This window comes from Streptomyces sp. NPDC059853 (assembly GCF_042731495.1).
Classification (GTDB): domain Bacteria; phylum Actinomycetota; class Actinomycetes; order Streptomycetales; family Streptomycetaceae; genus Streptomyces.
In genome coordinates, this window is sequence record NZ_JBHWJL010000008.1 from 1 (window position 1) to 42,650 (window position 42,650).

Annotated in this window: 43 protein-coding genes, 1 tRNA gene and 1 pseudogene; 23 read left to right on the forward strand and 22 right to left on the reverse strand. The window is 73.0% G+C overall.

The genetic code is table 11. From position 1 onward, the window contains the following. Nucleotides 1-4: 4 nt before the first annotated feature. Both ACFV5N_RS01640 and ACFV5N_RS01645 read right to left on the reverse strand, forming a co-directional pair. Nucleotides 5-586, reverse strand: a complete 582-nt coding sequence (locus ACFV5N_RS01640) for a TMEM165/GDT1 family protein (protein WP_385592563.1) — start codon at nucleotides 584-586, stop codon at nucleotides 5-7. 226 nt (nucleotides 587-812) lie between these two features. Further along, nucleotides 813-1,427, reverse strand: coding sequence for a superoxide dismutase family protein (locus ACFV5N_RS01645; protein WP_385592564.1), 615 nt, complete (start codon nucleotides 1,425-1,427; stop codon nucleotides 813-815). Between the two features lie 244 nt (nucleotides 1,428-1,671). Here ACFV5N_RS01645 and ACFV5N_RS01650 point away from each other — a divergent pair, with 244 nt between their 5' ends. Further along, a complete protein-coding gene (locus tag ACFV5N_RS01650) occupies nucleotides 1,672-2,307 on the forward strand; it encodes a DedA family protein (RefSeq protein WP_385592566.1) in 636 nt (211 codons plus the stop codon). A 3-nt stretch (nucleotides 2,308-2,310) separates the two neighbouring features. Here the strand turns inward: ACFV5N_RS01650 and ACFV5N_RS01655 are convergent, their stop codons facing one another. Continuing rightward, on the reverse strand, nucleotides 2,311-3,129 hold the full coding sequence (locus ACFV5N_RS01655) for an SAM-dependent methyltransferase (protein WP_385592567.1): 819 nt from the start codon (nucleotides 3,127-3,129) through the stop codon (nucleotides 2,311-2,313). A 99-nt stretch (nucleotides 3,130-3,228) separates the two neighbouring features. Continuing rightward, nucleotides 3,229-3,318, reverse strand: a pseudogene (locus ACFV5N_RS01660) (CGNR zinc finger domain-containing protein); the annotation flags it as partial. Between the two features lie 197 nt (nucleotides 3,319-3,515). Here ACFV5N_RS01660 and ACFV5N_RS01665 point away from each other — a divergent pair. Further along, nucleotides 3,516-3,689, forward strand: coding sequence for a hypothetical protein (locus ACFV5N_RS01665; protein WP_385592569.1), 174 nt, complete (start codon nucleotides 3,516-3,518; stop codon nucleotides 3,687-3,689). 67 nt (nucleotides 3,690-3,756) lie between these two features. Here the strand turns inward: ACFV5N_RS01665 and ACFV5N_RS01670 are convergent, their stop codons facing one another. Beyond that, nucleotides 3,757-4,635 (reverse strand): SDR family oxidoreductase, encoded by an 879-nt coding sequence (locus tag ACFV5N_RS01670; RefSeq protein WP_385592571.1) that lies wholly within the window; start codon nucleotides 4,633-4,635, stop codon nucleotides 3,757-3,759. 71 nt (nucleotides 4,636-4,706) lie between these two features. Here ACFV5N_RS01670 and ACFV5N_RS01675 point away from each other — a divergent pair, with 71 nt between their 5' ends. Next, the gene (locus ACFV5N_RS01675) at nucleotides 4,707-5,285 is read left to right on the forward strand and encodes a TetR/AcrR family transcriptional regulator (protein WP_385592573.1); all 579 of its coding nucleotides are present in this window, start codon (nucleotides 4,707-4,709) and stop codon (nucleotides 5,283-5,285) included. Nucleotides 5,286-5,562: 277 nt separating this feature from the next. On the opposite strand, the gene ACFV5N_RS01680 is transcribed toward ACFV5N_RS01675, so the two are convergent. After that, a complete protein-coding gene (locus ACFV5N_RS01680) occupies nucleotides 5,563-6,189 on the reverse strand; it encodes a hypothetical protein (protein WP_385592575.1) in 627 nt (208 codons plus the stop codon). Nucleotides 6,190-6,246: 57 nt separating this feature from the next. Next, nucleotides 6,247-6,318: transfer RNA gene (locus ACFV5N_RS01685), tRNA-Val, on the reverse strand. 143 nt (nucleotides 6,319-6,461) lie between these two features. Here ACFV5N_RS01685 and ACFV5N_RS01690 point away from each other — a divergent pair. From ACFV5N_RS01690 to ACFV5N_RS01705, 4 genes are all read left to right on the forward strand, one after another. Further along, nucleotides 6,462-7,229: a DUF4097 domain-containing protein gene (locus ACFV5N_RS01690; protein ID WP_385592577.1), complete on the forward strand. Its 768-nt coding sequence runs from the start codon at nucleotides 6,462-6,464 to the stop codon at nucleotides 7,227-7,229. Between the two features lie 69 nt (nucleotides 7,230-7,298). Then, entirely contained in the window at nucleotides 7,299-8,642 is a 1,344-nt protein-coding gene (locus ACFV5N_RS01695) for a hypothetical protein (protein ID WP_385592579.1), read from the forward strand. Between the two features lie 26 nt (nucleotides 8,643-8,668). After that, nucleotides 8,669-8,902: a zinc ribbon domain-containing protein gene (locus tag ACFV5N_RS01700; protein ID WP_385592581.1), complete on the forward strand. Its 234-nt coding sequence runs from the start codon at nucleotides 8,669-8,671 to the stop codon at nucleotides 8,900-8,902. Between the two features lie 31 nt (nucleotides 8,903-8,933). Continuing rightward, on the forward strand, nucleotides 8,934-9,566 hold the full coding sequence (locus ACFV5N_RS01705) for a DUF4383 domain-containing protein (protein ID WP_385592583.1): 633 nt from the start codon (nucleotides 8,934-8,936) through the stop codon (nucleotides 9,564-9,566). Here the strand turns inward: ACFV5N_RS01705 and ACFV5N_RS01710 are convergent. From ACFV5N_RS01710 to ACFV5N_RS01720, 3 genes are read right to left on the reverse strand one after another with little or no spacing between them, the layout of a single operon-like run. Further along, nucleotides 9,511-10,338 carry an HAD family hydrolase gene (locus tag ACFV5N_RS01710; RefSeq protein WP_385592584.1) on the reverse strand — a complete coding sequence of 276 codons (828 nt, stop codon included), beginning with the start codon at nucleotides 10,336-10,338 and terminating at the stop codon, nucleotides 9,511-9,513. The genes ACFV5N_RS01705 and ACFV5N_RS01710 overlap by 56 nt on opposite strands. Next, complete coding sequence (locus ACFV5N_RS01715; protein ID WP_385592586.1) at nucleotides 10,335-12,755, reverse strand: phosphoribosyltransferase; 2,421 nt, start codon at nucleotides 12,753-12,755, stop codon at nucleotides 10,335-10,337. The genes ACFV5N_RS01710 and ACFV5N_RS01715 overlap by 4 nt, the downstream gene beginning before the upstream one ends. Next, nucleotides 12,752-13,930 carry an HpcH/HpaI aldolase/citrate lyase family protein gene (locus ACFV5N_RS01720; protein WP_385592588.1) on the reverse strand — a complete coding sequence of 393 codons (1,179 nt, stop codon included), beginning with the start codon at nucleotides 13,928-13,930 and terminating at the stop codon, nucleotides 12,752-12,754. Before ACFV5N_RS01720 ends, ACFV5N_RS01715 begins: the two co-directional genes overlap by 4 nt. A 110-nt stretch (nucleotides 13,931-14,040) precedes the next feature. Here ACFV5N_RS01720 and ACFV5N_RS01725 point away from each other — a divergent pair, with 110 nt between their 5' ends. Beyond that, nucleotides 14,041-14,733, forward strand: a complete 693-nt coding sequence (locus ACFV5N_RS01725) for a TerD family protein (RefSeq protein ID WP_385592590.1) — start codon at nucleotides 14,041-14,043, stop codon at nucleotides 14,731-14,733. Between the two features lie 51 nt (nucleotides 14,734-14,784). Here the strand turns inward: ACFV5N_RS01725 and ACFV5N_RS01730 are convergent, their stop codons facing one another. The 8 genes from ACFV5N_RS01730 to ACFV5N_RS01765 all read right to left on the reverse strand — a co-directional run bounded on the left by ACFV5N_RS01730 (nucleotide 14,785) and on the right by ACFV5N_RS01765 (nucleotide 21,609). Next, nucleotides 14,785-15,441, reverse strand: a complete 657-nt coding sequence (locus ACFV5N_RS01730; protein WP_385592592.1) for a hypothetical protein — start codon at nucleotides 15,439-15,441, stop codon at nucleotides 14,785-14,787. Then, on the reverse strand, nucleotides 15,438-17,249 hold the full coding sequence (locus ACFV5N_RS01735; protein ID WP_385592594.1) for an alpha/beta hydrolase: 1,812 nt from the start codon (nucleotides 17,247-17,249) through the stop codon (nucleotides 15,438-15,440). Before ACFV5N_RS01735 ends, ACFV5N_RS01730 begins: the two co-directional genes overlap by 4 nt. Continuing rightward, nucleotides 17,246-17,578 carry a hypothetical protein gene (locus ACFV5N_RS01740; RefSeq protein ID WP_385592596.1) on the reverse strand — a complete coding sequence of 111 codons (333 nt, stop codon included), beginning with the start codon at nucleotides 17,576-17,578 and terminating at the stop codon, nucleotides 17,246-17,248. The genes ACFV5N_RS01735 and ACFV5N_RS01740 overlap by 4 nt, the downstream gene beginning before the upstream one ends. 105 nt (nucleotides 17,579-17,683) lie before the next feature. Further along, nucleotides 17,684-18,436: a Tellurium resistance gene (locus tag ACFV5N_RS01745; RefSeq protein WP_385592598.1), complete on the reverse strand. Its 753-nt coding sequence runs from the start codon at nucleotides 18,434-18,436 to the stop codon at nucleotides 17,684-17,686. A 100-nt stretch (nucleotides 18,437-18,536) separates the two neighbouring features. Beyond that, entirely contained in the window at nucleotides 18,537-19,685 is a 1,149-nt protein-coding gene (locus tag ACFV5N_RS01750) for a DUF475 domain-containing protein (protein WP_385592600.1), read from the reverse strand. A 47-nt stretch (nucleotides 19,686-19,732) separates the two neighbouring features. After that, nucleotides 19,733-20,317, reverse strand: a complete 585-nt coding sequence (locus ACFV5N_RS01755; RefSeq protein ID WP_385592602.1) for a TerD family protein — start codon at nucleotides 20,315-20,317, stop codon at nucleotides 19,733-19,735. A gap of 97 nt (nucleotides 20,318-20,414) precedes the next feature. Next, nucleotides 20,415-20,873 carry a peroxiredoxin gene (locus tag ACFV5N_RS01760; protein WP_385592604.1) on the reverse strand — a complete coding sequence of 153 codons (459 nt, stop codon included), beginning with the start codon at nucleotides 20,871-20,873 and terminating at the stop codon, nucleotides 20,415-20,417. Between the two features lie 307 nt (nucleotides 20,874-21,180). Next, entirely contained in the window at nucleotides 21,181-21,609 is a 429-nt protein-coding gene (locus ACFV5N_RS01765; protein ID WP_019433096.1) for a DUF3052 domain-containing protein, read from the reverse strand. A gap of 396 nt (nucleotides 21,610-22,005) precedes the next feature. Between ACFV5N_RS01765 and aceE the strand changes: the two genes are divergently transcribed. The 9 genes from aceE to ACFV5N_RS01810 all read left to right on the forward strand — a co-directional run bounded on the left by aceE (nucleotide 22,006) and on the right by ACFV5N_RS01810 (nucleotide 32,815). Further along, nucleotides 22,006-24,738 carry a pyruvate dehydrogenase (acetyl-transferring), homodimeric type gene (gene aceE / locus ACFV5N_RS01770; protein WP_385592606.1) on the forward strand — a complete coding sequence of 911 codons (2,733 nt, stop codon included), beginning with the start codon at nucleotides 22,006-22,008 and terminating at the stop codon, nucleotides 24,736-24,738. A 99-nt stretch (nucleotides 24,739-24,837) separates the two neighbouring features. Next, entirely contained in the window at nucleotides 24,838-26,064 is a 1,227-nt protein-coding gene (locus ACFV5N_RS01775) for an alpha/beta hydrolase (RefSeq protein WP_385592608.1), read from the forward strand. An 87-nt stretch (nucleotides 26,065-26,151) separates the two neighbouring features. Beyond that, entirely contained in the window at nucleotides 26,152-27,024 is an 873-nt protein-coding gene (locus tag ACFV5N_RS01780) for a DUF4429 domain-containing protein (RefSeq protein WP_385592610.1), read from the forward strand. A 449-nt stretch (nucleotides 27,025-27,473) separates the two neighbouring features. Continuing rightward, a complete protein-coding gene (locus ACFV5N_RS01785; protein ID WP_385592612.1) occupies nucleotides 27,474-28,811 on the forward strand; it encodes a sensor histidine kinase in 1,338 nt (445 codons plus the stop codon). Further along, the gene (locus ACFV5N_RS01790; RefSeq protein WP_385592614.1) at nucleotides 28,808-29,503 is read left to right on the forward strand and encodes a response regulator; all 696 of its coding nucleotides are present in this window, start codon (nucleotides 28,808-28,810) and stop codon (nucleotides 29,501-29,503) included. Before ACFV5N_RS01785 ends, ACFV5N_RS01790 begins: the two co-directional genes overlap by 4 nt. A 154-nt stretch (nucleotides 29,504-29,657) precedes the next feature. Beyond that, nucleotides 29,658-30,758, forward strand: coding sequence for an alpha/beta hydrolase (locus ACFV5N_RS01795; protein WP_385592617.1), 1,101 nt, complete (start codon nucleotides 29,658-29,660; stop codon nucleotides 30,756-30,758). Next, complete coding sequence (locus ACFV5N_RS01800; RefSeq protein WP_385592620.1) at nucleotides 30,742-31,974, forward strand: acyltransferase family protein; 1,233 nt, start codon at nucleotides 30,742-30,744, stop codon at nucleotides 31,972-31,974. Before ACFV5N_RS01795 ends, ACFV5N_RS01800 begins: the two co-directional genes overlap by 17 nt. A 92-nt stretch (nucleotides 31,975-32,066) precedes the next feature. Continuing rightward, nucleotides 32,067-32,645 carry a hypothetical protein gene (locus tag ACFV5N_RS01805; protein ID WP_385592623.1) on the forward strand — a complete coding sequence of 193 codons (579 nt, stop codon included), beginning with the start codon at nucleotides 32,067-32,069 and terminating at the stop codon, nucleotides 32,643-32,645. Continuing rightward, nucleotides 32,642-32,815 carry a hypothetical protein gene (locus ACFV5N_RS01810; RefSeq protein WP_385592625.1) on the forward strand — a complete coding sequence of 58 codons (174 nt, stop codon included), beginning with the start codon at nucleotides 32,642-32,644 and terminating at the stop codon, nucleotides 32,813-32,815. The genes ACFV5N_RS01805 and ACFV5N_RS01810 overlap by 4 nt, the downstream gene beginning before the upstream one ends. Nucleotides 32,816-32,871: 56 nt before the next feature. Here ACFV5N_RS01810 and ACFV5N_RS01815 read toward each other — a convergent pair whose 3' ends face one another. Together ACFV5N_RS01815 and ACFV5N_RS01820 are read right to left on the reverse strand one after the other, a co-directional pair. Beyond that, nucleotides 32,872-33,885 (reverse strand): aldo/keto reductase, encoded by a 1,014-nt coding sequence (locus ACFV5N_RS01815; protein WP_385592627.1) that lies wholly within the window; start codon nucleotides 33,883-33,885, stop codon nucleotides 32,872-32,874. After that, a complete protein-coding gene (locus ACFV5N_RS01820) occupies nucleotides 33,882-34,376 on the reverse strand; it encodes a MerR family transcriptional regulator (protein WP_385592630.1) in 495 nt (164 codons plus the stop codon). Before ACFV5N_RS01820 ends, ACFV5N_RS01815 begins: the two co-directional genes overlap by 4 nt. Nucleotides 34,377-34,486: 110 nt before the next feature. Between ACFV5N_RS01820 and ACFV5N_RS01825 the strand changes: the two genes are divergently transcribed. Further along, a complete protein-coding gene (locus tag ACFV5N_RS01825) occupies nucleotides 34,487-35,305 on the forward strand; it encodes a serine hydrolase domain-containing protein (protein ID WP_385592633.1) in 819 nt (272 codons plus the stop codon). On the opposite strand, the gene ACFV5N_RS01830 is transcribed toward ACFV5N_RS01825, so the two are convergent. Together ACFV5N_RS01830 and ACFV5N_RS01835 are read right to left on the reverse strand one after the other, a co-directional pair. After that, a complete protein-coding gene (locus tag ACFV5N_RS01830) occupies nucleotides 35,302-36,741 on the reverse strand; it encodes a nucleobase:cation symporter-2 family protein (RefSeq protein ID WP_385592636.1) in 1,440 nt (479 codons plus the stop codon). The genes ACFV5N_RS01825 and ACFV5N_RS01830 overlap by 4 nt on opposite strands. 110 nt (nucleotides 36,742-36,851) lie before the next feature. Next, complete coding sequence (locus ACFV5N_RS01835; RefSeq protein WP_385592639.1) at nucleotides 36,852-37,532, reverse strand: pirin family protein; 681 nt, start codon at nucleotides 37,530-37,532, stop codon at nucleotides 36,852-36,854. A 55-nt stretch (nucleotides 37,533-37,587) separates the two neighbouring features. On the opposite strand from ACFV5N_RS01835, the gene ACFV5N_RS01840 reads away from it, so the two are divergent. The 5 genes from ACFV5N_RS01840 (at nucleotide 37,588) to ACFV5N_RS01860 (ending at nucleotide 42,604) form a co-directional block, all read left to right on the forward strand. After that, entirely contained in the window at nucleotides 37,588-38,784 is a 1,197-nt protein-coding gene (locus ACFV5N_RS01840) for a PucR family transcriptional regulator (protein WP_385592642.1), read from the forward strand. Nucleotides 38,785-38,896: 112 nt separating this feature from the next. Continuing rightward, complete coding sequence (locus tag ACFV5N_RS01845; protein ID WP_385592645.1) at nucleotides 38,897-39,850, forward strand: ACP S-malonyltransferase; 954 nt, start codon at nucleotides 38,897-38,899, stop codon at nucleotides 39,848-39,850. 22 nt (nucleotides 39,851-39,872) lie between these two features. Next, a complete protein-coding gene (locus tag ACFV5N_RS01850; protein WP_385592647.1) occupies nucleotides 39,873-40,907 on the forward strand; it encodes a ketoacyl-ACP synthase III in 1,035 nt (344 codons plus the stop codon). Between the two features lie 85 nt (nucleotides 40,908-40,992). After that, on the forward strand, nucleotides 40,993-41,241 hold the full coding sequence (locus tag ACFV5N_RS01855; RefSeq protein ID WP_375062225.1) for an acyl carrier protein: 249 nt from the start codon (nucleotides 40,993-40,995) through the stop codon (nucleotides 41,239-41,241). Between the two features lie 94 nt (nucleotides 41,242-41,335). Continuing rightward, the gene (locus ACFV5N_RS01860) at nucleotides 41,336-42,604 is read left to right on the forward strand and encodes a beta-ketoacyl-[acyl-carrier-protein] synthase family protein (RefSeq protein ID WP_385592650.1); all 1,269 of its coding nucleotides are present in this window, start codon (nucleotides 41,336-41,338) and stop codon (nucleotides 42,602-42,604) included. Nucleotides 42,605-42,650: the final 46 nt, after the last annotated feature.

Consider the following 42,650-nt stretch of genomic DNA (forward strand, 5'->3'; position numbering starts at 1 on the left):
GCACTCAGCCGACGATGGCCTCGTAGAAGCTCCACACCGCCAGCGCCAGCATCACGCAGGCGGCGATCCGCGTGATCAGCCGCATCGGCACCCGCTTCAGCAGCGCCCGGCCGCCCAGGATGCCGATGCCGGCCACCGCGCACAGCGCCGCGAACGCGCCGACACCGACCGACAGCCAGTCGTCGTACCGGGCCGCCAGGTTGGCGGTCATGATCTGGGTCAGATCGCCGAACTCGGCGACCAGGATGAGGGTGAAGCCCGAGCCGGCGACCTTCCAGAAGGACGCGCTCGACGGCTCCTTGATCTCCTCGTCCTCCTCCCCCTTGCTGCGCAGCAGATAGATGGCGCCGCCCAGGAACAGGGCGCCCACCACCGCCTGGAGCGGACGCTGCGGCAGCAGGGTGAGGACGGAGCCGGCCGCCACCGCGAGCACCACGTGCAGGGCGAAGGCGGCGGCGACCCCGGCGAAGACGTACGAGGCTCGGAAGCGGGTGCCGAGCAGCAGACCGGCGAGCGCGGTCTTGTCCGGCAGTTCGGCCAGGAAGATGACGCCGAAGACCACGGCGGCGGTGGAGAGACTGAACACGGTATTCCTCGTGATGAAAAGGGACGGACCGGACCGGCCGTGCCGAGGAATCCGCGAGAGGAGCGCACACTTCGGCCCGGCAGCGTCCAGGACACTGCTGGCCGAAGGTCTCGCTGGCGGACGCCAAAACGTCCGCTCCGGGCGCCGGGCCCCGCGAGAGGCCAGTATGTCGACGGTCCGGCGAAGAGCTACTCCCCTTCAGACCCCACCACTGTACGCGACACCATCAGTCCGTGAACCCGACCGTGAGGCACGCCACCCTGCCGCCCGCGTCACCGCCGTGCCCGGTGGCGTGCTCGTGGATCACCACGGAGTTGGCCTCGCCCGGCCGGAACACCCACTGCTGACGGGAGAGCGCCGTGCCGCGCCCGGCCGAGTCGGCGGTGAAGTCGAGCCACACCTCGTTGCGCGGGTTCGCCGGCTCCGGCCCGTCCGCCGGGTCGTTCCGGTAGTGCGGCCCGGAGTCGGCCGGGTCGTCCCCGCAGGGCAGTTCGTGCACGTGCGCGCCGAACGCGTGGCCCGGCTGCACGCCGCGCACCTCCAGTTCCACCGTCATCGTCCCGCCGCTCACCCGCTGGATCACCTGGATCCGGGCCCCGGCGGGCACCAGTTCCTCGTCGTAGGTCACCGCGTCGCCGGGCGCAGGGTCGCCGGGCGGGACGGCATAGCCCCACGCGCGCAGCCAGTGCGCGCCCTCGGCGCGGCCCAGCCCGTGCGCGACGCCCGTACCCGCCAGCACCGCCGCCATCGCCGGGGCCAGCAGCCGTACCGCCGCCCGCGCCGCCGGCCCTCGTCCCGGCCGCCCGCGCCCGGCTCCGCTCCCGGTGTTCCGCACCCTCATCCCGCTCTCCTCACGCCACTGCACAGAGCCCCTCACCTGGGGCGTTTCCTCACGATGCCCGCACCCCGGACCGCGGTCGCGCCCCACGCACCCGCGTGCACCGGCCGGATGACGCGGGCGTACGCTGTACGGCGGTACGTGTACGCACGCCATGGGGAACGACCGTGCACAGGAATGCGTCACTATCGAGAACATCGGCGGACGGCTGACGCGGCCCAGCGGCTGCTCGGGGAGCGGGGAACACGTGTCGGAGACCTTGGGGGTGCTGCTCTACGCCCCGTGGATCTACCTGGTCGTGGTGCTCTTCATCCTGCTCGACGTGTTCCTCCCGGTCCTGCCCAGCGGCGCCGTCGTCGTCACGGCCGCCACCATCGCCGGCGGTGCCGCGATCGACGTGGCGGGGCTGCCCGCCCCCAACCCGGGTTCCCATCTGCCGCAGCTGGCGCTGCTGATGCTCTGCGCGGCCACCGCCTCGTTCCTCGGCGATCTGTGCGCCTACCGGCTGGCCATGCACGGCGGGCGGCGCTTCGACACCGCCATCGCGCGTTCGCGCCGGCTGTCCACCGCCCAGCAGCGGCTCGGTTCCGCGCTGGCCAGGGGCGGCGGGCCGCTGGTGGTGCTGGCCCGCTTCGCCCCGGCCGGACGGGCCGTGGTCTCGATCGGCGCGGGAGCCACCCGGCGCCGCCCCAAGGACTTCCTGCCGTGGTCGGCGCTGGCCGCCGTGGTGTGGACCTGCTACAGCGTCGGCGTCGGCTACATCGGCGGCCAGATCCTGGGCGCCAGCTGGTTCAGCACCGGCCTGTCCCTGCTGGCCCTGGTGGTGGCCGGCGCGGTCGCCGTCCGCCTGCTGCGCCCGGCGCCCGCCCCGGCGGCGGTCTGAGGCTCAGGCGAGCCGTCCCACTCCCCCGTACCAGGACACGTCCGCGTGGTCGGGGCGCTCCGCCTCGGGGACGTCCGAGCGCCAGTCGGAGACGACCTGCACGCCGGGCTCGATGAGGTCGAGACCGTCGAAGAACTCGGTGAACCGGGCCTTGTCGCGCAGGGTCAGCGGTACGCCCTGGGCGCGATAGGCGCGCTGGACGCCCATGGCCGCCTCGGGGGCGATGTCGGCGGTGGCGTGCGACAGGATGAAGTGGCTGCCGGGCGGGACGGCGTCGCGCAGGGTGCGGACGATGGCCTCCGGCTTCTCTTCGTCGCCGACGAAGTGCAGTACGGCCACGGCGAGGACGCCCACCGGCTCGTCGAAGTCGATCAGTTCGCGGGTGCGCGGGTGGTCGAGGACGGCGCCCGGATCGCGGACGTCGCCCTGGATGACGGCGGTTCGCCGGTCCTGGGCGAGCATGGCGCTGCCGTACACGAGGACGATCGGATCGTTGTCGACGTAGACGACGTGCGTGGTCGGGTCGTGCCGCTGGGCGACCTGGTGCACGTTCTCGGCGGTGGGCAGCCCGGAACCGAGGTCGATGAACTGCCGTATCCCCGTCTCACGCACCAGGTACTGGACGGCGCGGCCGAGGAACTTGCGGTTCTCGCGGGCGGCGGTGCGCAGCAGCGGGAAGGCGGTCAGGGCCTTCTCTGCGGCTTCGCCGTCCACGGTGTAGTGGTCCTTGCCACCCAGCAGATAGTCGTACATCCGGGCCGCGTGCGGCTGGTCGGTACGGAGATCGATCGGACCGCCGCTCTCGTCGTTGAGGTGGGACACTCCGGTTCCTCACTCCCCTTGCTTGTCGGTCAACTCCGAGCAGACTAACGGCGCTTGTGTCCCAGGAGTTTGCGGGCCATTCGAAGGAAACGCGAAGGTTCACCGGACGCGCCGCCGGTGCGCGGCGACGCGCTCGCGCGAGGCGCAGGCCGGGGAGCGGTAACGGCGGGGGCTGCCGGGGCCGGTGCCGCCCTGTACCTCCGGCTCCGGCGCGGGTCCGCTGTGACGTGAGAGCCCTCCACAGCGCCCTGACGCCCCCGGACCTATCCGTGCCCCCGACCTCGAAGCCCGGTTCCGGGGGGTCCAGCCGGAGCTGAGCCGCCTCACGGCGCGGCCTCGCCCACCTCTGCCTGGGCCATCGCCGTTCCGCCTGGCACCATCGACCTGTGATTGCCGACATCGTCGCCGACACGCAGGGGACCCCGGTCCTGGTGTTCGTCGCCGCGCCGCTGCTCGTCCTCGCCCTGCTCCTCGCCGCTCCGTTCGTCATCGGAGGGATCGCCGGTCTCCTGCGACAGCACCGTTCCGGGCGGGCACCATCTCCCGGTGACCGCGGCTGATGTCGTCGTCGGGGTCCGGGGGCTCCCCTGCCGCTTCTTGATATCCCCTCACCGCTGGGGCGATTGATCACGCGCTGTGCGGTTTGGGGTAATGGGGGCGGAGGTTGGCGGCAAGCATGCGGTCGAGTGCCTTGTCGGAGAGGATCCGTGACAGGCGGGTGAGTACGGCCGCGTCGCGCCCGATGGTGTACCGGGTGCGCGGGCGCCGCGCGGTCGCGGCCTTGGCGATGACCAGGGCGGCGGCCTCGGCGGACAGTCCGGAGTCGGTGAACGATGTCGCCTGGTTGATGATCGCCTGGAGCAGTCCGCCGTAGCGGCTGCGCTGGGTCGGCGACAACGTGGCCATGGTGTCGTTCGCCCGCTCGATGCCGTGGCCGGTCATCTCGGTCTTCACCCCGCCGGGCTCGACGACCACGACCTGCACGCCGTGAGGCGCCAGCTCCCGCCGCAGGGAGTCGCTCATCGCTTCCATGGCGAACTTCGCGGCGGCGTAGGCGCCGTAGGTCGGCATCGCGACCCGGCCCCCGATGGAGCTGATGTTCACCACGCGGCCGCCGCTGGCGTGCAGCGCGGGCAGGACGGCCTTGGTCACCGCGACGTGCCCGAAGAAGTTCACGTCGAACTGCCGTTGCCACTGCTCCATCGACAGCACCTCGACCGGCGCGTTGATGGCGATGCCGGCGTTGTTGATCACTGCGCGAAGCGGGCGTCCTGCCGGGTCGTCGGCGATGCGCTGGGAGACCGAGGCGATCTGTTCGGGGTCGGTGATGTCCAGCAGCACCGGCTCCAGTCCCGCGCTCCGCAGTGTGTCGGCGTCGGACTGGCGCCGGACGCTTGCCAGGACGTGAAAGCCGCGGCGGGCAAGCTCACGGGCGGTCGCGGCACCCATGCCGGTCGACGCGCCAGTGATCAGGATCATCTCGGAGTGCTCATGTGACGTTGTCATACGAGTGACGATACCGACTCGTGTGACATTGTCAAACGAGTCGTGTGACGGTGTCACGTAACATGGGAGGCATGGTCAGCCGATCGGAAAGTGCCGCAGCCACCCGGCGAGCGCTGGTCGAAGCTGCCGCCGATCTGCTGGACGAGGGCGGGCCCGGCGCGGTGACCCTGCGCGCCGTGGGGACCAGGGCGGACGTGTCTCGCGGGGCGCCGTACGGACATTTTCCGGACAAGGAGCACCTGCTCGCCGCGGTCGCGGCCAGGAGCTGGGGTCAGGTCGGCGAAGGTCTCGACGCACTCATCGCGGCGGACCATCTGACGCCGCCCGAGCGCCTGGCCCGCGCACTGGCCGACCTGATGGACCTCGGTCGGCGGCGCCCACACACCTACGCGTTGATGTTCGGCGCGCCATCGACTGCCTCCAGCGAAGCGATCGCTGCGGTGTCACGCACGCACGACCAGTTCCTTTCGATCGTCTCGGGCACCCTCGCGGATCCGGAGCGCGCCCGGCCGGTCGGTGCGATGTTGCTGACCAGCGTGCACGGCATCATCAGCTTCGAGAACGGCGGCCTCCTGGAAACCAAGAAGTGGCACGTTACCGGCGACCAGCTTGTCGAGATGATCATACGAACCGCAACCGCACCTCAATGAGCGGTGCGCAACCTGACGTCACCGGTCACCGGTCACCGGTCACCGGTCACGGGTCACGGGTCCGATCCGAAGGGCGTGGCCATGGCGTGGATCATCGCCCAACAGCCAAGAGGGTCCAGGCAGATCCGCGAAGGGCGGCCTCTCCACCGGACCCGTCGACGGACTGCTCGGAACCGAGAGCCGTAAAGACCTCCAGACCGTCCCGATGCGCTACGGGGAGCACCCCGGCCCCCTCGACGGCGTCGCTGGCCAGGAGACCCATGGCGCGGGCGGCGCGTCACCGACGCCCTTCCGCCCCTCTGACGCCGACACCGGACACCTGCTGTGACCCCGGCCGGGCCGGGGGACCGCCGTCGTCGATCGGTTCGTACGGCTCCGGGAGTATCACCGCCATCGCCACCGCGGCGACGAGCAGTCCCGCCGGTGCCGCCGCCGTCCAGCCGAGGGCCATCGTGCCGAGCATCAGGGGAGCCGTGGCGCTCAGGGCGACCAGTGCCGTCCGGCGTACGGATCCGCCCGCGGCCCATTCGTCCCGCAGCGGACCGTCCGGCCGCCACAGCAGCCACTCGCCCACGATGCCGGCCACCGCCGCGAACAGCAGGAACGGCAGCGGCGGTTGCACGGTGAACGACGTCTGGGCGCCGTCGGACCGCGCCAGTTCGACCAGGCCCACCACCGATACGACCGGACCGGCCAGCGCGAACACGCCACCGAGCAGCCGTACTCCGCGCGTCCCCATGACCGGCCGGCGGTTCCGGGAGCCGACCATCATCGTCCGCTCCGAGATCATCACGAACCGCTCCGCCGAGCCCCGGAAGTCGGTCGCCAGGACCGCCCCCAGCAGGCCCGCGCCCAGCCCCCACAGCACGCTGAAGAGTCCACCCTGGCCCACGACGCCCCCCACGCACAGAAACACCCTGTCCCCCGGGCGGGGGACAGGGCACGGTCCGGTGTACGGAAGTGGGTGCAGACGGGTTCGAACCGCCGACATCCGCCTTGTAAGGGCGGCGCTCTACCGCTGAGCTATGCACCCGCGGGACCTGCAACAGCGTACATGCCCCGCCGGGTGGGGCCAGCCATACCCCGCGTCCACCGGCCAGCAGGATTACCTGGTGGGGACCGCGTTCCTAGCGTGGTGGGTGTCGGGAATCCGCACCATCCACCGGGGGCCGAGCCGTGCGCCGTACCTTTGTCCACTCCGCCGTTCTCACCGCCGCGGCCGTCGTCCTGGCGGCCGGGCTGAGCGGGTGTTCCACGCAGACGCACGACGGGGCGGCCGAGCACGCCACCTTCGGGGTCACCGGCGACACCCTCACCGTCGAGTCCGGCGACGCCGACGTCACGCTGGTGCCCGATCCGGAGCTGGCGGGGGAGATCGCCGTGACCCGCTGGTTCACCGCCGGGAAGGTGTTCGGCACCACCGACATCGGCTGGGAGATGGCCGGTGACACCCTCACCCTGCGGGTGGAGTGTTCGGGGTTCGTCACCTCCTGCGACGCCCCGCACGAGATCGCGGTCCCGGCCGACCTCGCCGTCACCGTGCGCGGCGTCAACGGGCACATCGAGGCCGCCGGGTTCACCGCCCCGCTGGACCTCTCCTCGCACAACGGGAACATCACCGTCGAGGACAGCGGCACCGGCGACCTGCGGCTCTCCTCGCACAACGGGACGATCACCGCCACCGGTCTGGACACCCCCCGGCTCCGCGCCGACACCCACAACGGCGGCATCGCGCTCGGCCTGGCCGGCGTCCCCGAAGAGGTCGAGGTCACCTCCCACAACGGCGCGGTCCGGCTGACCGTCCCCGCCGGGACCGCCTACCGCGTCGACACGGACACCGACAACGGCTCCGTCGACGTCGACGTCCCGCGGGACGAGGCCGCCGGGGCCCGGATCTCCGTCAGCACCCGCAACGGCGGCATATCCGTGCACGGCTCCGACTGACCTGGCCATGTTCCCGCCCGGCTCCTGGTGAAAGAATGACCACCAGTCGTGGAGTGGGGAGAGTGCACAGTGAGGGCGACGCGCACCGCCAGGGAACTTGCCGGGATCGCGCTGCTGCCCCTGGCGCTGCTGCCCGCCGTCGCGCTCGCCCTCCCCGGGGCGTTCACCGGCGGCGGGGTACGGCGCTGGGGCCGGGGCCGGGTGGAGGATCTGCGGGCCGAGGCCCAGGCCGCCCAGGACGAGACGGCCGCCGCGTTCTACGAACTCGACACGGCCCAGCGCGAACTGCGCATCACGGTCGAGACCATCACCGCCGCCGCCGACGACTCCCGGCAGGCGCCCCGGGTGGCGCACGACTTCGCCGCGTTCGGCGAGCGCATCGACCAGGTCAGCCACGAGTACATCCGCACCGTCGACGTCCACGACCTCGACAGCGAGAGCCTGGACGCCGGCGCCGCCTCCCGCGCCCGGCACGACTTCGTGCGGGTCAGGGACGAGCTGCGCCGCACCAAGGCCGATCTGGACACCTTCGGCCAGAGCCTGGCCCCGCTGCTGGAGCGCGCCGAGAACCAGCTGCGGCAGGTCGCCCCCGCCGTCGAGAGCGCCAAGCGGGCGCTGCGGGACGCCACCACCGCCCTGGACGCGGTACGCGAGGCCCGGCTCGCCGCCGATGAGCTGGCCGCCGCGCTGGCCGCGCTCGGCCCCGAGCTGCGGCTGCTGAACGAGGGCCCGGCCCAGCACGGCATCCAGCCGACCGTCCGGCGGGCCGAGGACGTACGGCGGCGGGCCGAGGCGATCACCGCCGAGGCCGGGCAGCTGCCGCGCCGGGCGGCCGGGATCGACAAGCGGCTGGCGTCGCTGCGCACCCGGGCGCAGGCGATCACCACCCGGGCCGGGCAGGTGGAGCCGGTGCTCAGCGAGCTGCGCCGCCGGTTCAGCGCGGCCTGCTGGCAGGACCTCCAGCGGGTGCCCGAGCAGGCGGCGGCCTCGGTGCGGGAGGCGGAGAGCGCGCTGGGCGAAGCGCAGCGGGCGCGCGACGCGCAGCGCTGGGACGACGCGACGGCCCGTCTCGCGGAAGTGCAGACGCTGCTGGGCCGCACCGACGAGGCGGTGTCGGCGGCCGGTGAGCGGCTGCGCCGGCTGAACGAGGTGTCGTTCGACCCGTCGAAGGAGGCCGACCGGGCCCGGTTCGCCATCCGGGACGGGCAGCGGCTGGCGATGAGCGGCCGGCAGATCCCCGATCCGCGGCACGCCGGGCCGCTGGACGCGGCGGTGGAGCGGCTGGACCGGGCGGTGGCCGCGCTGGAGGCGGGGGGCCGCAACCCCGACTACTGGCTGTTCCTGACCGAGACCGAGGCGGTACGGGGCATGGTGGCGGCCGTCGTGGAGGACATCCGGCAGGGGAGGTCCTGACCGGCGGACCCGGCTACCCTGGGCCCATGCCGCGTTACGAGTACCGCTGCCGCAGCTGCGGCGACCAGTTCGAGCTGAGCCGGCCGATGGCGCGGTCGGCCGATCCGGCCCGCTGCCCGGCCGGGCACGAGGATTCCGTGAAGCTGCTGTCCACGGTGGCGGTGGGCGGCGGCGCCGCCTCCCGGGGGCCCGCGCCGGCCCCGCGGGCCGCCGGCGGAGGGGGCGGCGGGGGCTGCTGCGGAGGCGGCTGCTGCGGTTGATCCGTCCGCTTTCGGGGGCCATGCTGGTGATATGGCCATCCATACGCATTCACGTGATCGGATACCCGAAGTCGGTCTGCGGGGCCTTTTCCAGCGGGCCCGGCTCGACGAACATCTGCCGGCCGACCACCGGCTGAGCGTCGTCTACCGGATCGGCGCCGGACTGGTCGGCGTCGCGCTGATCGTCTTCGGCGTCTTCGGGGTGATCCAGCGCCTCGGTTTCTTCTCCACCGGCGACAACACGGTCGCCGGTCTCAACAGCAACGGCGCGCTCAGCTGGCTGTCCATCGTGGTGGGCCTGCTGCTGTTCGCCGGCATGATCAAGGGCGGCAACTTCGCGTCCTCCCTCAATCTGACGGTGGGCGTGCTGTTCGTGCTGAGCGGCTTCTACAACCTGGCCGTCCTGGAAACCGGCGCCAACTTCCTGGCGTTCCGGATCCAGAACGTCCTCTTCAGCTTCGTGGTGGGGCTGATCCTGATGTGCTTCGGCATGTACGGGCGGGTCAGCGGCCGGCTGCCGCACGACAACCCGTACTGGCGGGCCCGCCACCCCGAGCAGGCCGCCGAGGAGGACCGGCGGCGCGACGCCGCCGTCCGCCGTCAGCGGCTCAGCCGCGGCGAGCGTGCGCCACGAACGCCCGGAGGATCTCCTCCCCGCAGCTGACGCCCCGGTCCGCGAGCGCCGTGATGTGCGGGGCGCTCCACCCGGTGTCGGCGAGTTCGCCGTGCCCCGGGCGCCAGCCCCGGTCCGCCGCGAGCAGCAGATCGGCGTCCAGCAGGGAGTCGCCGGCGGCCAGGACCGTACCGGCCCCGGTGCGGCGCGCGATCTCGGCGACGGCCGCCGACTTGGTCAGCGGCCGCGGCACCGCGTACAGCTTGCGGCCCTGGAGGGAGACCGTCCAGCCGCGCGGCTCGGCCCAGTCGGCGAGTTCCTTGGTCCAGGTGTCGGGCAGCAGGGCGCGTTCGACGACGAGGTAGGTGAACAGTTCCTCGGCGTCCCGTACCTTCAGCAGCCAGCGCGGGGCGGCGGTGCGCCGCATGTGGTCCTGGATCTCGGCCATGGGGGCGCACTCGGCGGCCAGGGTGCGCCGTACCGAGGCGTGCCAGTCGCGGTCGGTCTCGCCGTCGACGAGGAGATGGCCGCCGTTGGCGCAGATCGCGTACCGGGCGGGCGGCCCCGGCAGGTTGATGCGCCGGTACTGCTTGCGGGTGCGGGTGGTGGTGGGGACGAAGACGGTGTGCGGGGAGCCGGCCAGCCCGGCGAGGAGCCCGGCGGCGGTCTCGGTCAGGAACGACTGCGGCTTGCCCTCGTGCACCTCGACGCACAGCAGCCGCGGGGCTTTGGCGTCGGGCAGGCCGAGGGCGAGGGCGGCGGCCGAGTAGATGAGGGTCCGGTCGAGGTCGCTGGCGACGAGGACGGGTGCCGAGGCGGTCAACGTGCTGCCCTTCCGTCGGCACCGGTGGCGCCCTTGGTGTACCGGGGGTGGATCAGTCCGACGCAACTGTAGGGGAGGTCGTCCCGCTCCTCGACGGGGACGCCGCGCTGCTCGGCGAGCAGCCGGATGTGGTCGAGGTCGGCGCCGACGCCGCGCCGGGTGAGCACCCGCCAGGGGACACGGCGCAGCAGGACGCGGGTGGTCTCGCCGACGCCCGGTTTGACGAGGTTGACGTCGCCGATGCCGTACGCGTCGCTGAGGCGTTCCACGGCCCGCCTGCCCTCCCAGGTAGGGGTGCGGTCGGCGGCGAGCAGGGCGGGGACGGCGGCGGCCACCTCGTCTCCCACGGCGGGGAAGTGGGCGGTGACGGCGTCGAGGAAGCGGGCGGACTGGTCTGCGTGGGCGAGTTCGGCGTAGTGCTTGGCGCCGTGGAAGTCGTGCGGGCCGATCAGGTCGGCGCGCAGCACGGTGCGCGATATGAGGCCGGAGACGGTGGAGTTGAGGCAGGCGGAGGGGATGAGGAAGTCCTCGCGGGTGCCGTAGACGGACACGCAGCCGCCGGGGTCGGCGAGGACGGCGAGGGAGGGGTCGAAGCCGGGGAACGGGGCGAGGGCCGCTTCGAGTTCGCGGGTGATGGCGCCCTTGCCGGTCCAGGCGTCGACGAACACCACGTCGGCCGGGTCGTGGTGGGCGGCGAGCCAGCGCAGGGCGGTGGTGTCGATGCCCCGGCCGCGCACGATGGACACGGCGTAGTGCGGGAGCCGGAGGCCGTGGGCGTGCTGGGCCCAGCGGCGTATGAGGATGCCGACGGGGGTGCCGGCGCGGGCGAGGGAGGCCAGGACGGGGCGGGGCCGGCCGGCCAGCACCAGTTCGGTGACGGTGCCGACGGCGGCGGCGATGCGGCGGGCGGAGGCGTCCAGCGCGGTGTGGAAGAGCCGCTGGTAGGCGTCGCTGGGCTGGTATTCGACGGGGAGCGATTCGGCGTAGTGGGCGCCGCCGCTCTGGATGGCTTCCTCGCGTTCCTCGGTGGGTGCCTCCAGCGGGACGTCGGTGAGGTCCTTGAGCAGCCAGGCGACCTCGTCGGGGGCGTAGGAGGAGAAGGCGGGTCCGCGCAGCGGCGGGGCGGCGGCGGGGACGGTGGCCAGCACGACGTGCGGGGTGCGTGCGGCGAGCCGGGCGAGGAGGCCGCCGGGCGCGTGCAGGGCGGGGCGGTCGGCGGGGGTGTCGGTGATCACCACGACGGCGTCCCACGCACCGGGGCCGCCGATGTTGTAGGCGTAGCGCGGTCCGGGGCCGTCGGCGGGGTCGTCGTGGGCGGGGAAGACGAGGCGGGAGCGGATGGCGTACCCGGGGTCGTCGACGGGGAGGACGGGCGAGCGGGTGGTGGAGGAGAACCGCACCTCGGGCCCGTCCCCGGCGGCGGACATCTCCGTCTCCAGGGCGGCGGCCAGCCGCAGCGGGACGTACAGGAACTCCTCGGTGCCGAGTACCAGGACGCGGCGGGCGCCGGGCGGGAGGGCGGCGGCCAGTTGCCGGGCGAGGCCGGGCAGGGCGGTGTCGAGGCGGGCGCGGTGGGCCGGGGTGAAGCCGTGCCGGCCGCCTTCGGGGAGGGCGGCCGGCCAGTCCAGCGGGGCGCGGTGGACGGTGCCCGGTGCGGTGCCGGGTGCGGCAGCGGCGTCCGGCTGCGGTGCGTCCGGGCCGTCCGGGCCGTCCAGTGCGGCGACCAGGGCCCGGCCGCGTTCCAGCACGTCCGCCGGGAGGACCACCTCCCCGGCCGCGAGGGAGACGACCTCCACCGTGGCGCCGAGCGAGGCCGCGAACTTCTCCAGCGCGGCCCGGTCCTCCTCGGTCCGCAGATCGGCCAGCGCGGCCACCACGTACCGGGTGCGCGGGTGCAGCCGGTGCAGCGCGGTGAGGGTGTTGCGCACGGTGCGGCCGGTGGAGAGTTCGTCGTCCACCAGCACCAGCGCGCCGTCGGCCGACAGCAGCGCCGGATCGGCGGGCAGCACGAGATGCCCGGTGTGGTGGCTGTGCTCCTCCTCGAACGCCACCTCGGCGACGCCCGGGACGGCGCGCCGCGTGGAGTGCAGGCAGGTGACGCCGCCCGCGCCGCCGCCGATGCCGTCGGCGACGCAGTGCCCGAGCCCGGTGGCGGTCTCCGCGTAGCCGAGCACGACGGCCACCGGCTCCCCGGCCCCGAGCACCTGCCGTACCCGACGGCCCAGTTCGTAGCCGGCCCCGTACACCACGCCGGGGCGCTGCGGCACATGCTTGCCGAGGATCCGGGACACCAGCAGGTGGGCCCGTTTGGGGTTGCGCCGCACGGCGAGCCCCAGGTGTTCGCGGGCGGTGTCGCCGCGCAGGGTGACGCCGAGCCGCCGGGTCACCCAGTCACCGTTCCAGACCGTGTCGTTCATTCCGTGTGCTCCCCCTCCATGCCGGCGGCCAGCAGATCGACGAAGTCGACGCCGTCCCGGGCCACGCCGAACACCTCGGCGCGGCGGATCGTCCGCTCCGCCCAGGCGCGGTGCGGCTTCACCTCGTTCATCTTGTTGGTGTAGGCGGAGCGCAGGACGCCGCCGCCGTGCGGCCCGGTGCGCAGGATGTCGGCCGCGTCGCTGAACTCCTCGTGCGTGACGACGGACAGCGCGTGCACCGGGGCGACGTGGGAGGGGTGGATGCAGGTCTTGCCCAGCAGGCCGTTGGCCTGGTCGAGTTCGATCTCCTGGAGCAGGCCGTCCATGTTGTGCTCGATGAGCGAGGCGCGCAGCCCTTCGGCGCGCCCGCTGAACGGGCTGCGGCGCAGCTGCGGTTTGAACATGCGCTCCTGGGCGCGGAAGTACTCCCACACCGGGCCGGAGACGGTGAAGCCGGTGCCGTCGGCGCGGCCGAAGACGTTGACGACGTCCGCGATGACGGAGGCGACCAGGTGCACGTCGTAGGCGGTCATGTCCGGGGTGCGGCGCAGGCCGTAGGCGGAGCAGAAGTCGGTGACGCCGAGCCGGACGGCGGGTATGCGCTCGCGGTATTTGTCGAGGACGCGGGCGGCGGCGGCCAGGCGCTCGGCGCGGGATTCGAGGTGGAGCAGTTCGGGGGATTCGAGGATGGGCATGGCCAGCAGCCGCCGGCCGCTCATCACCTCGGCGCCGGTGAGGGCTTCCAGGAAGGCGGGCCCGGCGTCGGCGGTGAACTTGGGCAGCACGTACCCGGCCAGCAGCCGTACCGCCGTACCGAGCCGGCTGGTGAGGCCGGTGATCTGCTCGGGTGTGCGGACCCGTATGAACAGCATCGGCAGTTGGTCGTCGGCGCCTTCGCGCTCCAGCCTGGCGAACTGGCGCACCAGGTTCTCCTCGGCGCCGGGAACTTCGGCGTCGCTGATGGAGTCCTCAAGGCACAGGACCATCGAGATGACCCCGGCGGCCTGCTGTTTGCGGATGTCGGTGGCGAGCCGGGGCCGGGTGGCCGGGCTGTAGAGCGTGGCTCCCAGGGCCATGCCGAGGGTGCGCACGGAGGAGTTCAGGCTGAATTCGGCCGGCTCCTGATGGAACAGGACGCGACGTTGCGCAGCCGATAGGTGCCCATAATGCCGCATATTTCACCCCGGACGGTCGATGTTCCCGGGCACCCCGTCGGCAGCACCGGATCTCGGCCATCGTAAGCGCGCCGTTGTTTCGCCAGTGTGGCGGCAGGCAGGATTTCCGTATGACGCATGCGCTGGACAAGGGGGCCACCGTTCGGCTGCCGGTCACCTCGGTGCGGGCGGTGCTGCGCTGGTCGCCGCGCGGGACGGGCGGCGTGGACCTGGATCTGTCGGCGCTGCTGCTGGGCGGTACGGGGCGGGTGCGCGCGCCGGGGGATTTCGTCTTCTACAACCAGCCGCGTCATCCCACCGGTCTGGTGCGGCGGCTGCCCAAACAGCGCGACGGGCACGGGCTGCTGGACACGGTGGAGGCGGAACTCGCCCGGCTGGATCCGGCGGTGGGCCGGGTGGTGCTGGCGGCCTCGGCGGAGCGGGGGTTCGACGCGGCCCGTACGCATCCGCATCTGCTGCTGTACGGGGCCTTCGCCGCCGAGCCGCTGGCCCGGTTCGCGCCGGAGCCGGGCCCCGGGGAGACGGCGGTGATCTGCGGGGAGCTGTACCGGGCCGGCGACGGCTGGCACTTCCGGGCCTCCGGGCTCGGGTTCCGGGGCGGTCTGGTCGCGCTGGCCGCCGAGTTCGGGGTGACGGCCGCCGCGCCGCCCCCGCCCGCCGTACGGTCTCCGGTACGGCCGCCCGATCCGCGCGGCGGCGCGGGGTACGGCTACCCGCCGGCCGGGGCCGCGCCGGTGGCGCCGGCCGCGCCCGATGTCGTGCTGCCGCCGCAGGGGCCGCAGTTCCTGCCCCCGGCGCCCTGACCGTCCCGGCCCGTCGCCGCCCGGCCGCGCGCTGAGCGGAGCGCGTACCCCTCAGTACTCCCCCGCAGGGCTCTCGCCCTCCGGGGTGCTGAAGCAGGCCGTCTGGAGGGTGACGCGCAGCTGGGAGTCGTCGCCCTTCCCGGCCAGGGTGATGTCGGCGGCGGTGTGCAGGCCGGGGTGCTCCAGCAGCAGGCGCGGGGAGCGGTTGGCGTTGTTGAGGACGCCGTCCTCGGTGAGGAGCCAGCCCTCGGCCGGGAGCCGCTGCCGCAGCCGGTCCATCGCCTGTTCCAGGTCGGCGCGCGGCAGCCGGTGGACGCCCCAGGCGTGGTACATCGTGAACAGCCGCTCGCGGTCCGGGTCCTCGGCACAGGCGTCGACGCCGGGTCCCGGGTCGGTGACCGTGGCGCCGTCGGCGGGCGCGGCCAGCTCCAGCAGCTGGTCGGAGAGCGCCCTGATCTCCTGGCGCGCGGTGCCGACCGGCTTCTCCGCCACCGGGCCGGTGCCGTCCTCGCCCTCGCCGTACCCGGTGCTGTCGCCGTGGTCCCCGGGCGCGCCGTGCGCCTCGTTCGCGTCCTTCGTCATGCTCGCGCCGCATCCCGTTGTCAGTGCCGTCAAAGCCGTCAGGGCCGTCCAGGCCGCCAGCGCGGCGAGCGCCGTCCGGACGGCCGCCGTCCCGGTCACCGGACGCCGCCGGGCCGCCGGGCTCATCCCCGTTCCACGTCGTCGTACCGGCCGGCGATCACCCGCGACTGGTTGCGCAGGCTCTGGGAGTTCTCGTCCCAGTAGGCGCTGTGGCCCGTGGAGTCGTTCGCCATGATATGCGCGCCGAACTGCTCGTCGGAGGGCACGTTGGGCACCAGGTCGGTCTTCAGGTACGGGATGCCGTACCGGCCGATCCCGATCCCGGCGTCGTTCTCGCCGAGGAACATCCGGCCCGCGTTGGGCACGATGTCGTCCAGGGTGCCGGCCGCCATCGACCACACGTGGTCACCGCCCACGCCCAGGTCCTCGGCGTAGGGCACGAGCATGCCGGGGCTGCCCACCGCCACGATGTCGTCGGTGGCGAGCCCGCCGCCGTCCTTGGCCGCCGCGCCGACCACGGTGCTGCCGTAGCTGTGGCCGATGACCGTGGTGTGCCCGGCGTCGGGGCCGCCGGCGTCGGGGCCGCCGGCGGCGGTCCGGAGCCCGGCGGCGAAGTCGCGCAGGGCCGGGGCGGCGTCCAGCGCGTAGCCGCGGGAGGTGGCCGAGGGGATGATCTCGCCCTGTTCGAAGGGCTTGGCGTTCTGGGGGGCGTCGTAGCCGAGCCACATGACGGTGGACACGCTCTCGCCCATGGCGGCGACCGTGCTCTCGCGCCACAGCCGGGTGGTGCGGACGAGGTCGCCCTCGACGTTCTCCAGCCGGGCGCCGGTGCCGGGGACGTAGACGGCGGTGTGGTCGGCCAGGTCGGGGTTGCCGACGGCGACGACGGCGCGGCCGTTGCCCTCGGCGGAGAAGGCGAGCAGGAACGTTTCGGGGAGTCCGCCGGTGCCGCCGGCCGCCAGCCGCCGCTGGATGGACTCCATGCCGCGCACCTGGCTGGCCAGCCGGTCGTGGTCGCGCTGCCAGGCGCCGTGCCCGGGGTCGTCGGCGGCCGGTTCCCGGGCCCGCAGCTCCGCCAGTTCGGTGCTGATCCGGGCGTACTCGATGTCCAGCACGCCCCGGTTGGCGCGGTCGCGTACGGTCGCGGGCAGCCCGTCCAGCGCGCCGACGGCGGCGGGGAACAGCGCGAGGTAGGTGTCCTGTTCGCGCTCGCTGAGCCCGTTCCACCAGGCGGCGTTCTCGGCCGGGGTCGCGCCGGCCGGGATGTCGGCGGCGGACAGCAGCCCGGTGAGCGCGGCGCCCACGGTGCGCAGGTCCTCGCCCGCGTCGGCCCACATCGCCGAGGTGATCCGCAGTCCTGGCTCGACGACGAGGGCGGCCAGCGTACGGGCGTACCGTTCGTCGATCTCCTCGGCCTGCCGCAGGGCCCGGCCGAGCCGCTGGGCGAGGCCGTGCGCCGTGATGGCGTGCGGGCCGCCGATGAGGGCGCGTACCGAGTCCAGGTAGTCGCCCACGGGGCCGTTGCCGCCGTGCCGGGCGGTGCCGCCGGGCCAGCCGGTCTCGCCGTCGGCTCCGGGGACCTCGGGGAAGGTGACGGAGCCGTCCTCGCCCACCGGGTAGCCGCGTTCGGCGGCCTCGGCGAGGGCGGCGCGCAACCGCTGCTGGGCGTCGGCGAGTTCTTCGGCGAGCCCGTCCAGGGCGGCGGCCACCAGGCCGGACTGGAGGCGGGCGTACTCGCAGTTGTCGGCGAGCACGGTGACCCGGCCGAGGGCGGCGGTGACGGTCTCCCCGGAGCGTTCGCGCAGGAGGTCGGCCATCTCCTGGTCGACGAACTCCTTCGCGGTGCCGGCCCAGGTGGCGAACTGCGACCAGTTGCCGCCTTCCGCGGCGAAGTCGGCGGGGCGGGCCGCGTTCAGCTGCGAGACGGTGATCACGGGGCGGCGGCTCCCCGCTCCAGCAGGGCGCCGGCGGCGGCCAGTGCGGCGCGGTTCGCGGCCTCGGTGCTCTCGAAGCCCCCTGCGGCGGCGACGAGTTGGTGTTCCAGGTCGGCCGCTTCGTCGCGCACCGTGGTCAGCCGTTCCTCCCAGCCGGTACGGACCTCCCGCAGCCGGGCCACCACGGCGAGGCCGCCCCCGGGCGCCGCGCCGTCGCCTTCGGCGTTGCGCAGCAGCCGCAGCAGTACGTCCAGATTCGCGGCGACCACGCCGGAGTTGACGGAGATTCCGCGCAACTCGCTCGGATCGACTTCCAGCCCGTTCGACAACGTCAGCTCCCCGCATCACCCGTTCGGCAGAGGGAAGCTATCAGGGCGGTGCCCCGGCGGACATGAGTACGGGTACTCAGATCCCCGGGGCCGCGTGTCCCGCCGTCAGGCGCGGCCGGCCTTGCGGCCCCGGGCCCAGGACATGCCCCAGCCGAAGAGGTGGTCGATCTCGGACTGGAAGCCGTAGGTGTACTTCACCTGGCGGCGCGCCACCAGGTGGCCTTTCTCGTCGTGTTCGATGAGCACCACCGCGCAGGAGTGGGCCTGGTCCGGCGGGTCGGTGAGGCCGATCTCGACGTGTTTGCCGTCGCTGGTGATGAGGGTGACGACCACGTCGGCCCGGGAGAAGGCGGCCACTCCGTCGTAGATGTAGACGAAGATCAGCAGCCGCTTGATCTCCTCCTTGTTGTCCAGGTTGATGTACATCTGCTCGCCTGAGGCGGTGCCGAACCGGTCGTCGCCGCTGAGCTTGATGTAGGGCGGCTCGCCGAATTCGCCGGTCAGCCCGCCGAGGGGCTGCACCACGCCCTTGGTGCCGTCCTTGAGTTCGTACAGACAGCCCAGGTCGAAGTCGAGGTTGGCGACCCCCTGGGTGTGGCCCTGGATCTCGGCCGGCTTGAACAGTTCCAGCGGGTGCCGCCAGGCGTTCATCCTGCGGTGGCTGGACCCGCTCATGTCGGTGCGCATCCGCCAGGAGAGGTCGACGCGCAGGGTGCCGGTGTCGGCGCCGCGCCGGGTGAGGGAGAAGTTGGGGTACCGCTTGGTGAGTTCGTACGCGTAGCTGGTCGCGCCGCCCACCGTGTCGAACTTCTGGGAGGGCTCGCGGCCGCGCTTGAGGTAACTCCACAGGGACGCCATGACCTACTCCACCAACCCTCGCATCCAACACGTGGCGGGGCGCCCTGGGTACGTGGCCCAGCGGCGCCCCGCCTGTTAGGTTTCCGCAATCCCGTGCCGCTCACACCCCGGAGGGTATGGCGGTTTTATCCGGGGAATCGTCCTCGCGCCGTGCCGCCGCCTCCGCGCGGTTGGCCCGCACCGAGGACCAGAAGGACAGGCCGATCAGCGCGACCCCGACGCCGCCGGTGACCCACTCGGGCAGGTGCCAGCGGATGCTGACCAGCAGCATGGTGGCCAGCGCGCCGATCGCGTAGTGGGCGCCGTGCTCCAGGTAGCGGTACTCGTCCAGCGTGCCCTCGCGCACCAGGTAGATGGTGAGCGACCGCACGTACATGGCTCCTATGCCCAGGCCGAGCGCCATCCAGAAGATGTGGTTGGTGATGGCGAAGGCGCCGATGACTCCGTCGAAGGAGAAGGAGGCGTCGAGGACTTCGAGGTAGATGAAGAGGAAGAACGCGGCCCGGCCTGCCAGGCCGACGACGGTGGGCTGCTGCCCGGCCGCCTTGGCCTCCTCGGCCGCCCTGGCCTCCTCGCGCTCCTCGTCCTCCTCCAGCTTGTTCTCGAAGAACCCGGAGAGCCCGCCGACCACCAGGTAGGTGAGCAGACCGGCGATGCCGGACAGCATGACGGTGCTGGACTCGTCGCTGTAGGTGCCGCCGTGCTGGTACGCGTGGGTGGCGACGGTGCTCGCGGTCAGCAGCAGCGCGGCCAGCGCGACGCCGACCGAGAAGGCGTCGATCCGGCCGAGTTTGGCCAGCGGACGCTCCAGCGGGCCGAGCCAGTGGACGTCCCGTTCCTGGAAGATGAAGTTCAGGAAGATCATCAGCAGGAACATGCCACCGAAGGCGGCGATGGACGGATGAGCGTCCGTGACCATCTGCTGGTACTGGTCGGGCTCGTCGAGCGCGAGCCGGACCGCGTCGATGGGACCGACACCCGCCGTGACGCTGACGATGGCGACCGGGAAGACCAGCCGCATACCGAACACCGCGATGAGGATGCCGATGGTGAGGAAGATGCGCTGCCAGAAGGCGTTCATCTTCTTCAGCACACCGGCGTTGACCACCGCGTTGTCGAAGGAGAGGGAGATTTCCAGGACGGAGAGGATCGCGACGACGGCGAAGCCCTCCCACCCCCAGAAGTAGAACGCTGCCGCCAAGCCGATGGCGGTGACCCCGAAGGACCAGCCGAAGGTTTTCAGTATCACGAGAAGTCCTGTCTCCCACGCCGGGCGTCACGGCGTCGTGTCACGGGTCAGACGTTGACGCCGTAGTCGAGTGCGATGCCCCGCAGCCCCGAAGCGTAGCCCTGGCCGATGGCGCGGAACTTCCATTCGCCGCCGTGCCGGTACAGCTCCCCGAAGACCATCGCGGTTTCCGTGGAGGCGTCCTCGGTCAGGTCGTAGCGGGCCAGTTCGCGGCCGTCCGCCTGGTTGACGATGCGGATGTACGCGCCGAAGACCTGGCCGAAGTTCTGCTGGCGGGAGTCGGCGTCGTAGATCGACACCGGGAAGACGATCTTGTCGACGTCGGGGGCGATGTTGGCCAGGTCGACCTTGATCTCCTCCTCGTCGCCGCCCTGGTCCGCGCTGCCGCCGACCAGCTCGTCGCCCATGTGCTCGACGGAACCGTCGGGGCTCTTGAGGTTGTTGAAGAAGATGAAGTGCTGGTCGCTGATGACCTTGCCCAGCGAGTTGGTCAGCAGGGCAGAGGCGTCCAGGTCGAAGTCGGCACCGGTGGTGGTGCGCGCCTGCCAGCCCAGGCCCACGGTCACCGCCGTCAGGTTCGGGGCCTCCTTGGTGAGCGAGACGTTGCCGCCCTTGGTGAGGCTGACTCCCACGGTGTCCTCCAGTCCGTTGTGATGCGGGTGCGGTGCGTGCGGGGACGCACGAACCGCCCCCAATATGTCATTACGACGCGTTGAGCGGTGATCCGGGTTACAGCGCCTTCAGGGCGGTGACGTAACTCTCGATGTCCCGGGCGTCCGGCAGGCCGTTGACGACGGTCCAGCGGACCACGCCCTCCTTGTCGATGATGAAGGTGCCGCGCACCGCGCAGCCCTTCTCCTCGTCGAAGACGCCGTAGGCGCGGGAGGTCTCGCCGTGCGGCCAGAAGTCGGAGAGCAGCGGGTACTCCAGGCCCTCCTGCTCGGCGAACACGCGCAGCGAGAACGGGGAGTCGTTGGAGACGGCCAGCAGCTGGACGTCGTCGTTGACGAACGTGGGCAGTTCGTCGCGCAGGGCGCACAGCTCGCCGGTGCACACACCGGTGAACGCGAAGGGGTAGAACAGCAGCACGACGTTCTTCTCGCCGCGGAAGGACGAAAGGGTGACCGACTGGCCGTGCTGGTTCTTCAGGGTGAAGTCGGGCGCCTTGGTACCGGGCTCAATCGCCATGGGCGGACATCCGTTCCGGTGTCGGTTTGCATCTGTCGCGCCCAGCCTACGTTGCGGCCCCCGGCCACCGGGACGGCGCCGGGGACCGCGCCAGGGCCTGTCGGCAAAGTAGCGCCGTCCGCCCGAAGGGCGGGCCCCGCGGCGTCTGGTGCGGTGCTCCCCCAGCTAACGCTGGGAGGGACCCCCATCGCTTCGCTCAAGGCGGAGGGTCGCCCTCATAGCGGGTTATTCGGGCGATTCGACAACGCAGCGAGGTGCCGTGCCAGACGTCGCGGGGAAGGCGGGACTTTGACGACAGGCCCTCGGGCTACTTCCGGCCCGCCGCCTTGGGGCTGACCAGCCGGCTGCCCGTCCAGTCCTTGCCCGCGTTGACGTTCTTCGTCTGGGAGAGTCCGGCGGTCTTCGCCGCTTCCCCGATCTCGCTCGGCTCGACGTAGCCGTCGCGGCCGGGCTTGGGGGTCAGCAGGACGATCTGCCCGCCCTCGTCGAGGAGTGACAGGGCGTCCACCAGGGCGTCGGTCAGATCACCGTCGTCCTCGCGGAACCACAGCAGCACGGCGTCGGCCACGTCGTCGTAGTCCTCGTCGACGAGTTCCTGGCCCGTGGTGGCCTCGATGACCTCGCGGAGTTCCTCCTCGGCGTCCTCGTCGTAGCCGATCTCCTGGACCACCATGTCGGGCTGGAAACCCAGCCTCACGGCAAGGTTGGTCTCCGCGTGGTCCGCGGTCGCGCTCACGGATTGCTCCTGTCCTGTCTCAGTCAGTACGGGTCGGGTCCGCGCAATGACGCGCGGCTTGGGCCGTAGTCCACACGGGCCGGGCGAATCGCGCAAGTACCCGGCCTGTGAACCCGGCCCGTCGTTGACGCCCGTGGCCCCTGTCGGCCATGGTTGCGTGATCTGCGTCATAGTTTCAGACGTCGGCCGCACGGTGAGCGGCACCCCGGTGTCAGGCCCTCAGGAGCGGCCGGATGGCGGTATGCCGGTGTTGTCCACCGGAGTGAGGAATACCGCCCGGTAGAGATGATTTCCCGCCGCCGCCCGGTACACGATGGGGGCGGTGCCGAATCCCCGCACAAGACCCCACAGCTCCCCACACCGCCCACCTCCCAGCGAAGGACGTGAAGGAACAGCGTGGCTTCCGGATCCGATCGCAACCCGATCATCATTGGCGGCCTGCCCAGCCAGGTCCCGGATTTCGACCCCGAGGAGACCCGGGAATGGCTCGACTCGCTCGACGCGGCCGTCGACGAGCGCGGCCGGGACCGGGCTCGTTATCTCATGCTCCGGCTGATCGAACGCGCCCGCGAGAAGCGGGTCGCCGTGCCGGAGATGCGCAGCACCGACTACGTGAACACGATCGCGACCAGGGACGAGCCGTACTTCCCGGGTGACGAGGAGATCGAACGCAAGATCCTCAACGCCACCCGGTGGAACGCGGCCGTCACCGTCTCCCGCGCCCAGCGCCCCGGCATCGGGGTGGGCGGGCACATCGCCACCTTCGCCTCCTCCGCCTCCCTCTACGACGTGGGCTTCAACCACTTCTTCCGGGGCAAGGACGGCGGCGACGGCGGCGACCAGATCTTCTTCCAGGGCCACGCCTCCCCCGGCATCTACGCCCGCGCGTTCCTGCTCGACCGGCTGGGTGAGCGGCACCTGGACGGCTTCCGGCAGGAGCGCTCCAAGGCGCCCTACGGCCTCTCCAGCTACCCGCATCCGCGGATGATGCCGGACTTCTGGGAGTTCCCGACCGTCTCCATGGGCCTGGGCCCGATCAGCGCGATCTACCAGGCCCGGATGAACCGCTACCTCCAGGCCCGCGGCATCGCCGACACCTCCCGCTCGCACGTGTGGGCGTTCCTGGGCGACGGCGAGATGGACGAGCCCGAGTCGCTGGGCCAGCTGACGATCGCGGCCCGGGAGAGCCTGGACAACCTCACCTTCGTCATCAACTGCAACCTCCAGCGGCTGGACGGTCCGGTCCGCGGCAACGGCAAGATCATCCAGGAGCTGGAGTCGGTCTTCCGGGGCGCGGGCTGGAACGTCATCAAGCTGGTGTGGGACCGCTCCTGGGACCCGCTGCTGGCCCAGGACCGGGACGGGGCGCTGGTCAACAAGCTGAACACCACCCCGGACGGGCAGTTCCAGACGTACGCCACCGAGACCGGCGGCTACATCCGCGAGCACTTCTTCGGCGGCGACCAGCGGCTGCGCGCCATGGTCGAGCACATGACGGACGACCAGATCCTGCATCTGGGGCGCGGCGGGCACGACCACCGCAAGATCTACGCGGCGTACCGGGCGGCCAAGGAGCACCGGGGGCAGCCGACGGTCATCCTGGCGCAGACGGTCAAGGGCTGGACGCTGGGGCCGAACTTCGAGGGCCGCAACGCCACCCACCAGATGAAGAAGCTCACGGTGGACGATCTGAAGGGCTTCCGGGACCGGCTGCGGCTGCCGATCCCGGACCGGGACCTGGAGGAGGGCCTGCCGCCGTACTACCACCCGGGCCGGCAGTCGCCGGAGATCCAGTACATGCACGACCGGCGCCGGGAGCTGGGCGGCTACGTGCCCAGCCGGGTGGTGCGGGCACGTCCGCTGACGCTGCCGGGCGAGGAGGCGTACAAGGCGCTGCGCAAGGGCAGCGGGCACCAGTCGATCGCGACGACGATGGCGTTCGTGCGGCTGCTGAAGGATCTGATGCGGGACAAGGGGATCGGGAAGCGGTTCGTGCCGATCGCCCCGGACGAGTACCGCACCTTCGGCATGGACTCGCTGTTCCCGTCCGCGAAGATCTACAACCCGCTCGGGCAGACGTACGAGTCGGTGGACCGGGAGCTGCTGCTGTCGTACAAGGAGTCGCCGACCGGGCAGCTGCTGCACGACGGCATCACGGAGGCGGGGTGCACCGCGTCGCTGATCGCGGCGGGTTCGTCGTACGCGACGCACGGCGAACCGCTGATCCCGGTGTACGTCTTCTACTCGATGTTCGGCTTCCAGCGCACCGGTGATCAGTTCTGGCAGATGGGTGATCAGCTGGCGCGCGGTTTCGTCCTGGGAGCGACCGCCGGGCGCACGACCCTGACCGGCGAGGGGACCCAGCACGCGGACGGGCACAGCCAGCTGCTGGCCTCCACCAACCCGGCGTGCGTCGCCTACGACCCGGCGTTCGGCTTCGAGATCGCCCACATCGTGCGGGACGGGCTGCGCCGGATGTACGGCCCCGACGCCGAGGACGTCTTCTACTACCTCACGGTCTACAACGAACCGATCCAGCACCCCGCCGAGCCGGAAGGACTGGACACCGAAGGGCTCCTCAAGGGGCTGTACCGCTACCGGGCGGGCACCGGCGGCACGGTCGCGGCGCAGATCCTCGCCTCGGGCGTGGCCGTGCCGTGGGCGGTGGAGGCCCAGCGGATGCTCGCCGAGGAGTGGGACGTCCGGGCGGACGTGTGGTCCGCGACCTCCTGGACGGAGCTGCGGCGCGAGGCGCTGGCCATCGAGGAACACCACCTGCTGCACCCGGAGGAGGAGCCGCGCGTCCCGTATGTGACGCGCGCGCTGCGGGACGCCCACGGGCCGGTGCTGGCGGTCTCCGACTGGATGCGGGCCGTCCCCGACCAGATCGCGCGCTGGGTGCCCGGCACGTACCAGTCGCTGGGCGCGGACGGGTTCGGCTTCGCCGACACGCGGGGCGCGGCCCGGCGGTTCTTCCACATCGACGCGCCCTCGATCGTGCTCGGGGTGCTGACCGAACTGGTGCGGGACGGCAAGCTCAACCGTTCGGTCCTGCGCACCGCGATCGACCGCTACCAGCTGCTGGACGTGGCCGCCGCCGACCCCGGACCGGAGGGCGGCGACGCGTAAGAAGCACATAAAGGCTGGTCAGGCCCTGTCGAGGTGTGTCACACGCCACGGCGGGGCCTGTCCGATTTGCGTCCTGAGGGCTCATATGATGCGCGCATAGTGCTGACTTTCGCCGCGCTCCGCCAGGACCGCCCTTCGTGGAAAGCCACCGCCCGGCGCGTACTGCTCCCCCTGGCGGTGGTGTTCGCCGTGCTGGCCACCGCCGGCTGGATGGCCAGGGGCGACACGCCGCCGCCCAGCGCCTACACCCGCGAACACGACGCCTGGTCCCGGGACACCCTGCACGGCGCGCCGCTGCCCGACCCCGAGCGTCCCGCCGCCGAGATCTCCGCCTTCTTCGCCGGCCTCACCGACGCCGAGGCCGACACGCTCGCCCTCACCTATCCCCTCGTCGTCGGCAATCTGGCCGGCGCCCCGCTCACCCTGAGGTACGAAGCCAATCGGGTGGCGCTCGCCGACGCCGCCGACGCCGAACGCGAGCGCATCGCCCTCGGCGGGTTCTCCCCCGCCGGGGCCCACGAGGCACAGCGCCGGCTCAACCGCTTCGAGACGCTGGCGTCGCAGGATCGGCAGATCCTCGCCTTCGACCCGAGCGGCCGGGGCAAGGTGGCCGAGGTAATCGGCGACCTGGAGACCGCCGACCGCGTCGCGCTGATCGTGCCCGGCGTGGACAGCGATCTGCTGGGCTTCCAGAAGACCGTCGGCAAGTACACGGCACCGGTCGGCATGGCCCAGGCCCTCTACCGCGAGGAACGGGAGCTGAACCCGGACCTCAACACGGCGGTGATCGCCTGGGCCGACTACGACGCGCCCACCGGCATCGCCATGTCCGCGTTCACCGGCGACCGGGCCGAGGCGGGCGCCGACCGGCTGCTGACCACCCTGACCGGGCTGCCGGGCGAGGCGCCGGTGACCCTGCTGTGCCACTCCTACGGCTCGGTCGTCTGCGGCCTGGCCGCCGACCGGCTCCCGGAGCGGGTCACCGACATCGCCGTCGCGGGCAGCCCCGGGATGCGCGCCCCGGACGTCACCGCGCTGGGCACCGGCGCCCGGGTGTGGGCGATGGTCGCCGAAGACGACTGGATCAGCGCCGTCCCGCACCTGGAGGTCGGCCCGCTGGGCCACGGCGCCGACCCGGCGGAGCCCGGATTCGGGGCCCGGCTGCTCAGCGCCGGGGACGCGGACGGGCACGGCGGCTACTTCGAGCCGGGCGCCGAGAGTCTGGTCAATCTGGCGCTGGTGGCGACCGGCGCGGTGGACGATGTCCGGTGCGCGCCCGGGGTGTCCTCCTGCGCGCAGTCCGACCCCTGCGCGGTCCTGACGTGATGCGCGTAGCGCTCCTGGCTGGCGACCACTCGACACACTCGGACGCGAGAGGCGAAAGCGTCAGCGCGGGCGCATACGATAACCCGCATGGGTGATGTGCTGGCGGGAATTCATTCCTCCTGGGAGTTCGACACCGACTCCGTGCTCATCCGCTTCGAACGGGGCATACGTACGCCGAAGCTTTTCCAGATACTCGGCGAGCGCCGTATCCCGTACGAGGCGCTGAGTTCGGTGGAACTCGTCCCGGGAAAGCGCAAGGGAACGACGGTGCTGCGCGCGGTGCCCCGGCCGGGCGCCGACCCGCTGCTGGACGCCGCGGCCGGACAGCTGAAGTCCTCCGCCGATCCGTACCGGCTGCTGCTGCCGGCCGAGCGGGAGACGCTGGCCGAGTACTACGCGGACGAACTGCGGGCGGCCCTCCCCGCGACCGCCGCCGAGCCGGCGGACGGCTACCTGGTGGCGGCCCCGGCGGCGCCGCTCCAGTTCAAGGCGTACGACGCGCGGGTCTCCTTCGACGGTGACGTGGTGTCCTTCCGCTGGTTCTCCACCGGCGCCTCGTCGGCGAAGTGGAAGGCCGGCGACCAGTTCTTCCAGGTCAGCGAGCTGGCCGGCATCGAATGGCGCTCCCCCGAGATCGCCGGCGGCCACCTGCGCCTGCTGCGCCCCGGCCCGGACGGCGAACCCGAGCGCCCGACGGCCGAGCCCGACCAGGATCCGACGGCGGTGTGCTTCGGCCTGGGTTATGGCCTGGTCCACGAATCCCTCCCGCTCGCGGCGGCGGTCCTGGCGGCCGTCACCAGCACGGATCCGGCCCCGGCCCCGACGAAGGCCCACCACCACCGCGCGGACCCGGCCGACATCGCCGACCGCATCCGCCACCTGGGCGACCTGCACGGGGCGGGGCTGCTGACGGACGAGGAGTTCTCGGAGAAGAAGAAGGAACTCCTGGCGGAACTGTGACGCTTCCGGCGCGGACGCCTCCCGGGTGAGCACCGCCCGGCCCGGCCCGCTCGACCCGGCACGAGCACCGCCCCCGGGCTGCCCCCACACCACCCGGCACGCCGGGGAAGAACGGCCCCAGCTGAGCACCGCCCCGGGCCGTCCCCCACAACCCGGCACGCCGGAAGGAACGTCCCGGCACGAGCCCCCCTCCCCGGCCGTCCCCCATCGGCCCGGCACCGGGCCGCTCCGCACCCACCTGGGAGCGGCCGACCGCACCCGCCGACCGCGCGCTCCCGGCCGACCGCGCGCCACGTGCCACCGCACCGGGACACGGCCGACGGCCGTCCGCCATCGGCCCGGCGACGTATCGCCGCACCTCGCACGCCTCCGGGCACACCGCCCCGCCGCCCGCTCCCCGGCCCCCGCCGTCCGTGGCCCCGCCGACCGCAGGTCGTACGCTGTGCGGCGTGGGGATCTCCGAGGCGGGTGCCGGGCGGCTGTGGGCCGCCGTGCGGCGGCAGGGTGCGCTGTTGTCCGAGGCGCTCGCCGTGCCCGAGACCGGTGAGGCGCCGCTGGCGCGCTCGTCCCGGGCGTGGGTGCGGCTGCTGCCGCATCTGCTCGGGTTCGCCGCCGCCGCCGCGCTGCTGCCCACCGGCGTCGTCGTGCTGCTCAACGACTACGGTCTGCCCGGCGGCCTCGCGGGCCCGCTGGGGGCGGCCTCCGCCGCCCCACTGCTGCTGGCCGCCGCCCGGCCGCTGGCCGCCTGGTACATCGTCTTCTGCGCCAACGTCCTCACCGCCCTCGCCCTGCTGATCTGGGCGGACAGCCTCGGCAACCAGGCGTGGCCCTGGCCGCCCCCCGCGATCATCGGCTATCTGCTGCTGTGTCTGCCGCTCGCGCTGCGCCGTCCGCGCCGCACCACGGTCGCCGTGTGGCTGGTGACCGTGGTCGCCGCCGTGTTGCTGGGGCTGCTGAGCCCGGGGCGCTCCCCCAGTTCCAATGTGCTGTTCGTGGTGCTGTCCGGGGTCGTGCTGCTGCTGGGTGGCGCCGTCCGGGAGCGGTCGGAGGCCCAGCACACCACCGAGGTCGAACGCGCCCGCCGCACGCTGCTGGAGGAGCGCGCCCGGATCGCCCGTGAGCTGCACGATGTCGTCGCGCACCACATGTCCGTGATCACCGTGCAGGCGGACAGCGCCCCGTACCGCATCGAAGGGGTGCCGGAGGCGGCCCGCGCCGAGTTCGCGGCGATCGCCGGTACCGCCCGGCAGTCGCTGGCCGAGATGCGGCGGCTGCTGGGCGTGCTGCGCAGTGAGGGCAGCGGCGGCGATCCGCAGCTGGCCCCGCAGCCGGGGCTCGGTGAGCTGGACGCGCTCGTCGAGTCGGCCGTACGCGCCGGGGTGGCCGCCCGGCTCACGGTCTCCGGCGTGCCCGGCGTGGGCGGTGCGGACGGTGCGGACGGCGCCGGGGAGAACGGTGAGCTGCCGCAGGCGGTGACGCTGAGCGCCTACCGGATCGTCCAGGAAGCGCTGGCCAACGTCGTCCGGCACGCGCCGGGCGCCGACGCGGCGGTCACGGTGGCGGTGGACGCCGACCGGGCCGCGCTGCGCGTGGAGATCGTCAACGGCCCGGCGTCCGTACCCGCCCGGCCCCTGGAGACGCACGGCACCGGGCACGGTCTGATCGGCATGCGGGAGCGCACCCGCCTGGTCGGCGGCACCCTGGACACCGGCCGGACGGCGGACGGCGGCTTCCGGGTCGCGGCCGTGCTGCCACTGAACGGAACCACCCCGGGGGAGAACGCATGACCAGCACCGGTGCCGCCATCACGGTGGCGATCGTCGACGACCAGGCGATGGTCCGGGCCGGGTTCGCCGCGCTGCTCGCCGCGCAGAGCGACATCGACGTGGTGGGCGAGGCCGTCAACGGCGCCGAGGGGGTGGAGCTGAGCCGCCGCGCGCACCCGGACGTGGTGCTGATGGACGTCCGGATGCCCGTGATGGACGGTCTGGAGGCAGCCCGCCGGCTCCTCGACCCGCCGCCGGGCGTGCTGCACCGGCCCCGGGTGCTGATGCTGACCACCTTCGACGTCGACGACTACGTGTACGAGGCGCTGCGCGCCGGGGCCAGCGGCTTTCTGCTGAAGGACGCCCCGCCGGCCGATCTGATCGCGGCGGTGCGGGTGGTGGCCGCCGGGGACGCGCTGCTGGCGCCCTCGGTGACCCGGCGGCTGATCGCCGACTTCGCCGCCCGCCCGGCCGGGCCGCGCCGCTCGGAGCCGGCGCTGCGGCTGAAGGGGCTCACGGCGCGCGAGTCCGAGGTGCTGGTGCTGGTGGCCAGGGGCCAGTCCAACCAGGAGATCGCCGCCTCCCTCTTCGTGGCCGAGCAGACGGTGAAGACCCATGTCAGCCGCATCCTGGGCAAGCTGGGCCTGCGCGACCGCGCCCAGGCGGTGATCTTCGCCTACGAGTCGGGGCTGGTCTCCCCCGGCGACCACTGACGCCCGGCGCCCGGCCCAGCACCGGCAACCCCGGCACGGCCCGCTCCCGCCACCCCCTACCCCGGTATGACACCGGGAATGGCTCCCCGGTGTGACGCGGTGACGCACACCTCCCCCGCACTCTCCCTCCCGTCCGGAGAAGAGGGAGAGATACATGCCGCGCCGCCGACTCACCCGCGCGCTGGCCACCGCCGTCCTGGCACTGGCCGCCGCCACCGCGACCGGGGGGTGGACCTTCGGTCCGCACACCGCGATCGTCGAGGGCCCGCCGCCCGGGGCGGCGGCCTGGCGGGCGGACGACAGCCTGGGCGTCCCGCTGCCCGATCCGGCCACGGCGGCACCGGCCGAGGTGGCGGCGTTCTTCGCCGGGCTGAGCGAGCCGCAGCGCGCGCAGCTGGCGGCCCGTCATCCGCTGACGGTCGGCAACCTGGACGGCGCCCCCGTCGAGCTGCGGTACGCGGCCAACGCCCGTAACTGGCAGGCGTTCCACGGCACCGCGCCGGAGCCGGGACGGCAGCTCCTCGCCTTCGACCCGCGCGGCCGGGGCACGTTCGCCGAGGTGTTCGGCGATCTGCCGTCCGCCGAGCGCGTCGCCGTCGTCGTGCCGGGCAGCGACAACGACCTGGACAGCCACCGCACCCCCACCACCTGGGCGCGCGGCCTGCTCGCCGAGCTGGCCGCCCACGCGCCGGACGTCCCCACCGCGACGATCGCCTGGGTCGGCTACACCACCCCGGACGGCGTCGGCCCCGACCAGGCCACCGACCGGCTGGCGCGCGCCGGGGCCCAGCGCCTGGACCGGTTCCTGGCCGGCCTCGCCCACACCACGTCCCCGGCCGCCGCGCCCACCGTGCTGTGCCACAGCTACGGCTCGGTGGTGTGCGGGGTGGCCGCCCGGGACGCCGGGGCGGCGTTCGCCGCCGGGGACCTGGTGTTCCTCGGCAGCCCCGGCACCCGGTCCGGTTCGGCCGCCGCCCTGGGCACCGAGGCGCGGGTGTGGGCCTCGCGCGCGCCCTCCGACTGGATCAGCGCCGTCCCCAACGTCCAGGTCCTGGGCCTGGGGCACGGCACCGACCCCACCGACCCCACGTACGGGGCCCGGGTGTTCACCTCCGACGACGTGACCGGCCACGCCGGCTACGCGGCCCCGGGATCCGACGCGCTGCACAACCTCTCCGCCATCACCTTGGGCGCCTACCAGCTGGTCAGCTGCGCCCCGACCTCTCCGGAGTGCTCCGATGTCCCTGTCCTCTGAGGTCCGCGCCGCCGCCACCGCCATCGAGGCCCGCACCCCCGCGCACCGGGACCGCGCCATCGACGGGCTGCGGGCGCTGGCGCTGCTGTCGGTCCCGGCCGGCCACTGGCTGGTCGGCGGGTTCACCCTGGACGACGCGGGGGCGCTGCACAACGCCAGCCCGCTCGCGGCGCTCGGGGCGCTGGCCCCGGCCAGCTGGTTCTTCCAGCTGCTGGGCGTCTTCTTCCTCGTCGGCGGCTACGCGTCGGCCCTGTCGCTGCGCCGGGCCCGGGAGCGCGGCACCGGGTCCGGCGCGTGGCTGCGCGGCCGGCTGCTGCGGCTGGGCCGTCCGGTGCTCGGGGTGACCGCCGTGTGGGCGGCGCTGCTGCCGCTGCTGTCGCTGGCCGGGGTGCCGGGCGCCACGCTGCGGACGGCGTCGGTGCTGGTGGTGCAGCCGCTGTGGTTCGTGGGCGTGTACGCGGTGATCACCGCGCTCACCCCGTACGCGCTGCGCGCCGCCGAACGCGCCGGGCTGTGGTCGGCGCTGCCGCTGCTGACGGCGGTCGCGGTGGTGGACGCGCTGCGGTACGGCCCGTACGCGGAGGCGATGCCGTCCTGGCTGGGGCTGCTGAATTTGCTGCCGGGCTGGCTGTTCGGCTACCAGCTGGGGCTGGTGTGGGGCGTGGGGCGGCTGTCGCGGCGGGCGGCCGGGTGGCTGCTGCTGGGCGGCGGGGCGGTGCTGTTCGCGGTGCTGCTGACCGTCTTCGGCTACCCGGCCTCCATGGTGGGCGTGCCGGGCGAGGCGCGGACGAACTCCCACCCGCCGTCGCTGCTGGTGCTGGCGCTGGCCGCCGCGCAGTCGGGCATCGCGGTGCTGGTGCGCGAGCGGCTGGCGGCGCTGCTGGCCCGGCCGGCGCTGTGGGCGCCGGTGGTGGTGATCAATCTGAGCGCGATGACGATCCTGTGCTGGCACCAGAGCGCCATGCTGGCCGCCGCGGTCCCGGCGGCGGCGCTGAACGGCGGCGCGGCGGTGGCGGGCCTGACGGCCGCCCCGGCGACGCTGGGCTGGGTGGCGGCCCGGCTGCTGTGGCTGCCGCTCTTCGCGGTGCTGCTGCTCGGCATCGGGGCGCTGACCAGGCGGTTCGAGCAGCCGTGGGCGGGTGTTCCGGCGGGCGGGCGGGCGCTGGCGGGGGTGCTGGCGGCGGCGTTCTCGCTGTACGCGTTCGCCGTGGTCTGAGGCGCCCGGGAAGGGTTACCCGGCCGGTCCCGGGTACCCGGAGACGGCACGACGGGGGCCACGCGGCATGCGAGGACCGAGGACCGACTGCGATGGCGGACAGAAAGCGGACATGGCGCTGGCACCGCTCCCCGCTGCGGCGGCGGTGCGATGTGGTGGAAGCCGTGGTGCTGCTGGTGCTGTCGGTGCTGCTGGTGGCCGGGCCGGTGCTGGTGGGGACGCTGGCATTCTCCAGTTCCTGGCAGACGGCCGTCCGGCAGGAGCAGACCCGGCACAGCATCCCGGCGGTGGTGGTGGACGACACCCGCTCCGCCGCCCCGAACCCGGCGGTGCGGCCGAGCAACGGCGAGACCACCGCGACCGTACGCTGGCAGGAGCCGGACGGCACGGAACGTACGCAGACGGTGCCGCTGGAGCGGGGCGGCGAGCCCGGCGACCAGGTGACGGTGTGGCTGGACAGCTCCGGTTCCCCGACCGAGGCGCCGCCGGGGCCGGTGGCCCGGGCGGTGCAGTCCTCGGCGTCCGGCCTGCTGGCGGCGGGCGGCGTGGGGGCGGCGCTGCTGCTGGCGCGGCATCTGGCGCGGGAGCGTTTCGAACGCCGCCACGACCGCTCCTGGAGCCGGGAGTGGATGGAGGTGGAACCCCGATGGGCACGCCGGTATCACTCGTGAGGTCCGCCCTGCGGTCCCGCCGTGTGCGGCGGCTGCTGGCGCCGCTCGCCGCGTCGCTGGCGTACCGCCTGCTGTACGCGGTGCTCGGGCGGCTCGCGCGGCGCCACGACCGGCGGCAGCACGGTGCGCCGGGTGCGCCCGGCGGTCGTCCCGGTGGTCGCGGGGAGTGAGGCGCGGGGCCGGTACGGGTCCCCGCCTTCACGCCCGGCCGTTCACTCCCGGCCCGTCACTCCCGCCCGGCCGAGGTGAAGCTCATGTCGGCGTAGCGGTCACCGGCCACCCGGGAGGCGAGGGGTTCCAGGAGGGCCCGCTCCTCGTCGGTGAGGACGATCCGGGTGGCGGCGGTGTTCTCCTCGACCCGGGAGACGTGCCGGGTGCCCGGGATGGGGATGACCGTCATGTCGCGCAGCGGGCCCTGCTGCTGCACCCAGGCGAGGGCGATCTGGCCGGTGGTCGCGCCGTGGGCCTCGGCGACGCGCCGCAGCGGGGTGAGGAGTTCCCGGTTGGCGGCGAGGTTGTCGCCGCTGTAGCGGGGCTGCTGACGGCGGAAGTCGTCGGCGCTCAGGTCGGTCCGGGTGTCGGCGAAGGCGCCGGAGAGGAACCCGCGCCCCAGCGGTGAGTAGGGGACGAAGGCGACGCCCAGTTCCCGCGCGGCGGGGACGGCGCTGCGCTCCACGTCGCGGGAGAACAGCGACCACTCGGACTGGAGCGCCGCGATGGGGTGCACGGCGTGCGCGGCGCGCAGTTCGGCGCCGGTGACCTCGCTGAGGCCGAGCCGGCGCACCTTGCCCTGCTCCACCAGCTCCGCCATGGCGCCGACGGATTCCTCCAGGGGAACGGCCGGGTCGCGGCGGTGCATGTAGTAGAGGTCGATGACCTCGATGTCCAGGCGCCGCAGGCTGCCCTCGACGGCCTCGCGCACATAGGCGGGGTCGTTGCGGATGATCCGGCGCGCCGGGTCGGCGGGGTCCTGCTGGAGGGCGAACTTGGTGGCGATGGTGATCTCGTCGCGGTGGGCGCGGACGAACGGGGCCAGGAACTTCTCGTTCTCGCCCGCCCCGTACATGTCGGCCGTGTCGTAGAGCGTGACGCCGAGTTCGAGGGCGCGCTCCAGGGTGGCGCGGGCGGCGTCGGCGTCGGTGGGGCCGTAGAAGGCGCTCATGCCCATGCAGCCCAGGCCCTGGACGCCGACGAGCGGGCCGCCGGTTCCCAGCGGCACCCGGTCGAGGGTGGTGCTCATGATCGGTGCTCCTCGGTGGTGTAGAGGTCGATCTTGAAGTCGAGGACGGAGAGGGTGCTGTTCAGTTCGGCGATGCGGCGGAGCACGTCCTCGCGCGTGGCCACCAGCAGGGCGCGGCGTTCGGGATAGGTGTGGTCCCCCTGCCGTACGAGATCGGCGTAGCGCACCATGTCCGCCACCGCCATTCCGGTCAGCCGCAGCTTGCCGACGAAGGCGAGCCATTCGAGGTCGCGGTTGGTGTAGCGGCGCTGGCCGGTGGGGGAGCGGCCGACGTGCGGCATGAGGCCGATGCGCTCGTACCAGCGCAGGGTGTGGACGCTCAGCCCGGTGTGGGCGGCGACCTCGCTGATGCTGTACAGGTCCCGTCCGTGGGGCCGGGGGTGCGGCCGGTCCACGGAGGCGCACAGGTCCTCGTCCGCGGCCGTGTCCTGGGGTGCGTCCGCCGCCGGGGCCGGTGCCGGAGCGGGCGGTGCCGGCTGAGTCGGGGTCATGGGACCACGCTAAGGAGGTGGAGCGCACTCCAGGCAAGGGGTGTCCGGCCCGGGCCGTGGCGCCCGCACCGCCGGACGGCGGGCGCGCGGCGGGCGTTACGCTCGGGGGCATGCGGAGTCTGGAGATCATCGACAGCTGGCCGGTGCCGGCCGCGGCGGCGGGCGTGGTGCGGGCGGACGGCCGGGTGGCCGGGGTGCGCGGGCCGGACGGGCAGCGGTTCGCGCTGGCGTCGGTGACCAAGCCGCTGGCGGCGTACGCGGCGCTGGTGGCGGTGGAGGAGGGCGCCACCGAGCTGGACGAGCCGGCCGGCCCGCCCGGCTCCACGGTGCGGCATCTGCTGGCGCACACCTCCGGTCTCGCGTTCGACGAGCACCGGGTGATGGCGGAGCCGGGCACCCGGCGGCTGTACTCGAACGCCGGTTTCGAGGTGCTGGGCGAGCACATCGCCAAGGCGACGGGGATACCGTTCGCGGACTATCTGCGCGAGGCGGTGCTGGAGCCGCTGGGCATGGCGGCCACGGAGCTGGCCGGCTCGCCCGCCAAGGACGGCGTCTCGACGGTGCGCGATCTGCTCGCGTTCGCCGCCGAACTCCAGGCGCCCCGGCTGCTGGCGCGGGAGACGGTGGCGGAGGCGACCTCGGTGGCCTTCCCCGGGCTGAACGGGGTGCTGCCGGGCTACGGGCACCAGAAGCCGAACGACTGGGGCCTCGGTTTCTCGATCCGGGACCACAAGAGCCCGCACTGGACAGGGGCGGCCTCCTCGCCGCGTACCTTCGGCCACTTCGGGCAGTCGGGCACGTTCCTGTGGGTCGATCCGGACGCGGGCGCGGCGTGTGTGGCGCTGACGGACCGCGCGTTCGGGTCGTGGGCGGCACAGGCGTGGCCCCCGTTCACGGACGCGGTACTGGCGGAGCTGCGCGGCGCCTAGGGTGCGGCGGCGTCGCGGGGCGCCCGTGCGCTGTCCCCGGGCGGCGCAGCCGGTACGTCCGGCGCCGGTACGTCCGGGTCCGGTGTGTCCCGTCCGTCGGCCGTCTCCGGTGCCGTCGAGGTGCGGCGCGGCAGGTGGTGGAAGAGCAGGTTGAGCGCGACGGCGGTGACGCAGCCCGCGCTGATGCCGCTGTCCAGGAGGGTCTGCGCCCCGTGCGGGAACCGCTCGTAGATGCCCGGCACCCCGACCGGCAGCAGGCCGACCGCCACCGAGACGGCGACGACGGTCAGCCGGTGGGCCCCGGCGCCGCCGCCGAAGTCGACGGTGGCGAGGGTGCGCAGCCCGCTGGCCGCGACCGATCCGAACATCACCAGCCCCGCCCCGCCCAGGACGGGCGCCGGGACGGCGGCGACGACGGCGCCCAGTTTGGGCAGCAGTCCGAGCAGGACGAGCAGCGCCCCGGCGGCGGCGACCACCCAGCGGCTGCGGACCCGGGTGAGGGCGACCAGGCCGACGTTCTGCGCGTACGCCGTGTAGGGGAAGGTGTTGAAGACGCCGCCGAGCACGGTGGAGAAGCCGTCGGCGCGCAGCCCGTCGGCGAGCCGGCGGGCGTCGGGGCGGCGGCCGGTCAGCTCGCCGACCGCGATCAGGTCGCCGGTGGTCTCCGTCATGCAGACCAGGCCCACCACCAGCATGGAGAGGATGGCGGCGAGCTGGAACTCGGGCGCCCCGAAGTGGAAGGGGGTGCTCACGCCCAGCCAGTCGGCGTCCGCGACCCCGGAGAAGTCGGTGAGGCCCAGCGGGACGGACACGGCCGTGCCGGCGGCGATGCCGGCCAGGACGGCGACGCGGCCGAGCAGTCCGGGGCCGAACCGCTGGACGAGCAGGATCACCAGCAGGACGCCGCCGGCGAGCGCGAGGTGGCGCGGGTCGCCGAAGTCGTCGGCCCCGGCGCCCCCGGCGGCCCAGTTCCCGGCGACCGGCAGCAGGCTGAGGCCGATGATGAGGATGACGGTGCCGGTGACCAGCGGCGGGAAGAACCGCAGCAGCCGTCCGAAGACCGGGGCGAGCAGCATGATGGCGAGCCCGCACACGATGACCGAGCCGTAGATGGCGGGCAGTCCGCCGTCCTGCCCGATGAGCACCATCGGGGTGACGGCGGCGAAGGTGCAGCCCTGCATGATCGGCAGCCGGGCGCCGAAGCGCCACCAGCCGACGCACTGGATGAGGGTGGCGAGGCCGCAGATCAGCAGGTCGGCGGTGATGAGGTACGCGAGTTCGGCCGGGCCGAGGCCGAGCGCGCCGCCGACGATGAGGGGGACGGCGACCGCTCCGGCGTACATGGCGAGGACGTGCTGGAGGCCGAAGGCGAGGAGGCGGGTGGGGCGCGGAACGTCGTCGACGGGGTGGACCTGAGCTTCCGAAGTTCTGGCCATGGCTGGACGGTAAGCGAGCCGTACGGACCGCTGATATCCCCCGGATTACCCCTGTGTGACGGTGTACGGCCAACCGGCTGATCCGGGCGCACGACCACCCCCGCCCGTCCTCAGCCGTCGAACTCCCAGATCAGCAGCTCCGTGCCCGCCCCCTCGGCGACCGCCACCGGCCGGGGGTCCCGTCCCGGGTCCGTGATCCGGGCCGCGTCCCCCTCCGTCAGCACCGTCTCCCCCAGCCGCAGCGCACCCGCCGTCACCTGCAGATAGACGCGCGGCACGGGCGGCAGGCCGACCCGCTCGCCGGCCGCCGGGCGGCGCACCCGCAGCCGGGCGCCCGCCGCCGGAACCTCGTACGGCTCGCCGTCCGGCACCGACCGCGCCACCGTGTACCGGGGCTCGCCGCCCGCCGTGGCCGGTTCCAGCCACATCTGGAGGAACCGCAGCGGCGCGGCGCCCGCGTTGCGCTCGGTGTGCCGGATGCCCGCCCCCGCCGACTGGTGCTGGAGGTCACCGGGGCGCAGGGTGACGGTGTGCCCGGCGGCGTCCCGGTGCGTCAGCTCGCCCGCCAGTACCCAGCTGATCAGTTCGACATCCCGGTGCGGGTGCTCGGCGAAGCCGCTGCCCGGGGCCAGCCGCTCCTCGTTACAGGCCACCAACGGCCCGAACCGGACATTGTCCGGATCGTAGTGGCCCCCGAAGGAGAAGGCGTACCGGCTGTCGATGCCCTCCGCCGGCTCCCCGCCCCGGTGCCGGTCCTGCCCGCGCTGCACCCGTACCCGTTCGTCAAGCATGGCCCCACCGTATCCACCCGCCCGGACACCCCCGCCGGGAATGAGCACCCGCCGGATGAGGCAGGCTGGACCCGTGTCCGATGCCGATCAGAACCACCCGCACGCCGCCACCGTCCGCCGCCTCGAACAGTCGTCCGGGAAGCTTGCGGCCGCCGCGATCACCCGGATGGACCAGCAGCTCCCCTGGTACCGCGCCATGCCACCGGAGAACCGGTCCTGGATCGGCCTGGTCGCCCAGGCCGGCATCGCGGCGTTCACCGAGTGGTTCCGGCACCCCGAGACCCCGCAGGCCATCAGCACCGATGTGTTCGGCACCGCCCCGCGCGAGCTGACCCGGGCGATCACCCTGCGGCAGACGGTGGAGATGGTCCGCACCACGATCGAGGTGGTCGAGACCGCCGTCGACGAGATCGCCGCCCCCGGCCAGGAGGAGGCGCTGCGCGGCGCCCTGCTGGTGTACGCCCGGGAGATCGCCTTCGCCACCGCACAGGTGTACGCGCAGGCCGCCGAGGCGCGCGGCGCGTGGGACGCCCGGCTCGAATCCCTGGTCGTCAACGCGGTGGTGTCCGGGGAAGCCGATGAGGGTGATCTTTCCCGGGCCGCCGCGCTCGGCTGGTCCTCGCCCGACCATGTGACGGTGCTGCTCGGCAGCGCGCCCAACGGGGACAGCGAGCTGACGGTCGAGGCGATCCGGCGCGCCGCCCGGTACGCCAAGCTCCAGGTGCTGACCGGGGTGCTCGGCAAGCGGCTGGTGGTGATCACCGGAGGCAGCGACGATCCGCTGGCCGCCGCCAAGTCGCTGATCGGCCCGTTCGCCTCCGGCCCGGTGGTGGCGGGTCCCGTGGTCGGGGACCTGCGGGCCGCCACCCGCTCCGCGCAGGCCGCCGCCGCCGGACTCCGGGCGTGCGCCGCCTGGCCGGACGCCCCGCGCCCCGTCCTCGCGGACGATCTGCTGCCCGAACGGGCCATGGCGGGTGATCCGGTCGCCAGGACCCTGCTGGTGGAGGAGATCTACAGACCGCTCCAGCAGTCGGGCGCGGCGCTGCTGGAAACACTGAGTGTCTATCTGGAGCAGGCCAGCTCCCTGGAGGGTGCCGCCAGGATGCTGTTTGTGCACCCCAACACCGTCCGCTACCGTCTGCGGCGTGTGACGGACGTCACCGGGTGGCCGCCGTCCGACGTCCGATCGGCCTTTACGCTGCGCATCGCGCTGATGCTCGGCCGGCTCGCCGACGGGGAGCAGCGGGTGTGACCGTACGGGCCACCCACCCCCCGCACCTTGTGGGGTCCTCACAACTCGATCAGCCGTTCTTCGTCCCCGTCCCCACCGGCGGGGAGACCCTTGGCCAAGAGAGAGTGTGAGGGTGTTCGTACTCGTAGCTCCCGGCCAAGGCGCACAGGCGCCCGGCTTTCTGCGCCCCTGGCTCGACGTCCCCGGCGCCGGTGACCGGCTGACCGCGTGGTCCGACGCGATCGGCCTGGACCTGGTCCGTTACGGCACGGAGGCCGACGCCGACGAGATCCGCGACACCGCCGTGGCCCAGCCGCTGCTGGTCGCCGGTGCCCTGCTGTCCGCCCGCGCGCTGCTCGGCGAGGACACCCGGTACTCCGGCGTCGTCGCGGGCCACAGCGTCGGCGAGCTGGCCGCGGCGGCCATCGCCGGGGTGCTGAGCGACGAGGAGGCCATGACGCTGGTCCGCAGGCGCGGTCTGGCGATGGCCGAGGCGGCGGCGGTCACGGAGACCGGGATGTCGGCCGTACTGGGCGGTGACCCGGACGAGGTCGCGACGAAGCTCGGCGCGCTCGGCCTGACCCCGGCCAACAACAACGGCGGCGGCCAGATCGTGGCCGCCGGTACCCTGGAGCAGTTGGCGGCCCTGGCCGCCGACAAGCCCGAGAAGGCGCGGGTCATCGCACTCAAGGTGGCCGGGGCCTTCCACACCCGGCACATGGCGCCCGCGGTGGCCGCCATGGAGGCAGCCGTCCGGGACGTCAGCGCCGCCGACCCGGACCCCTCGGTGCGGTACGTGTCGAACGCCGACGGCGAGGTCGTCCGCAGCGGCAAGGAGATCGTGAGCCGCCTGGTGTCGCAGGTCTCCAGCCCGGTGCGCTGGGACCTGTGCATGGACACCTTCCGGAGCCTGGGGGCGACCGCGCTGGTGGAGCTGTGCCCGGGCGGGACCCTGGCGGGGCTGGCCAAGCGCAATCTGAAGGGGGTCGCCCAGCTGGCGATCAAGTCCCCGGAGGAGCTGCCCCAGGCCCGCGAGCTGCTCGCCGCGGCCCACGCCGGCGCCGGCGCCGGCGAATCAAGCGAATAACGGCGAAGAGGAGTCATCGAGTATGACCGCCACCATCAGTCCCGGCACGGGCGCGCCGCACGCGCGTATCCTCGGGGTCGGCGGCTACCGCCCGGCCCGGGTCGTACCGAACGAGGAGATCCTCAAGCACATCGACTCCTCCGACGAGTGGATCCGCTCCCGTTCGGGCATCGCGACCCGGCACTGGGCGGGCGAGGACGAGACGGTCGCCTCGATGTCCCTGGACGCCGCGGGGAAGGCCATCGCGGACGCCGGGATCACCGCCGACCAGGTGGGCGCCGTCGTGGTGGCCACCGTCTCGCACTTCATGCAGACCCCGTCCGTGGCCACCGAGATCGCCCACAAGCTGGGGACGGGCAACGCCGCCGCGTTCGACATCTCCGCCGCCTGCGCCGGCTTCGGCTACGGCCTGGCGGTCGGCAAGGGCCTGATCGTCTCCGGCAGCGCCCGGTACGTCCTGGTCATCGGGGTGGAGCGGCTGTCCGACCTCACCGACAAGGAGGACCGCTCCACGGCCTTCCTGTTCGGCGACGGCGCGGGCGCGGTCGTCCTCGGCCCCTCCGAGGAGCCCGCCATGGGTCCCACCGTGTGGGGCTCGGAGGGCGACAAGGCGGACGTCATCGCGCAGACCGTGCCGTGGGACCGGTTCCGCAGCGGTGACGTCTCCGACCTGCCGGTGGACTCCCACGGCGAGGTCAAGTTCCCGGCGCTGCGCCAGGAGGGCCAGACGGTCTTCCGCTGGGCGGTGTTCGAGATGGCGAAGGTGGCCCAGCAGGCGCTGGACGCCGCCGGGATCACCGCCGCCGACCTGGATGTGTTCATCCCGCACCAGGCCAACATGCGCATCATCGACTCGATGGTGAAGACCCTGAAGCTGCCCGAGCACGTCGCCATCGCCCGGGACGTGGAGACCACCGGAAACACGTCGGCCGCCTCCATTCCGCTCGCCATGGAGCGGATGCTGGCGACCGGTCAGGCGAAGAGCGGGGACACCGCTCTCGTCATCGGCTTCGGGGCGGGGCTCGTGTACGCCGCGACGGTCGTTACTCTCCCCTAAGCACAACTGAGTCGGCACGGCGAGCGCCGGGCCGTTTCATCACCCAGATGCGGTACCCACCGCAGCACACTGAAGGAGCGCGGCAATGGCTGCCACCAAGGAAGAGATCATCGCTGGTCTCGGTGAGATCGTGAACGAGATCGCCGGGATCCCCGCGGAGGATGTGCTTGAGGACAAGTCGTTCACCGACGACCTGGACGTCGACTCGCTGTCCATGGTCGAGGTGGTCGTGGCCGCCGAGGAGCGCTTCGACGTCAAGATCCCGGACGACGACGTCAAGGGCCTGAAGACCGTCGGCGACGCCGCCAACTACATCCTCACGCACCAGAGCTGAACCGCCGCACCGTCGGCACCGACGCATGTCGCCACCCCGTGGTGGCGCGGTACCCCTGTACCTCTGAAACCTGACGAGCGGATAGGAAAGTCCCGTGAACGCGACCAATCGAACGGTGGTTGTCACCGGCATCGGCGCAACCACACCGCTGGGTGGCGACAGCGCGTCAACCTGGGAAGCCCTGCTGGCCGGAAAGTCCGGCGCGCGGCCCCTGGAGCAGGAGTGGGCGGCCGAGCTGCCCGTACGGTTCGCGGCGGGCATCTCGGTCGAGCCGACCGAGGTGCTGGCCCGGCCGCTGGCCCGCAAGCTGGACCGTTCCACGCAGTTCGCGCTGATCGCGACGCGTGAGGCGTGGGCGGACGCGGGCTTCACCGGCAAGGCCGGCGAGGACGAGTCGCAGGTGAGCCCGGACCGGCTGGGCGCGGTCGTGGCCTCCGGCATCGGCGGCATCACCACGCTGCTCGACCAGCACGACGTGCTGAAGGAGAAGGGCGCCCGGCGGGTCTCCCCGCACACCGTGCCCATGCTCATGCCGAACGCCCCGGCCGCCAACATCGGCCTGGAGATCGGCGCCCGGGCCGGGGTGCACGCCCCGGTCAGCGCCTGCGCGTCCGGCTCCGAGGCGCTGGGCTACGCGGTGGAGATGATCCGCAGCGGCCGCGCCGACGTGGTGGTCGCGGGCGGTACGGAGGCGTGCCTCCACCCGCTGCCGATCGCGGCGTTCGCCAACATGATGGCGATGAGCAAGAACAACGACGACCCGCAGGGCGCGTCCCGCCCCTACGACACGGCGCGCGACGGCTTCGTGATGGGCGAGGGTTCCGGCGTGGTGGTGCTGGAGTCCGCCGAGCACGCGGCGCGGCGCGGTGCCCGGGTCTACTGCCAGGTGATCGGCCAGGGCCTGTCGGCCGACAGCCACCACATCGCGCAGCCCGAGCCGACCGGCCGGGGCATCGCGGCGGCGCTGGAGCACCTCCAGGAGACCACCGACTTCGACCCGAAGGAACTGGTCCACGTCAACGCGCACGCCACCTCGACGCCGCAGGGCGACGTGGCGGAGATCAAGGCCATGCGCAAGGTGCTGGGCGACGACCTCGACCACGTGGCGATCTCCGCCACCAAGTCGATGACCGGCCACCTGCTGGGCGGCGCGGGCGGCGTGGAGACGGTGGCCACCGTCCTGGCGCTGTACCACCGCACGGCCCCCGCCACCCGGAACCTGGACGAGATCGACCCCGAGGTGGCGGACGCGGACATCGTGCGCGGCGCGCCGCGCGAGCTGCCGTCGGGCCGGATCGCCGCGCTGAACAACTCGTTCGGCTTCGGCGGCCACAACGTGGTCCTGGCGATGCGCACGGTCTGACCCGCGACGCCGCACGGCACAGCAGGCCGCCCCGCCCGGGATGTCC

Coding starts and splice junctions, on each gene's coding strand:
- ACFV5N_RS01645 (WP_385592564.1), bottom strand. CDS start 1,427: ATGAGGGTGCGGAACACCGGGAGCGGAGCCGGGCGCGGGCGGCCGGGA.
- ACFV5N_RS01670 (WP_385592571.1), bottom strand. CDS start 4,635: ATGACAACGTCACATGAGCACTCCGAGATGATCCTGATCACTGGCGCG.
- ACFV5N_RS01675 (WP_385592573.1), top strand. CDS start 4,707: ATGGTCAGCCGATCGGAAAGTGCCGCAGCCACCCGGCGAGCGCTGGTC.
- ACFV5N_RS01700 (WP_385592581.1), top strand. CDS start 8,669: ATGCCGCGTTACGAGTACCGCTGCCGCAGCTGCGGCGACCAGTTCGAG.
- ACFV5N_RS01705 (WP_385592583.1), top strand. CDS start 8,934: ATGGCCATCCATACGCATTCACGTGATCGGATACCCGAAGTCGGTCTG.
- ACFV5N_RS01715 (WP_385592586.1), bottom strand. CDS start 12,755: ATGAACGACACGGTCTGGAACGGTGACTGGGTGACCCGGCGGCTCGGC.
- ACFV5N_RS01720 (WP_385592588.1), bottom strand. CDS start 13,930: ATGCGGCATTATGGGCACCTATCGGCTGCGCAACGTCGCGTCCTGTTC.
- ACFV5N_RS01725 (WP_385592590.1), top strand. CDS start 14,041: ATGACGCATGCGCTGGACAAGGGGGCCACCGTTCGGCTGCCGGTCACC.
- ACFV5N_RS01730 (WP_385592592.1), bottom strand. CDS start 15,441: ATGAGCCCGGCGGCCCGGCGGCGTCCGGTGACCGGGACGGCGGCCGTC.
- ACFV5N_RS01745 (WP_385592598.1), bottom strand. CDS start 18,436: ATGGCGTCCCTGTGGAGTTACCTCAAGCGCGGCCGCGAGCCCTCCCAG.
- ACFV5N_RS01760 (WP_385592604.1), bottom strand. CDS start 20,873: ATGGCGATTGAGCCCGGTACCAAGGCGCCCGACTTCACCCTGAAGAAC.
- ACFV5N_RS01780 (WP_385592610.1), top strand. CDS start 26,152: ATGGGTGATGTGCTGGCGGGAATTCATTCCTCCTGGGAGTTCGACACC.
- ACFV5N_RS01790 (WP_385592614.1), top strand. CDS start 28,808: ATGACCAGCACCGGTGCCGCCATCACGGTGGCGATCGTCGACGACCAG.
- ACFV5N_RS01795 (WP_385592617.1), top strand. CDS start 29,658: ATGCCGCGCCGCCGACTCACCCGCGCGCTGGCCACCGCCGTCCTGGCA.
- ACFV5N_RS01800 (WP_385592620.1), top strand. CDS start 30,742: ATGTCCCTGTCCTCTGAGGTCCGCGCCGCCGCCACCGCCATCGAGGCC.
- ACFV5N_RS01805 (WP_385592623.1), top strand. CDS start 32,067: ATGGCGGACAGAAAGCGGACATGGCGCTGGCACCGCTCCCCGCTGCGG.
- ACFV5N_RS01815 (WP_385592627.1), bottom strand. CDS start 33,885: ATGAGCACCACCCTCGACCGGGTGCCGCTGGGAACCGGCGGCCCGCTC.
- ACFV5N_RS01820 (WP_385592630.1), bottom strand. CDS start 34,376: ATGACCCCGACTCAGCCGGCACCGCCCGCTCCGGCACCGGCCCCGGCG.
- ACFV5N_RS01825 (WP_385592633.1), top strand. CDS start 34,487: ATGCGGAGTCTGGAGATCATCGACAGCTGGCCGGTGCCGGCCGCGGCG.
- ACFV5N_RS01830 (WP_385592636.1), bottom strand. CDS start 36,741: ATGGCCAGAACTTCGGAAGCTCAGGTCCACCCCGTCGACGACGTTCCG.
- ACFV5N_RS01835 (WP_385592639.1), bottom strand. CDS start 37,532: ATGCTTGACGAACGGGTACGGGTGCAGCGCGGGCAGGACCGGCACCGG.
- ACFV5N_RS01840 (WP_385592642.1), top strand. CDS start 37,588: ATGAGGCAGGCTGGACCCGTGTCCGATGCCGATCAGAACCACCCGCAC.
- ACFV5N_RS01850 (WP_385592647.1), top strand. CDS start 39,873: ATGACCGCCACCATCAGTCCCGGCACGGGCGCGCCGCACGCGCGTATC.
- ACFV5N_RS01855 (WP_375062225.1), top strand. CDS start 40,993: ATGGCTGCCACCAAGGAAGAGATCATCGCTGGTCTCGGTGAGATCGTG.